The following is a 57,424-nucleotide window of genomic DNA, read 5'->3' on the forward strand; positions in this document are numbered from 1 at the left end:
TCTCACCGCACCAGGCACAGACCCGAGTACGTCCAGTACGAGGGCCTGTGCCCGGCACGCCGAGAGCACGCACCTGACGCCGCAGGGCCCGCCCTACGGGCGGACGACGGGAATTTGACGACAGGACCTAGGGGGCGCTCCTGGCCGCGCAATCCTCCAAGTGGTCGTTGACCAGGCCGCACGCCTGCATGAGCGCGTAGGCCGTGGTCGGGCCCACGAAGCGGATGCCGCGCTTCTTGAGGGTCTTGGAGAGAGCCGTCGACTCGTCGGTGACGGCCGGGACGTCGGCCAGCCGCTTCGGGGCCGGGCGGGTGGCCGGGTCCGGGGCGAAGGACCAGATCAGCTCGTCCAGCTCGCCCGGCGTCCAGTCGGCCAGCACGCGCGCGTTGGCGACGGTCGCCTCGATCTTGGCGCGGTTGCGGATGATGCCCGGGTCGCCGAGGAGGCGCTCCTTGTCGTCGTCCGTGAACGCGGCCACCGAGGCGATCTCGAAGTCGGCGAAGGCGGCCCGGAAACCCGGCCGGCGGCGCAGGATCGTGATCCAGGACAGGCCCGACTGGAAGGCCTCCAGACAGAGTCGCTCGTACAGCGCGTCGTCGCCGTGGACCGGGCGGCCCCACTCCTTGTCGTGGTACGAGACGTAGTCCTCGGTGGACAGGGCCCAGGGGCAGCGCAGCGCGCCGTCGGGCCCGGCGAGCGCATCGCTCACTGCTGCTCCCCCTCGGCCGGCTTGCGCAGCGAGGTGGTCGCGGTGGCGCGGGCGCCGGCCAGCGCGGCCTCCAGGTCGGCGATCCTGGCGTCCCGCTCGGCGAGCTCGGCGCCGAGCCGGCCGAGGGCGTCGTCCACGTCCGCCATGCGGTAGCCGCGGGCGGCGAGCGGGAAGCGCACGGACTCCACGTCCGCGCGGTTCACCGGCCGGTCCTGGGGCAGCGGGTCCACCAGCCGATCGGGCTCGGCGTCGGGAAGGGGGGCGCTCTCGCCGCCGCCCACCACGGACAGTGTCACCGCGGCGACCACGACGGCGAGCGCGACGACCAGGAACAAGAACATGAACATCGCTGAGGTCCCCACGCTCTGGTGCCGACGCGTTGGGCGTCGGCGCGAAAGTACTGAAGCTACTGAAAATGTCTGACGAGTGCCGAAGCGGTCCGGCGCCGAAAGTGTCAGGGTCCGATCGTGCCATGCGAGTCTGACAGTTAAGGTCGCAGGCGGCTAAGCAGTGGGACTTACCAGGAGAGGTCACAGGGGATGCTCAGGCTGGGCAGGCACGAATTCGACCCGCACGAGCCGGTGATCATGGCCATCGTGAACCGGACCCCGGACTCCTTCTACGACCAGGGAGCCACCTTCCGCGACGAGCCCGCGCTCGCCCGCGTGGAGCAGGCGGTGGCCGAGGGCGCCGCCATCATCGACATCGGCGGGGTGAAGGCCGGGCCCGGGGAAGAGGTGACCGCCGAGGAGGAGGCGCGCCGTACGGTCGGCTTCGTCGCCGAGGTGCGGCGGCGGTTCCCGGACGTGATCATCAGCGTCGACACCTGGCGGCACGAGGTCGGGGAGGCGGTCTGCGAGGCGGGGGCCGATCTGCTCAACGACGCGTGGGGTGGCGTGGATCCTCGGCTCGCGGAGGTGGCCGCGCGGTACGGGGTGGGGCTTGTGTGCACCCATGCCGGGGGCGCCGAGCCTCGAACGCGGCCGCATCGGATCGCCTACGACGACGTCATGGCCGACATTCTGCGGGTGACCCTGGGGCTGGCCGAGCGGGCGGTGGCCCTGGGCGTACCCCGGGAGTCCGTGCTGATCGACCCCGGGCACGACTTCGGGAAGAACACCCGGCACAGCCTGGAGGCGACTCGGCGGCTGGGCGAGATGGTGGAGACGGGGTGGCCCGTGCTTGTCTCCCTCTCCAACAAGGACTTCGTCGGGGAGACGCTCGACAGGCCGGTGAAGGAGCGGGTGGTGGGTACGTTGGCCACGACGGCGGTATCCGCGTGGCTGGGAGCGCAGGTGTATCGCGTCCACGAGGTCGCCGAGACCCGTCAGGTCCTGGACATGGTGACGTCGATCGCGGGCCACCGCCCTCCGACGGTGGCCCGCCGGGGCCTGGCGTAGACCTTCCTCGCCCGCGCCGCCCCTACCCGTCCCTGACCTGGGGGCTCCGCTCCAGACCCCCGGGGTGCGTTCTTCGGCTGCGGGCGGGTGGGGGCTGGTCGCGCAGTTCCCCGCGCCCCTTGCGGGGCCGCTCCTCTACCGGCCTGCCTCCTTGGAGACCAAGGCCACCGCTTCCTCCACCTCGTCCGTGAGGTGGAACAGGAGGAGGTCCTTTTCCGAGGCCTTGCCCTGGGCGATCAGGGTGTTCTTGAGCCAGTCGACGAGACCGCCCCAGTACGCCGTACCGAAGAGGACGATCGGGAAGCGGGTGACCTTCTGGGTCTGGACGAGGGTGAGGGCCTCGAAGAGTTCGTCGAGGGTGCCGAGGCCGCCGGGCAAAACCACGAAGCCCTGGGCGTACTTGACGAACATCATCTTGCGGACGAAGAAGTACCGGAAGTTGAGGCCGATGTCGACGTAGGGGTTGAGGCCCTGTTCGAAGGGGAGCTCGATGCCCAGGCCGACCGAGATGCCCTTGGCCTCGCAGGCGCCCTTGTTGGCGGCTTCCATCGCGCCGGGCCCGCCGCCCGTGATGACGGCGAAGCCGGCTTCGACCAGGCCTCGGCCGAGCGCCACCCCCGCCTCGTACTCGGGCGAGTCCACCGGCGTACGGGCGGAACCGAAGACGCTGATCGCGGGCGGGAGTTCGGCGAGCGTGCCGAAGCCTTCGATGAACTCCGACTGGATGCGCAGGACTCGCCAGGGGTCGGTGTGCACCCAGTCGGAGGGGCCGCCCGCGTCCAGCAGCCGCTGGTCCGTGGTGCTCGACTGCACCTGGCCCCGCCTGCGCAGTACCGGCCCCAGCCGCTGCTCCTCCGGTGGCTGCTTCTTGCCCTCGGGGTTGCCAGTAGCCATGTGCGCTCCCTCCGCTTGCAGGTGGTTCAGCCCCAGCGTAGATCCAGGCTGGTTACGGAGGGGGGACATGCGCATGTCCGCCGTGCACCGCAAAGGTTCGGGCGGCCCTCAGGACGTCAGCCAGGCGCGCAGACGCTCCTCCGCCTCCGGGATCTCCGACGCCCGCACCCGCTCGTCCACCTTGTGGGCGAGGAGCGGCGCGCCGGGCCCGTAGTTCACCGCGGGCACTCCGAGCGCGCTGAAGCGGGCGACGTCCGTCCAGCCGAACTTGGGGCGGGCCTCGCCGCCGACGGCCGCCAGGAAGGCCGCGGCGGCCGGGTGCGTCAGGCCGGGCCGGGCCCCGCCCGTGTGGTCGTCGACGATGAACTCGTCGATGTCGCAGTCGGCGAAGAAGTCACGGACGAAGGCCTCGGCCTCCGCCTCGCTGCGGTCGGGCGCGTAGCGGAAGTTGACGACGACGGTGCAGGCGTCGGGGATGACGTTGGTGGCCACGCCCCCCTCGATGCGGACGGCGTTGAGGCCTTCGTGGAACCGGAGGCCGTCCACGACCGGCGTGCGCGGCTCATAGGCGGCGAGCTTGGCGAGGATCGGGGCCGCCGCGTGGATCGCGTTGGAGCCCATCCACGCGCGCGCGGAGTGGGCTCGCTCCCCCTTGGTCTTCAGGAACACCCTGAGCGTGCCCTGGCAGCCGCCCTCCACCTGGCCGTCCGTCGGCTCCAGGAGGATCGCGAAGTCGCCCGCCAGCCAGTCGGGGTGGGCCTCGGCGACGTGCTTCAGGCCGTTCAGGTGGGCGGCGACCTCTTCGTTGTCGTAGAACACGAAGGTGAGGTCGCGGTTGGGGGCGGGGACCGTGGCCGCGATGCGCAGCTGTACGGCGACGCCGGACTTCATGTCACAGGTGCCGCAGCCCCACAGGACGCCGTCCTCGTCGAGGCGCGAGGGCACGTTGCCGGCGATGGGGACCGTGTCGATGTGGCCGGCGAGGATCACACGCTCGGCCCGCCCCAGGTTCGTACGCGCCACGACGTTGTTGCCGTACCGGTCGACCGTCAGATGCGGCAGGGCACGCAGGGCGGCCTCGACGGCGTCCGCGAGCGGCTTCTCGTTGCCGCTCTCCGAGGGGAAGTCGACGAGCCGCGCGGTGAGCTCGGCGGCGTCCAGCGTGAGGTCAAGGGTGGTGTCGGCCATGCCCTCGACCCTAGCGCCCCCTGCTCGGCGCTCTGCCGCGCACGGGTTGTCCACAACCTCACACGCCGCCAACAGTCGCCTCCAGTACCTTGTACGCGTGCCAGAGCCGTCCCCCACTCCTGTCCGGCGCGGCCGCCTCTTCCGTTTCGGGGCGGCCGTCGTAGTTATGCTCGCGCTCGCGGGATACCTCGCGGTGCAGTACCTCACAGGAGGGACGGGTGCGCCACGCTGCAGAGTCGTCTCGGGCAAGAGCGACCACGCGTCGTACGAGTTCACCCCGGAGCAGGCGGTGAACGCGGCGACGATCTCGGCGGTCGGCACCACCCGCGGACTGCCGGAGCGCGCCGTGGCCATCGCCCTCGCAACCGCGCTCCAGGAGTCGGGGCTGCGCAACATCCAGCACGGCGACCGGGACTCGCTCGGTCTGTTCCAGCAGCGCCCCTCGCAGGGCTGGGGGACGACGAAGCAGATCATGGACCCGACGTACGCGGCCGGCATGTTCTACGAACACCTGGCCAAGGTGCCGGGCTACACGCGGCTGCCGCTCACCGTCGCCGCGCAGCGCGTGCAGCGCAGCGGCTATCCGCAGGCGTACGCGAAGCACGAGCCGGACGCGACGCTGCTGGCCGCGGCCCTGACCGGCCGCGCGGCGGCCACGCTGACCTGTGAGGGCCGCCCGGGGGCGACCCCGGTCGGCGGCCCGGACTCGGTGCGCGCCGCGCTCGTACGGGACTTCGGGCGCGAGGTGGTGCAGGATGCGGGAGCCGATGTGAGCACCGCGGGCTCCTCCGCCTCCTCGGCGGCTTCTCCGACGCCGACCCCCTCGCCGACCGTCTCCGGCCGGACCGTGACCGTGCCCGTGCGCAAGGACCCCACGGGCGGCTCCACCGTCCGCCAGCGCGGCTGGGAGCTGGCGCACTGGGCGGTGGCCAACTCCTCGGCGCTGCACATCCAACGGGTCTCCTACGCGGGGCGGGAGTGGACGGCGGGGGAAAGGAACGGCGAGTGGCGCGCGGCGGACGCCAAGGGCGGTTCGACGACGCAGTCCGCCGCCGAGGTCCGCATCGTCACCGCGCAGTAGTGCGGGGCCTCACCTGTACGGGGGATGCCCGGCGTGGCGCGCCGCCGCTGCGAGCAGGTTTTCGCGTGCTCACTCCAGAATCCGCCGGACCCCTTGGAAACAAAGAGCCGTAAGGATTCGGCAGACTTTCCGACCGGATGCCCTTTGCCCGTTTTTATCCACAACCGATAATGCGACGCATTACCAACTCTTTACGTCGGGCCACCGCAACCTTCGCGGGTCTCGAGCGGTAGTCACTGCGTCCGAGCCCGGAACGATCAACGGGCCGCCCGACAGCCAGTCGGCGGCCGAACGGTCAACTCCCGGGCACGGGTGGACACTTCACCGTTCTCTTCCGTCTAAGGAGCATCATGTCCCTCCCCCTGACCCGCCGGATCGCCCGTGCCGCGCTGCTCATCGCAGCGGGAGCGGCGCCCGTGGTCGGTGCGGCCGGCTCCGCCAGCGCAGCGGCCGAACTCCCGGCCACGCCCGACCTCGGCGGACTGACCGCTCTGGACGGCGCGCACGTCGGCAACACGGTCGACGGTGCGACGCGGAACGTCACCGGGCTCGCGGGCACGACCGGCGGCAACGCCCTCAAGAAGGCCGTCCCGGCCGCGGGCAAGACGGGTGGCAGTGTCGCCAGGACGGCGACGCCGGCCGCGCAGAAGGTGGCCGGAGACGCCGCGGGGCAGGCCGGGGGTCTGCTCGGTGACACCGCGAAGACCGCCGGTGGTGGTCTTCCGACGGACGCGGTGACCAAGGGCGGTCTGCCCACGGGGCAGCTGCCGCTGAAGGGGCTGCCCCTCGGCTAGGCGCCGGGGCCGTGCACATGCTGTAGCTGTACGGCGAAGGGGTCCAGGGAGTTTCCCTGGACCCCTTCGCGCATGCCGGGTCCTGGTGTGCGGGCCGGTGGGGGCTGGGCACGCCCATGCGGCGGAGCCGCAAATGTCAGAGCCCCGCTCCCCTGAAGGGCGCGCTCCTCGCCAGGGGGTTTCTCAGCCCAGGCGCTCTACCGCCGCCGCCACCCGCTCGTCCGTCGCCGTCAGCGCCACGCGGACGAAGTTCTCGCCCGCCTCGCCGTAGAAGTCGCCCGGGGCGACGAGGATGCCCAGTTCGGCCAGATGGGCGACGGTGTCCCAGCAGGACTCGCCGCGGGTGGCCCACAGGTACAGGCTCGCCTCGCTGTGCTCGATGCGGAAACCGTGGCGCAGCAGCGCCTCGCGCAGGGCGGTGCGGCGGGCCGCGTAGCGCTCGCGCTGTTCGCGGACGTGGACGTCGTCCGCGAGGGCGGCGACCACCGCGGCCTGGGTCGGCGCGGACGTCATCATGCCGCCGTGCTTGCGGATCTGGAGGAGGTCGCCGAGGACAGCGGGGTCACCGGCGAGGAACGCGGCGCGGTAGCCGGCCAGGTTCGAGCGCTTCGAGAGCGAGTGGACCGAGACGATCCCCTCGTACGAGCCGCCGCAGACGTCCGGGTGCAGGACCGAGACCGGATCGGCCTCCCAGCCCAGCTCGAGGTAGCACTCGTCGGAGAACACGAGGATGTCGTGCTCGCGGGCCCACGCGACGATCCGCGTGAGTTCCTGGGCGGAGAGGACCTTGCCCGTCGGGTTCGACGGGGAGTTCAGCCACAGGAGCTTCAGGCCGGCCGGGTCCAGCTCCGTGGGGTCGTCGTAGACCACGTGGTCCGCGCGGGCCAGGCGCGCGCCGACCTCGTACGTCGGGTACGCGAGGCGCGGGTACGCCACCTTGTCGCCGGGGCCCAGGCCCAGCTGGGTGGGGAGCCAGGCGACGAGTTCCTTGGAGCCGACGATCGGGAGCACGTGGTGGTGCGTGACGTCCCGCGCGCCGAGCCTCCGCTCGACCCAGCCCGTGAGCGCGTCCCGCAGTTCGGGCGTGCCCCACACCGTGGGATAGCCCGGCGAGTCCGCGGCCGCGACCAGAGCTTTCTGGATCAGCTCGGGCACCGGGTCGACCGGGGTGCCGACGGACAGGTCGACGATGCCGCCCGGATGAGCGGCGGCCGTCGCCTTGAAGGGCTCCAGCTTGTCCCAGGGGAAGACGGGAAGCCGGTCGGAGACTGCGGACACGGGATCGGGCTCACTTTCTCGTTCGTACGACCCGTACACACACGGCCTGCACGCCTGTGGCCGGTACGGGCTGCCACGGCAAACGCCTCGGCCCCGTACGGCGATCGAGGGATCGAACCGTACGGGACCGAGGCGGCGCGTAAGTACGGCCGCTTACTGGTTCTGCGGCGGCAGCGCTGCGATGAAGGGGTGGTCGCGCTCGATCAGACCGAGCTTGCTGGCGCCGCCGGGCGAGCCGAGCTCGTCGAAGAACTCGACGTTCGCCTTGTAGTAGTCCTTCCACTCTTCGGGAGTGTCGTCCTCGTAGAAGATCGCCTCGACCGGGCACACCGGCTCACAGGCTCCACAGTCGACGCATTCGTCCGGGTGGATGTACAAGGACCGGGAGCCCTCGTAGATGCAGTCGACCGGGCACTCCTCGATGCACGCCTTGTCCTTGACGTCGACACAAGGCTGCGCGATGACGTAGGTCACGCTGTCGTTCCTCCTCGATAGGGCGCTGGCGGGCCTCCATAGGCTCCGCCGCCTGGCGCGCGGGAGCGCGGCGTCGTCGATGCCCGCACCTAGTATCTCCGTTCCGGGGCGTGATCCATACAGGAGGGGTGAACTGACCTGTGGAAATCTCTGCGGCCGGACGTCTCGAGGTCCGAGTCACCGCTGCTGACGTGGGCAAACGTGTCTCTGTTCGGCGGATGATCGTAGATATCGAAGGTGCCGCCCGGGGTGAGAAGTTCACTGACACGGTCGGTGTTCTCACATCATGGAACAAGGGTGTGCTGCTGATCACACGACGGGACGGCGAGATCGTCCGGATTCCGGAGTCCTCGCTGGTCGCGGGCAAAGTCGTACCGGCCGCTCCGGCGCGTCGGCGGGGCCCCGCGGCCTCGTACGAGGAGCTGGCGCGGGTCGCCGCGCGGGCCTGGCGGCCGGTGGAGAGCGAGCGGCTCGGCGACTGGGAGCTGCGGGCGGCCTCCGGGTTCACCCGGCGCGCGAACTCCGTGCTGCCGCTCGGCGACCCGGGCGTGCCGCTCGACGAGGCGCTGACGTACGTACGCGACTGGTACGCGGCCCGTGACCTGCCCGCCTACGTCCAGACCGCCACCGGGGCCGAGGGCACCCAGGAGGTGCTGTGCGCGGAGCTGGAGGCGCGCGGCTGGGCGCGTGAGGTGAGCGCCGGGCTGTGGATCGGCGCCCTCGCGCCGCTCGCCGACCGCGAGGCCCCGGAGGCCTCCGGGGTGGTCCTCGCCCGCGTGGCCGACGAGGCATGGCTGGGCCGCTACCAGCGCAAGGGGCTGAGCGAGGTCGCGCTGCACGTCCTGGGCAGCGGGCCCTCGGTGTGGTTCGCGACGGTGCCCGGCGCCGAGGGGGAGCCTCCGGCCGCGATCGGGCGGTGTGTCGTCGACGGGCGGTGGGCCGGTTTCGCGGCCGTCGAGGTCGACCCCGCCCAGCGCCGCCGGGGCCTCGCCACCGCCGTCATGGCCGCGCTCGCCCGTCGTGCCCTGGACGAGGGCGCCTCGGCGGCCTGGCTCCAGGTGGAGGCGGACAACGCCGGGGCGCGGGCGCTGTACGCCGGGATGGGCTTCGCGGTGCATCACACGTACCACCACTACCGTGCGCCTGAGGTGTCCGCCGACGACCGCCGTCGACCGGCGTGAAGGGGTACGAGACCGCCATGCCTTCCCCCCATCCCCCGGAGCCGGAGCGGGCCGCCGAGGTGCGGCGCAGGTTCGCCGAGGAGGCGCGGTCCGAGCGGCCCGACCTGGCGGCGCTGTGTCTGCTGATCGGGGCGGCGGCGGACGGCACGCTGGACGAGGCGGGGACCGACGCGGCGCAGATCGAACTCGACCGGCTCGCCGGACAGCTGCCGTTCCGGCCCGGTGGGGCGCTGCCCTGGGCGACCGCGCTCGCCGAGCTGCTCGGCGGGCGCTGCGGGTTCCGGGGCTCGCCCGGGGACTATCAACGGCTGGAGTCGTCGCTCCTGCACGCGGTGCTGCGGCGGCGGCGCGGGCTGCCCATCCTGCTCTCCGTGGTGTGGATGGAGGTGGCCAGGCGGGCCGGCGCGCCGGTGTACGGGGTCGCCCTGCCCGGGCATTTCGTGGTGGGCTTCGGGCCTGCCGAGCAGCAGGTGCTCGCCGACCCCTTCGACGGGGGGCGGGTGCTGAGCGGCTCCGATGCCGAGCTGCTCGTGCAGGGCGCCACCGGGGCGCCTCTCGATCCCTCGATGCTCGTCCCCGCCCCTCCGCTCGACGTGGTCGTGCGGATCCTGAACAACGTCCGGGCGTGGGCGGCGGCGCGGCCGGAGCGGTCGGATGTCGGCCTGTGGGCGGTGGAGTTGTCGCTGCTGTTGCCTTCGCACCCTGCGCGGTTGCGCTACGAGCGGGCTCAGTTGCTTGTGCAGCGTGGGGATTTTCTGGGTGGAGCTGCGGAGTTGGATGCCTACGCCGATGTGGTCGCCGCGGTGGATCCGCCTTCGGCGGAGAAGGTTCGGGGGCAGGCTCGGGCGGCTCGGGCGATGTTGAACTGAGTTCGCCTTTGCGCCGTGGGGCTTTGGAGACAGATGGCGACTGCGGGTCCGATTCGGCTGGTCGCGCAGTTCCCCGCGCCCCTTTCAGGGGCGCCTGCCTCGACGGTGATTACAACCAGCCCTTCTCTCGTGCTATCCGGACCGCCTCCGCGCGATTGCGTGCCGCCAGCTTCTGGATCGCTGTCGAGAGGTAGTTGCGGACCGTGCCCTGGGAGAGGTGGAGGGCGGTGGCCAGTTCGGCGTTGGTGGAGCCGTCGGCCGCCGCGCGGAGGATCTCGCGCTCGCGGTCGGTCAGGGGGTTGGCACCCTCGGCGAGGGCGGCGGCCGCGAGGGTGGGGTCGATGACCCGTTCGCCGGCGAGCACCTTGCGGACCGCCGCGGCGAGTTGGGCGGCCGGGGCGTCCTTGACGAGGAAGGCGTCGGCGCCGGACTCCATGGCGCTGCGCAGATAGCCGGGGCGGCCGAAGGTCGTGAGGATGAGCAGTTTGATGCCGGGGAGTTCCTTGTGGACCTCGGCCGCCGCCTCGATGCCCGTCTTGCCCGGCATCTCGATGTCGAGGAGCGCCACGTCCACGTCGTGGGCGCGGGCCGCGGCCAGCACCTCGTCGCCGCGCGCCACCTGGGCGACCACCTCGATGTCGGGCTCGAGGCCCAGCAACGCGGCCAGCGCCTCGCGGACCATCGACTGGTCCTCGGCGAGCAGGACCTTGATCGTGCGGCTCATGCACCGGATCCTACGGGGTGATCGGCGGCCTCGAAGGGGGCCTGCGCCGGTACCCGTGCGACCAGCCGGAAGCCGTGCCGCACCCGGCCCGCCTCCAGGGCTCCGCCCGCCTTCTCCAGCCGCTCGGTCAGCCCCGTCAGACCGTTGCCCGGACCATGGCCCGAGCCGCCCGAACCGTCGTCCTCCACGCTCAGTTCGAGCACCGGGCCGTCCAGTGTCTGGCGGCGGACGAGCTCCAGGGTGCAGCGCCGGGCCCCGCTGTGCCGTACGACATTGGTGACCGCTTCCCGCAGCGCCCAGGCGAGCGCGGACTCGCTCTCCTCGGCGACATCGGTGAGGTCCGGCTCGGCGGGCAGGTCCGCGGTGACGCCCGCCGCCGTCAACGCGACCTGTGCGCCCGCGAGTTCGCCGGACAGCCGGGGCCGCCGGTACCCGGTGACCGCCTCGCGCACGTCGACGAGGGCCTGCCGGCTGACCTGTTCGATGTCGGCGACCTGCTGGGCCGCCTTCTCGGGGTGGTCGGGGAGCATCCGGCCGGCCAGCTCGCTCTTGAGGGTGATCAGGGAGAGCGAGTGGCCCAGCAGGTCGTGCAGATCGCGGGCCAGGCGCAGGCGCTCCTCGTTCGCGGCCAGTTGGGCGACCGTCGCGCGGGCCTCGCGCAGCGCGATCGTCGTGCGGATCAGTTCGCGGACGCCGGTCATGGCGAACCCGCCGAGGAACGCCGGGATGAGCAGCCCCGCCAGATACGCCTTGCCGCCCGACACGGTCAGGGCGATCCCCGTCAGCACGGCGGAGACGGCCGGGATGGCCCAGCGCGCCATCCGCAGGGGAAGCACCGCGCCGGACGCGATCGAGACGTACACGAACAGGACGAGCCACTCCCGCCCCAGGGTGAAGGAGAGCAGGGCGGCCTCGGCCGCGAGGACCACGAGCGAGACGAACACGAAGGGGGTCGTCTCGCCGCGGCCGGTGCGGAAGACCAGCGCCCCGTACCACCCGACGAAGGCCACCAGGCCGAACCAGCCGAGTACGACGACACCGGTGCTGTGCCCGCCGTGCACCAGGTCGCTGACGGGCGCGCTCAGATAGACGAGCCAGATGCCGGTCCAGACGGCCTTGACCATCTTCTGCCTGCGATTCTGCGGGTGTTGCCCGATGCCGACGCTGCTCACGCCTTCAGCGTGTCCTTCCGGTACAGCCATGCCGCGCCGCCCGCGAAGAGGAGGAAGGAGACAGCGAGGATGGCGAGGTCCTTCGCGTGCGGGGCGTCGCCCAGTTCGATGGATCGCCCGAGGGCAGCGTACGCGTGCGTGGGCAGCCAGGACGCGATCTTCTGGAGCCAGTCGGGGAAGGTGGTCGTGGGCATCCACAGGCCGCCGAGCACCGAGAGCCCGAAGTACAGGATCATCGTGATCGGGCGGACCGCGTCGCCGCTCGCGAGATAGCCGATGGCCACGCCGAGCGCGGCGAAGACGAGGCTGCCGGCCCAGATCGCGCCGGTGAGCGCGAGCCACTGCCAGGCGTCCAGCCGTACGTGTTTCACGGCGGCGGCGACCGCGAAGACGACCACGATCGACGGCAGGCTGATCACGGCGGCGCTGGCGGTCTTCGCCAGGACATAGCCGCGGCCCGGCAGGGTGGTGAGCCTGAGCTGCCGTACCCAGCCGCTCTCGCGCTCCTTCGCGATGCGCTCGCTGTTGCCCATCAGGACCGCGGTCAGGGCGCCGAAGGAGGCCATGGAGACCATGAAGAAGGTCGGCAGGGTCAGCCCGGTGCCGTCCACCTTGGTGGTGCTGTCCGCGCTGCCCGCGATCAGCAGGAACAGGGCCGAGGGGTAGACCACCGAGAAGAACAGGAACTTCTTGTTGCGCAGGGCGCGGGTGATCTCGAGCTTGATGAGGCTGTTCACTGCGACTTCGCCTCCTCGGCGGCCGTGATGGCGACGAAGGCCTGCTCGAGCCCGAGCCCGGCGACTTCGAGATTGCGGGGGTAGAGGCCGAGCCCGTACAGCGCGTGTACGGTCGCGTCGGCGTCGGAGGACTGGATGCGGACGGTGTGCCCGGAGACGTCGATCGAGGTCAGGAAGGGCAGGGCGCGCAGCGGAGCCTCGTCGATGGGGCCTTCCAGGTCGAAGGCGATACGGCGGGCGCCGGCCTTCGCCTTGATCTCGGCGGCGGTGCCGTCGGCCAGCAGGCGGCCCCGGTGCAGTACGAGGACGCGGTCCGCGATGGCGTCGGCCTCCTCCAGGTAGTGCGTGGCGAACAGGACGGTCCTGCCCTGGTCGGCCTGCTCGCGCATGGTGGCCCAGAAGGCCTGGCGGGCGGAGACGTCCATGCCGGTGGTGGGCTCGTCGAGGACGATGAGGTCGTTGGCGCCGGCGGTGGCGAGCGCGAAGCGGACGCGCTGTTCCTGGCCGCCGGAGAGCTTGTTGACCTTGCGGTCGGCTATCTGCGAGATGCCCGCGCGGGCCAGCACCTCACTGACCCTGTACGGCTTCGGGTGCAGATCGCAGGCCAGCTTCACCAGCTCGCCGACGGTGACCTCGTCCATCAGGCCGCCGCTCTGCAGCATGGCGCCCACCCGGCCGCCGACGATCGCCTCGCGGGGGCCGGTGCCGAACACCCGGACCGCGCCGGTGTCGGGGTGCTTGAGGCCGAGGAGCAGGTCCAGCGTGGTCGACTTGCCCGCGCCGTTGGGACCCAGCAGGGCGACGGTCTCGCCCGGGTGCAGGTCGAGCGTCAGCCCGTCGACTGCCCGTACGTTCCCGTAGCTCTTGCTCACCTGATCGAACCCGACCACCGGGGTGGTGGCGGGCGCCGCTGTTGTCGTCATGGGGACCATCGTGGCCGCGCGGGCCCGGTGCCCGGCAGTGTCGGCGGTCCTGACTGCCGGATGACAGATGTCATGTCGAGCGGCGCGGTCCGGGGGTCCCCGTGCTGCGACGACGGAGCCCCTGCCCGGTGCGGGCAGGGGCTCCGTTCATGCGGACGACCAGCGGTCAGCTCGCCTTGGACGACCAGAGGTCAGCTCGCCTTGGACGACCAGAGGTCAGCTCGCTTTGGACGACCAGAGGTCAGCTCGCTTTGGTGGCGATGACTCCGACGCGCTCCGCCGCCGTCTTGCCGCGCAGGACCTTGCCCAGTGCGGTGACGACGTCCTGCGGCGTGACAGCGCGCTTCCCGCCCGCGGTCTGGATCTGCACGCCGTCGAAGGTGGTGCCGTACGCCTCCTTGAGCGCCTTGAGGTCGTACGTCTCCACGAGCTTGCCGTTGACGGCCTTGAAGCCGAGGATCTTCGGCAGTGACACGGGACCGAACTTGATGCTGTGCACCGCGTCGGTCTGAACGATGACGATGCCTGACATCGCCGGCTCCGCGAACTCCTTCATCTCCCGGTCGACCTCGGCGTTCGAGACGGTCGGCTGACGGGTCGTGGTGGCGACCTTCACCGGGGTGGTGGTGCCGGTCTCGACCTGGGCGCGGTACGCGTCCTCGACGGCCTGGGTCGAGGCCGCCACGTCGATGCCCTTGCCCGCCTTGCCGTACACGGCGACAGCCTTGCCGGACTCGAACTTGATGGTGCCGTCGCTCACCGAACCGGAACCGACCGCGGTGCGCTCCAGGGCGGCCTGCAGCTTCTCCGCGTCGACGGGCATCGCCGGCTCGACGACGCGCTGCTGACCGAACAGCGAGCCGATCACGGAGACCGGGTTGTAGTCGCTGCCCGCGGCGGCGCGGACCGTGTCCTGGGCGTTGAACTGGAGCCCGGCCTGGTCCGGCTTGAGCGAGACCGTGGTGCCGTCCACCGACAGCTGGAGCGCCTTGTTCATATGGGCCCCGAAGGCGTCGTCGAGCTTCTTGACGGCCTCGTCGCGGGTGCCGCCGCCGATGTCGACGCCGAGCACCGTGGTGCCCTTGGGGACGTCCGAGCGGTTCATCAGCAGCCCAGCGCCGTAGACGGCACCGGCGATGAACACCACGCCGACGCCCAGGAGCGTCAGCTTGCTGCGGCCCTTCTTCTTCGCCGGCTTCTTCGAGGAGGCGGCGGGCTTCGGGGCCGGCTCGGGCGTCTTCGGCGGGGTGTGCGGCAGCGGTCCGTCGGTGTGCGCGCCCGGCCCGAACGGGGAGTTCTGGGCGGCGGGCACGACGGGGACGCCGCTGGTCAGGGTGTGCCCGGAGACGTTGTCCACGGGGCCGCCGTAGCCCTGGCCGCCCGGATCGGGCGCGGGCTTCTGCGGGGTGAGGATCGCGGTGTCGTCGCTGAGGCCGCCACCGGGGTATCCCGTACCGAGGCCGGCCGCGCCGTGCCCGCCGGGGACGCCACGACCACCGGGGCCACCGGGGCCACCGGGTCCCGCGGCCAGGCTGCCCGGAGCCACGCCCGGGCCGACCGGCGGCGCCAACGGGCCGTCACCGGAGACCGGACCGCCGGTCGGCCCCGCGGGACCGCCCCGGCCGTTCTCCGAGAAGTTCTCCGCGAAGTACGGGAGGTCGTCACGGCGCGGTTCGCCACCCGGCCCCGCGGGGCCACCCGGGCCACCGGGGCCGCCCGGGCCGTCGCTTCCTATGGCCGGGAACGAGGCCGTGTTGCCCAGCGCCGCGGAGACGTCGAAGGAACCGGTGCCGCCGCCGTGACCGGGGGCCACGGGTCCGGCGCCGGTGGCACCGGGCAGCCCGGCACCGTTCGTACCGCCGCTCCCCGGGCGGGGCGCGTTCGCCCCGCCGGGCCGGGCACCGCCCGCGCCGCCCAGGGGACCGGCGCCGTTCGCGCCACCGGGGGCACCCTGACGCGTACCGCCGGTGCCGTTGCCGCCCGGCGCGCCCGCGCCCTGCGGCGCCCCGGGACCTGTGGGTCCCGAACCGCCGGGCAGGCCCGCGCCATTGGTGGACCCGCCGCCCGCACCGCCGCCCGGCGCACCGGACTTGCGGGGTGCGAACCAGTCGCTGGTCTTCTCCTTGGCCGGAGCACCGCCCGCGGCGGCGGCTTCGGCCGAGGTCTCGGTGGCCGTGGACGCTGCCACGGGCGCACTCACGGCACGCTGCGCCTCCGCCGGGGCTCCCGCGGAACCGGCGGACTCGGCGGGCGACTCGGTGTCCCCGACCGGTGTGCGCACGACGACCGGCGGGATGGGCCGCGATCCGGGGATGTTGATCCGGATCCGTGTCGTCAGCGTGGTCTCGGTCTTGCGCTCCTCCGGCGGGGTGCCGCCGGCCGAACGGCCCACGTCGGCACCGTTTTCGGAAACCGTGGGGGTCCCGTAGGGGGGCGTCCCCGACGGGTACGCGGCTCCACCGCGCCCGTTGGGCCCGGAGGACGAACTGTCAGTTTCACGACTCAAGGCAGGTTCTCCCGGTTGGCTCCGCCGCCCGTTTACTCGACCTCATCTCGGGCAGCTCGGCGGCGCGCACCACCATACTGGCCGCATTCGGCGCGCAAACCTCGCCCGCCCAGGAAATTCGCACGGGACCCGCACCTGTCCGGTACGGCGAAGTGGTACGTCACTTCCCAAGTCGGACGACGGAGCCGTGCGGTTGCCGCCCCAGACCGAGCGTGGCGCACATCACAGCCACGGCCATCCCGCCGAGCAGGAAGAGGTAGGAACCGAATCCCGCGCCGAAGAAGAAGTCCCCTTCCGGGCGGGTGGAGGTGAGCAGGACGACCGCGATCATCCAGCCCACGGCGGGCGCGACGGCGCCGGCCCGGGAACCGGTCGCCCGCGATCCGCCCAGGAAGAGCCCGGCCGCGCCCGCCAGGGCGAGCAGCAACCCGCCCGGGAACCAGGCGGCTTGCACCAGCGTCCCGGCGGCCCCGACCACCGCGCCGAGCAGGAACAGGCCCAGGTGGGCCACGATCCGTCCGGCCGACGGCCTTGGCAGCGGCTGGGCGAGCGCGCTCCCCCGCTGTCCCGACATGCTCATCACGCGTCCGCCTTTCCCTGCTCGGTCCCCGTGGATCTCTGCTCGATCCCCGTGGAACCCTGCTCGGTCCCCGTGGAACCCTGCCCGGTCCCCGCGGAACCCTGCCCGGTCCCCGCGAAGAGGTCGGTCTCACGACCGGGTCCCGCGCGCTCCCCGCGCACCAACTCGTAGTACTCGGTGGTGAACAGCGGTTGTGCGAGTGCGTTCGACAGCGCGAACCAGGGTTCGGCCACCTCGATCTGGGTGGCGTGCGCCCGCATGGCGGCGGCCTTCGCGGTGGCGTACGCGGTCCCGTCGATCGCGGTGGTGACCACCGTGTCGTCGACCACGCCGGGTACGTCGGCCACGGCGGCGGAGCGCTCGAACGGCAGTCCGGGCAGAGCCTCGCGCAGCTGTCGGAAGCCTTCCTCGACGACGGAGCGCGGGGCGCGGTTCCAGTAGACCTTGGTGATCTCCCAGGGCGCGCCGAGGTCGGGGCGGACGGCGGGGTCAGCGGCCAGCTCGACGGCGCGCACGGCGACGCGGTGGGCCTGGATGTGGTCCGGGTGTCCGTAGCCCCCGTCGGGGTCGTAGGTGACGAGCACCTGGGGGCGGACCTCGCGGATCACCTCGACCAGGTACTCCGCGGCCTTGTCGACGTCGACGGACCAGAAGGCGCCCGCGCGGTGGTTCTGCTCCAGGCCCATCATCCCGGAGTCGCCGAAGCGCCCGGGACCGCCGAGGAAGCGGTGGTCGGTGACCCCGAGCTCCTTCATGGCGGCGGCCAGCTCACCGATCCGGTGCGGGCCGAGCCCGCCCTCGCGGTCGGGCGCGAGATGCGCCAGCTCGGGCGGGATGACCTCGCCCTCCTCGCCGAGGGTGCAGGTCACCAGCGTCACATGGGCGCCCTCGGCCGTGTACCTGGCCATGGTCGCGCCATTGTTGATCGACTCGTCGTCCGGATGCGCGTGCACCAGGAGCAGACGCCGGTCGGGCAGTTCCGTCATGGAACCCACCCTACGAGGCGCCCGGCCCACCGTCCGCCCTCCCCCGGCCCCCTGTCATCCCTCGTCGTCGAGCACGTAGGCGATGGCAAGCGCGATCCGCTCGATCCAGTCGATCGCGTCGGTGACCTCGGCCTCGTCGATCGGACGGCGCTGCTTGAGATCGCCGTCGATCAGGTCGGCGTCGTGGGCGATCTTGTTGCGCCGCTGAGTGATCTCCAGATAGCGACTGCGAAGCTTTTTCTCGTTCAGGGTGGTACGGCCCTGGAACCAGTCGTTGATCCGCCCCGCCGCCTCGTACCAGACCTTCTTCTCCGTCACGAGCTTGAGTACCTCGGAAATCTTTCCGGGGTGCTGAAGCGCCTGGCCCGCGAGCTTGTCGCGCAGGTGTTCGACAACGGCTTCGGCCAGTGCCACGTCGCCCCGGCGCACCTCCTCGACCCGGTACAGGGGCAGTTCGTAGGTGCGCAGCTGGTACGGCATGTCGGGGCTGTCCTTGCCCGCCAGCTCCGCGACTCGGCGTAGCACTTCCTCGTGCAGCCAGTGATCGATTGCCCCGACCGCCTGCACCCAGGCCGCCCGGTAGAAGTCGTCGATGTCGATCGTGGGTGACCGGAACGGAGTGAGCATCCGACCCGCTTCGACCATGCGCCGGGCGTACGTCAGGTTCGTCATGAACGCCTCGAACTGGCGCGTCTGCGGTCTGGGAATGGCCACGCGTAACCCCCGTTTTAACTCTTCGTCGCTATCGCTACGATCACGATTCCCGAGCCGGACGGGGGCCAGTCAAGCCGGAAAGCAGGCCTCGGATGAAGGTGGCCGATTCCGGCCCGTCCGTTTCCGGATCGCACTCCTCCGGGGTGCCGATGAGCCGACGGCTCAGAAACCCAGATACGTGATCTGAACGACGTAGACGCGCTCGCTCCGCACGACGACCTGGTACGTGAACATCCCGCCGGGGACGATGATGTCGCCGCCCTTCGGGTCACCCCCTTCGTGGGCCCGGCCGTGAACGTGGAAGGCTTCGGCTGCCCTGACCAGTTCGTCCGCCTTTCTTTCGACTTTCGCGAGAAAGTCGGCCGGAGCAGTACGAGCGGCTTCCTCCGCCCCGAAGGCGTACTCCCACTTCCAGCTCACGCGCGGACTGCCTTCATGGCCTCGTCCAGGACAGAGGTCAGTTCTCGGAGCGCTTCCTGCGCGGTGGCCTGATCTTCGTGTTCCAGATGGCTCTTCGCGTGGGAGTAACGGGCGGACAGATCGGGGCGGCGGGCGATCTCGATGTCTCTGGCCCAGGTCAGGACCCAGCTCTGCACGGGGCTGAGTGACTGCCACTCGACCGCCTTGGCGAATGCCTCGTCCTTCTTGGCCTGCATCTCTTCCAGGCGGCCCGGATCGACGACCGCGAGAGCCGCGCGCAGGGCGTCAGGGGTGTGCTCGGGACGGGGGATCAGCTCGTGTCCGTGATCAGACTGGGTGCTCATCGTGTCCTCCTGGGAATGCCCCCGCCAGAGTATCGAGCCGGGGCGGCAGCCGAGCCGGCCTCGGGAAGAGGCCGGAGGCGCGTCGGCGGAGTTTCTGTCCACCAGGGGGGAGCCGGTCATGGCGGGGCCCGAAGCCTTTCGTGTCGCAAAGCCAGTGACCTGAAGGTCTGAGTACCGGAACAAGCGTGTGTCAGGCAGCCCCTGGAACCGCGACCCGGCAGTCGCGGCAGTGACCGGGCTCGGGGGCCCGGAAGGCGCGCTCACATCCGTCGCAGGTCTGGAGCGGGTGCCGGACGGCCGATGGCGGGGCGGGCGCACGAAACGGGGGCGGCGGTGGCAGCTGCGCGGCAAGGCGGTGGGCCAGGAAGGCGGCCGGACGTCGTAGCCCTTCGGGCGGCAGGTCGCTGGTGAGTGCATGGCGTACGGCGGTGGGGCTGACGTCGCGCTCCAGCCAGGCGGCGACGCCCGGGGCGAGGTGGGCGCTGTCGCAGGTGGAGAGGAGCAGGCGGGGGTCGTCGCGGCGCAGGTCCGCGAGGAGGTCGGCGGCGGCCTGGAGGAGGGCGGGGGCGGGGCAGGCGGGGTGCGGTACTGCGGGGAGGGGTTTGCGGGGTGCACGCGTCCTTGGATGCCCTGGGGTGGGCTGCGGAAGCCGTGCGGACCGTGCGGCGGGTTCGAGGGCGGCCCCGTGGCCGGTACGGCGTCCGGGCTGGTTGCAGGAGACCGTGCGGGTGACGATCCGGACGCCGGGGACGCGCTCGCGGGCGCGGCGCAGGTAGCCGTGGGCTTCGAGTTCGCGCAGGGCGGCGGCGATACGGGTGGGGCCCTCGGGGAAGCGGCGGCGAGGGTCTTGATGTCGACGCGGGCGCCGGTGGGGAGCGACTGGATGTAGACGGCCAGCCCGATCGCGAGTCCTGAAAGCTCCGGGTGCTGGGCGAGGTGGTTGCCGATCACCGTGAAACGGGTGGTGTGGCGGGTGTTGTCGTGGGTGAGGCCGCCGGAGTGGGGCCCCTTCCGGTGTTTGTCGCCCGCAATACGGGACTGGGCATGCGGGGGCACGCTAAGGTTTTTCGTGTCCATCAGGAAGCCCTAACTTCCTCGGTGGTCAGGCCCTCGCACTGGGATTGCCGTCCCGGCGGGGGCCGTCGCATGTCTGCGGTTGTGTTGCGCCGAGCGTAGGCCAGGCAACCGGTCCCGAATCCAGTCGAGTTGGTGATGTTCACCCGCGCGGGTGAGTTTGCACGGCGTGCGGGAGGGGTGGGGCTTGGTCGGGTTCTTTCACCCTTGTGTTTCTTGGAAAAGACCGCCCGTCGCACCGGAGCACGGGCGCCCGGGTTCCGGTGGTACTGGGCTGCGCCGCTCGGAGAGGATGTCTGCCATGCCGAAGACCACACAACTGCGCACGTACACCGTCCGGGACGGCCTGCTCGACGAGTGGGTGGAGCGGTGGCGGGGCGAAATCGTTCCACTGCGGCTGGAGTTGGGGTTCACGATCGGAGGAGCTTGGGTGGACCGCGAGAGCAACCAGTTCGTCTGGCTGATCTCGTACGACGGCCCGGAGACCTTCGCCGAGCGCAACGCGCTGTACTGGTCGTCGCCCGAACGCGAGGCCATGAGCCTGAACCCGGACGACTACCTGGTTCGCACCGAAGAGCTCACGGTCGAACCGGCCTACTGATCACACGGTCACACGGGGTCGAGCGGCAGCAGATGCTGCCGCCGTTCCTCGTGAGTGAGGGTACGGAAGACCCTTCCGCGGGCGGTCGCCTCCAGCCGGTCGTGGTCGGGCTCCGCCCTCCATACCCGCGCTGTCCCGTCGACCGATCCCGTGAGCAGCCGTGTGCCGTCCGGGGACCAGGCAACAGACGTCACCTTGTCCTGGTGCACACCGACGACGGCGATCTCCTCAAAGGTGGTGGCGGACCAGACCCGTACGGTGCGGTCGTCGGCGCCCGTGGCGATGTGCCGTCCGTCCGGTGACCAGGCGACCGCGCGAAGCCGTCCTTCGTGCCCCCTCAGCACCTCGATGCGCCGTCCGGTGAGGATGTCCCACACGGCGGCCGTCCAGTCGCCGGAAGCGGTGGCGATCCTCGCCTCGTCCGGGGACCAGGCCGCGTCCTCCACGTAGTTGTCGTGGCCGCGTAGCACCGTGAACTGTCGCCCCTCCCCGATGTCCCACAGTCGGCACGTACGGTCGTCGGAACAACTGGCGAGCCGCCGTCCGCTCGGCGACCAGGCCACGCGCCCCACCCAGTCCTGATGCTCCGTCAGTTTCAACAGCTCGGTCCCGTCCGGCACGGACAGGACACGCACGACGCCGTCATGGCCACCAGTGGCGATCCGGCCGCCGTTCGAAGACCACGCGCACCCCTCGACGACCTCGCCCTGTCGCTCGAAAAGCGTGCCGCCATGCGCGTCTGCGATCCGGAACAGGCCGTCGTTGCTGCCGAACGCGAGCCGTTCCCCCTGCGGCGCCCAGGCGACGCCCCAGACCCGGTCCCCCACCTCGGTCACCGGTCCGGCAGGAACGCCGGTGACCGCGTCCCACACCCGTACGGTGCCGTCATCCGAGGCCGTGGCGAAACGGCCGCCGTCGCCGGACCACGTGGCCTGGTTCACCGGGCCTCGGTGTCCGTCGACCATGACGACCTCGGCGCCACGCGGACGCAGGTCCCACACCATGCCGGTGCCGTCGGTGGAACTGGTGGCGAGCATCGTTCCGCAGGGTGACCAGGAGACCCCCCACACGCCGTCCGCGTGGCCGCGCAACACCGCCAGGACCTTGGCGTTCTCGGTGTCGACGATGCGCACTGTGTGGTCGGAGGAGGCGCTGGCCAGCATCCGTCCGTCCGGCGACCAGGCCAGGTTCCACACGTAGTCGGTGTGCCCTCGCAGCAACAGGCGCAGATCACCGGTCCCGGCGTCCCAGATGCGGGCGGTGTGGTCCCCGGAGCCGGTGGCGATGTGCCGTCCGTCCGGCGACCAAGCGATGCCCTCGACGAAGTCCGAGTGCCCGGTGAGCGTGGTGGCCGCCGTCCCTGTCGTCAGGTCCCAGACGATCGCGGTCTGATCGTGGGAGGCGGAGGCGAGGCAGCTACCGTCCGGCGACCACGCCACGCCCCACACATCTTCGCCGTGTCCGTGCAGTTCGTGTACGAGCCGCCCTGTGTCGGCCTCCCAGACCCGTACGTTCCGGTCCTTGGAGCTTGCAGCGACATATCGGCCGTCCGGCGACCAGGCCACCTGTCTGTTGAGATCCCCGGCCCCGGTGAGCAGATGGACCGGCTCCCCCGAGACGGCATCCCAGATCCGTACGACACGGTCACGGCCGGCGGTCGCAAGCCTCGCCGAGTCGGGCGACCAGGCAACGGACTCCACCATGACGCCGTCGTACGGCAGCACCAGCAAGGGACGTCCGGACGGCGCGTCGTAAACGCGGCCCGTGCCGTCCCTGGACGCCGTGGCCAGCATGCGCCCGTCAGGGGACCAGGCGATGTGCCGGACAGTGTCCGTGTGTCCGTCGAGCCGGGAGCGGAGGTGACTCGCCGCCAGCGCCGCCATCAGCCCACGCCGGGCCGAGGGCGTGGGCGCGCACTCGCCCAGCGCGGCGAGCGAGAGCAGCAGGGAACGCTCCGGTTCGCTCTCCGCGCTCAGCAGAACTTGACGGCCGATACTGTCGGAGACCTGGCTCAGGAAGGTCAGGTCGCGGCGCTGCGAGGACTCGACGAGCGCGCGGGTGGGTGTGGACGCCTGCCCGGATTCTTCCAGGGCTTCCAACCAGCGCCGGGCCGCCGTGAGGCGTTCGCCGGTAAGGAGATAGTCGTCGCTGCGTCCGGCCCGCTCCCAGTCGGCCGCCCACCGCTCCAGTTCGGCGCGCTCGCGGAGTCGTTCGGCCCGTGCCTCGACCTCCTGCCGCAGCGGGGCCCACTGGCGGAACAGCGCCTCGTGCGTCACCTGCGTAAACGGCTCGCCGCCGGCTACGGAGCCGTCGCCCGTGACGTCAGTGCGCAGCAGCCGTGCCTCGACGAAGGCATCGACGACATGGCGGTCCCGTTCGTCGAGTTCGGACAGCGGCACATGGCGGCGGGCCACCTCCTGCCCCTCGACGGTGACAAACCTGAGCAGGACGCGAAGGACGGCGTCAATGCCCACGCCCGCACCGAGCTCGGTCACGGTGTTGTCCGCCTGGCGCGCGATCGCGCCGGGTACTCCGCCGAGCCGCCGGTACAGCTCCTCGGTCACCGTCTCGCCGGGGCCGGAGGCGAAATACAACTCCTGGAGGAGGTAGGCGAGCAGCGGTAACGTGTCGTCCGTCCCGGTCTCGCTCACGATGGAGTCGACGACTCCGGGCTCGAAGCCCAGGCCGACGAGGGCCCCGGGGCGCTCCACGACTTCGACGAGCTGCGCTCTGCCCAAGGTGCCGATGACGACAGGGTGCTGAAGGAGTTCCGCCTGCCCGATGCCGAGGAGCCTGCCGAGCAGGTCCACCCGGAGGGTGACCAGTACACGGACCGCCGGGTCCCGCTCCACGCAGGTACTCAGCGCTTCGAGGAACTGGGCGCGTTCACGCTCTCCCGCCAGAGTGACGATCTCCTCGAACTGGTCGACCACGAGGAGTATCCGCCGGAACCGGCCGCCACGCAGCCGCGACAGCTCAGCTCGCAGGGCTTCCGGCCCCTGGCGCAGCCTGCGCAGTACGGCGCTCGCCGGTTCCTGCCCATCGGCGGCGGCCGCCAGAGCTGCCGCGAGGGCACCCAGCGGATTAGGGCCGGGGACGAAGGCCGGCACGACAGTCCAGCGGCGCTCCCGAAGCCTGGGCATCACCCCGGCTCTGACCAGCGAGGACTTTCCGCTCCCGGACGCCCCGACCAGCACCAGGAACCGTTCCGCGGGGTGGGTCGCTGTGGTGTGCAGCCTGCGCGTCAGTTCGGCTGCCTGTGCCTCCCGGCCGAAGTAGACAGCTGCCTCGTCCTCGTCGAACGCGTCGAGACCCGGGTATGGAACCCGCTCCGTCGGCCACTCGCTCCGGGGCGGCGCGGGATGCTCCAGCCGGTAGACGACGACTTGCCCGGCCACAAGCGCCACGATCAGCACGCCGATGGCCGGAACGGAGAACCGCTGAATCGCCTCCAGTGCCCAGGGAACCTTGTCGGTGCTGGTCGCGTAGTTGGTGGCGATCCCGAGTAAGCAGGCGACCAGCGCCAGCATGATCTGGAGCGCGACCTGCACACGGTTCCTCATCGGTCACCACTCACGACCGCGCCGCCACCCACCAGCACCGCTCAACCCCCGTCCCACCGGCCAAGACAGACCGGCATCGCGTCATCCGCTCATGCCCATCTTCCGAGGCTTCACATGCGCATTCAACGGTGCGTACGGGTTTCGGCCATGTAGGTCGGAGCGGAGGTCCAACGGGACATTCGGTGGGAGGTGGGGTTTGGTCGGGTTCTTTCACCCTTGTGTTTCTTGGGAAAGACCGCCCGTCGCGCCGGAGCACGGACGGCCGGGTTCCGGTACGAGGTCCAGCTCGGCCCATACCGTCTTGCGCGGGGGCGGCCCCGGCGCCCAGCCCCAGCGGTCGGCCAAGGCGTCGACGAGGACGAGACCCCGGCCGGACTCGGCATCGGGGGCGGAGTGCCGGGCGTACGGAAGACAGTCACCGCGGGTGTCGGTGACCTCGATCCGGAGAGTGTCGGCGACGACGTAGAGCGTGAGCCGGAAGTCGCGGCCCGGGACACGCCCGTGCGTCGCCGCGTTGGCCGCCAGTTCGGCGACGATGTGCGCTGCCCGGTCCATGGGGAGTCCCCAGGTACGGAGTTGCTCGGTGGCGAGAAGACGGCCGAGGCGGGCACCGCGTGGCGTCGGCGACAGGAGCACGCTGAAGTTACGGATGGGGGTGACGGGGTGGACCTCGGAGACGGCTGTTTCTTGATTCACGTCACTCAGCGTGGCGGCGTGCGCATACCGTGAACAGTGACGAAGCCGATGCGTACGGTGACTGTCCGGACGTTGTCCGGTGGTGTCCGGCCAGTCCGGAACGGTCGTACGGGTAAGGGGCGTTGAGGCACGGTGGTACGACGGAGGGGCGCGCGATGCAGCAGGTGGACGGTGACGAGGGTCGACTCAAGGGCGAGGCGGACGAGCCGGGTTGGGAGGTGGACCCGGACGACGACTGGGGTGTGGCGGTCGTCGCGACCGTCGGGCGGCAGCTGAAGCTGCGGAGAGAAGCAGTGGGGATGCGGGCCGCCGAGTTCGGGAAGGCGGTCGGGTACGGCGAGGACATGGTTTACAAGATCGAGGGCGGGAAGAGGATTCCCCAGCCCGAGTATCTGGACAAGGCCGACGAGGTGTTAAGGGCGGGTGGGTTGCTCTCGGCGATGAAGGAGGACGTGAAGAGGGTTCGGTACCCGAAGAAGGTGCGGGATCTGGCGCAGATGGAGGCCAGGGCGGTCGAAATCGGGGTGTACGAAAGCAGCAACATCGCCGGTCTGTTGCAGACGCCGGAGCACACGCGAGCCCTGTTGGAATCGTGGCAGCCGGCCTACTCACCGGAAGACTTGGAGCGCCGGGTTGCCGCCCGTGTGGCTCGACGGTCCGTCTTCGACCGGTCGCCCGCGCCCGCCCTCGGGTTCGTCCTGGAAGAGGCGACGCTCCACCGCAAGGTTGGAGGCACAATGGTGCGGCGACAGCAGTTCGAACGCCTGCTGGAGGTGGGACGGTTGAACAACGTCACCCTTCAGATCATGCCCATGGACAGTGGAGCGCATCCTGGTATGAGCGGCAGGATCGAAGTGCTGAAGTTCGAGGACGGCACGGCTGTCGGACGTTCCGACGGCGCATTCAACGGTCGTCCGGTCTCCGACTTGAGGCAGCTGCGCCTCCTTGAGCTGCGGTACGGCACCATCCGGGCCCAGGCTCTCCCGCCTGGGGAGTCGCTGACCCTCATCGAGCAACTGCTGGGAGAAACATGATCCACAAGTCCACTGCCAGGCCCACCTCCGCACTGGAGTGGTTCAAGAGCAGCTACAGCAGTGGCCCCGACGGCGATTCCTGCGTCGAGATCGCCACCACTCCGGGCATGGTGCACGTCCGCGACTCCAAGAACACCGCCGGCCCCCAGCTCGCGCTTACGCCGGGGGCATGGGCCGACTTCGTGTCGTACGCGTCCGAAGACTGACCGGCGGGTCGGCTACTCGACCTCGGCCTCCGGTACGTCAACCTCGCCGCCCAGGGCACGGGCGATGGCCGTAAACTCGATCAAGGCGGACTGGAGGTCGCGTACGATCTCCTCGGCGATCTCCTCAGGCGACAGCCCGCTGTCGGCATCGTCAAGAGCCGGGTCCTTCATCCACGTGATGTCGAGGTTGACCTTGTCGCGAGCGATCAGGTCCTCGTAGCTGAACTTCCTGAACGGGCCGTTCTCGTCCTCGGACTCGACGCGGGACGACGTGGGCTCGCCGGAGCGGTACGCCGCCACGAAAACGTCCAGGTGGGCGCGCGTGAGCGGGCGCTGCTTGAGCGTAAAGTGCTGGCCAGTACGGAAGTCGTAGAACCAGGTCTCGGTTGTGTGCGGCTTGCCGTCAGCGCGCGGGGACTTCTTGTTGAAGAAGAGGACGTTGGCCTTCACACCTCCCGCGTAGAAGATGCCGGTCGGCAGCCGCAGGATGGTGTGGAGGTCGAACTCATCGAGAAGCTTGCGGCGGACCTTCTCACCGGCGCCGCCCTCGAAGAGGACGTTGTCTGGCAGGACAACAGCGGCGCGCCCTCCGACTGCCGTGAGCGACATGATGTGCTGGAGGAAGTTCAGCTGCTTGTTGGTGGTCGTGGCGGTGAAGTCGTCACGGTCGTACTGAATGTCCTCCTTCTCGACGTCGCCGTCCTGGCCGATCACGGTAATCGCGGACTTGCGGCCGAAGGGAGGGTTCGCGAGGACGAGGGTGGCGTGCTTGCCACTGGGCTTGTCGGCTAGGGCATCGCCGACGTGGATGAGGCTGGGCCCGTCGCTCTTGCCGATGCCGTGAAGGAGCATGTTCATCGCGGCGAGACGGGCAGTGCCGGTGACGAGTTCGTTGCCCCAGATCTTGCGGCCGCTATCGTACGCCTTTCGCTCGTCCAGCGACATCTTCTTCATGTGGTGGTCGCGGATGTAGGAGTGGGCCGCGATCAGGAAACCGCCAGTACCGCAGGCCGGGTCCGTGATGGTGTCGTCGGGGCCGGGCCGGGTGACGTCGACCATGGCGTCGATGAGCGCGCGGGGCGTGAAGTACTGGCCAGCGCCGGTCTTGGTGTCCGAGGCGCCCTTGGAGAGCAGCCCTTCGTAGGCGTCGCCCTTGAGGTCCGTCCCCTTGACGGTCCACTCCTCCCGGCCGATCAGTTCGACAACCAGCTTCTCCAGGAGGGCGGGCTTGGTGATCCGGTTCTGGGCGTCGGCGAAGATCGTGCCGATGGTGGTGTTGGGGTGGCGGCCCAGGTGTTCAAGGGTGTCGCGGTAGTGCTGCTCCAGCTCGGCGCCGCGCTTGCCCACGAGGGACTGCCAGTTGTAATCGGCGGGGACGATCGCGCTCATGTCGCGCCCGTCCCACGGGTCGTTCTCGATCTCGTCGACCATCTTGAGGAAGAGCAGGTAAGAGAGCTGCTCGACGTACTCGATGGTGGACATGCCGTTGTCGCGGAGGACGTTGCAGTAGTTCCACAGCTTGGAGACCAGGGTGTTGGTCTGGGCGGCAACCTTGGCCGTCTCGGTCGGCTCCGTCGCGGGCTGCTGGGGGTCTGCGGGGGCGGTCACAGGTCGAACTCCTGCTGTACGGCGAGGGCGGGGGTGGCGGTTGGTTCGGGGGCGAGGAGCTCTGGCGGTGCGGCTCGGGGGGCGGGTGCCTTGGCTAGTTTCTCGGCTGTCGCTTTGCGGGAGCGCCTGGCCTTCGGCTGCGCGGCGCGCTCGGCAGCAATTCGTGCCAGGAACATGGAAGCGGGTTCGTCATCAGGCTGCTGTGCGACCAAGCCTCCGCGGAAGGCTCGGTTCAGCAAGGCTGCTCGCAAGGCGTTGGCACGCCTCACACCGTTGCTAACCTCCTGCTCCATGGCAGCCACGCCGCTCAGCAATTCCTCACAGCGCTGGACACGCTGCTCCTGCACCTCCACGGGAGGGATAGGAAACTCGACCGTCTTCAGGCGCTTTGCAGAGAGATGCGCGATATTCGTAGTAATACGCACCTCACGCATGAACCGCTTTGCGTGCAGGTGTCGCCGAAAAACGAGCAGAGCCCATTCTGGAAGGACGCCATCACCGGCCTTGAATCGAAGCAGGCTGTTGGTGAAAGCAACATCCTCCGGCACTCCTCGATAGATAGCCGGGCGCCCTACGAGGTGGGGACTCTGACCTTCGTTGAGTAGCACATCGCCAGGCTCCAGCCGGTACCTCTCCCAGACCCCGGAGAAGTCCATCTCCATGACATCGGAGGTGTCGATTCGGTCCTCGAAGACGTTGGCTACACGCAAGTATGGGCGCATGTCGGGACCGTGATGCCAATCGGGATGCCGCGCACGTCCCAGTTCGAGAGTTCCCGCTTCTTCCACTGTCGCCATCTCCCAGGAAGCGGGCAGCTCATCCGGAACTGACGACACCAGGATCCTCTTCCGCAAGCCATCAAGGCGTCTGCGGGCCAACCGGAGGGTCGCGATCCCCGAGTCTAGCCGCGAAAGCTGCTCTTCGAGGACCTCGACAATACGGCGCTGTTCCGCGAGCGGCGGCACAGTGATGGGCCAGGACTTCAGCACTGTCTGGCTGATGTTTTGCTGAGCCCCGCCTTTACCCGCCCCAATGAGATCAGTGCGCTGACTACGCAGGTACCAGAACAGATACTTCCTATCCATAACTTCGCGATAGGGGAGGGCGTGAGCTATGGCCTGATTGGTAGTAACCGGCTTGCTTGGCAATCCAAGCTTGCCGATCGAGGCACCATACATCGCAATAAGGACGGAATCTTGCGGAACCCACTTCGCTGAGCTACTACTTAGCCCGTCCTCGGAGATGGTCTGCTCGGTGCGGACAAGCACCGAATCATTCAAATCTCCGATGACGACCCAGGGGATTCTACCGCCGTAGTAAGCGGGCTCGGTGGCTTTGGGAGTACCCCCGCTCCCCCACTGAGCAACATCCTCCAAGGTCGCCCAAGCCCACCCCGCCGGAAGTTCCCTCTCCCCATCCACGCTCACACTCAAGCCAGTTCCTGATTCAGCTCATCCAACAGTTCCAACGCCTTGCCTTTATCCCCGAACGCCTGCATGAAGCCCCGGCCTCCGCCACGCTCGGAGAAAGGCGCGTGGCCGAAGTCTCCCGGCTCGATGCCGACGTCGGCGGCGATGGCGTTCTTTATGCGGTCCAGCCACCACAGCTGGTCCTCGGTGAACTCCACGCCCGCCTGCCGCTGCCGCAGCAGCCAGCCCTCGAAGCGCTCCTCGACCACCGTACGGTACGGACGCAGCTCGTCGTCGGCGCCGAGCTCGTAGCGGATGAGCCGCACGAGATCGCCGAGGCCCGCCTCCTTACCGGGGCTGGCCGCGGCCTTACCGAGCTGCTCGTAGTGGTCCCACAGGACACCCGTCGTCCAGGAACGGTTCGTGGCGCGGATCCTGCCCGAGAGTTCCCTGAGAGCGTCCCGGGCCTCGCTCGGGGTGAAGCGGCTCGAGCCGCTTCCCAGCGCGACACGGATCGCCGCGTTCTCGTCCCGCTGTTCCTTTTCGAGCAGCGTGTTCCACTCGGCGAGCTCCTTGCGGGCCCTTTCCTCGCGCGGTATCTCCCGCAGCTCGGTGACCCGTACCTCCGTCGTCTCGTCGTACGTGAGGTCCTGCTGGTGGCGGATCTCAAGGATCAGCTTGCGCAGTTCCGGGCGGGCGGTCAGCGGGGCTATCGCGTCCTGGACCAGCTTCCGCGCGAGCTCGGGGCCGCCCTCGTGGCGGGCTCGGTCCTGGGTGTCCACGTCGACCGCGTCGGCGATTCGGCGCGCGAGGTCGGCCAGGGAGGCGCCTCCGGACGTCTGGGCCAGCAGCGCCCTCTCCTCGTCGCCGAGCTGGCGGTCGATACGGGCCAGGCGGCGTCCCAGCGTCTCCGCCTCGTCCGCCGTCAACGACCGGGTGCCGGCCTTGTCGAGGAGCTTCGCCAGCGAGATGCCCTTCTCGCCCGCCGGGATCAGCGGCCGGGCGTCCACCAGCGGGGAGTCGGTGACGCCCACCGCGTCGATCAGGACGAAACGGTCCTTCGTCAGGTCCGGCGCCGCCTCCGGCGTGACCGCCTTCAGTTCGTCCGGGTCGATGGAGCGGGCACCCCGCCCCTTCATCTGCTCGAAGAGCACCGGGCTCTTGATCGACCGGAGGAAGATCACACATTCGAGCGGCTTCACGTCCGTACCAGTCGCGATCATGTCGACCGTCACCGCGACCCTCAGCCTCGGCGAATTACGGAGGTCGTTGATGAGGGAGTCGGGGTCGTCCCCGTTCTCCCTCGACCTGTACGTGATCTTCTTCGCGAATTCGTCGCCCCGCCCGAAGACCTCCTTCACCTGCTTGAGCACCTCGTCGGCGTGATCGTCGCCAGCCGCGAAGACGAGAGTCTTGGGGAGATCGGCACGCCCCGGGAACCACCGTTGCCAGTTGTTCTTGTACGTCGTCAGTACGGCCCGGATCTCGTCCTCGGTGATCACCGTGCGGCCGAGCTGCGCGACGGTGTACTCGAAGTCCTCGTCGAGTTCCTCGTAGCGCTGGGCGCGTGTCTGGCGGTCGCGGATACGTACGGTCGTACCGGCTTCGATCTTCGCGCCGCCGTCCTCCCGCAGGTCGGTGTTGAGGCGCACGATGTCGAAGTCGACGTTGACGCCGTCGGCCACGGCCTGCTCGAACGTGTACTGCGAGACCATGTTGTTGTCGAAGAACCCCTTGGTCTGACGGGTGGGCGTGGCCGTGAGGCCGACGAGGTGGGCGTCGAAGTACTCAAGGACGCCCCGCCACAGGCCGTAGATGGAGCGGTGGCACTCGTCGATCACGATCACGTCGAAGGACTCGATCGGGACGTCCGGGGTGTACTCGACCGTGATCGGCTCATCCGTCGTGTAGCTCTCGTCCAGCGTCGAGACCGTCGTGCCCTCGCTGTCTTCCCGGTCCTCGGTCTCCGGCTCGTCCGCGATCGCCTCCCCCTTGAGGAGGGCGTACATCCGCTGGATCGTCGAGATCACGACGGACGAGGTGTCCTGGAGCCCGCTGCGGCCCAGCATGTCGACGTTGTAGAGGTCGGTGAGCTTCCGGTTCTCGTCCGGCGTGCGGTACTTGTCGAACTCCGCGTGCGCCTGGCGGCCGAGGTTGTTGCGGTCGACGAGGAAAAGGACCCGGCGGGCGCCCGCGTGACGGAGCAGGCGATACGTCTCCGTGACGGCCGTGAAGGTCTTGCCGGCGCCCGTCGCCATCTGGATGAGGGCGCGCGGCCGATCGCCGGCCAGAGAGTCCTCCAGGCCCGTGATCGCCTTGACCTGAGCCATGCGCAGACCGTGCGTCTCCAGGAGCGGCATGTTCGTACGAAGCGCCGCCCTGAAGGTGGGCGTCTCCGGATCCTCGTCGGCCCGCTTCATCCACGCGGCGAGGGTCTCGGGGCGGTGGAAGGCGAAGACCTCACGGGAACGGGCATGCGGGTCGACCCGGTTGACGAAGTACGTCTCCGTGCCCGTGGTCGCGTAACGGAACGCGAAGGGTTCCTCCCGGCGCCACACGGCCATCGCGTGCTCCTTGAGCACACCCGCCGCGTACCGCTCGTTCTGGGCGAGGGCTCCGGCGAGCGGGGTTCCCTCACGCTTCGCCTCGATGACACCGACGATCTTCCCGTCCACGTAGAGGACGTAGTCGGCACGGCCGGTGGCCAGGGTGAACTCTTCGATGGCGACGCCCTTGCCCGCCAGCGGGTTGGCGTCCGCCCTGGCCTGGATCAGCCAGCCCGCCTTGGACAGCATCGCGTCGATCTTCTTCCGCGCCTGCACCTCGTTGAGCGGCGCGGGGCGCTGCGCGCGCTCCACGATGGCGTCACGGGCGGCGGAGGCGACCTTGCGGGGCTGGACACGCTCTCGGTCGTACTGCTGCTGGTGGGCAGTCCGCAGTTCCGAGACCTGCGTCCGCAACTCCTCGATCTGTTCGGCATACGCGGTTTTGGTCCGCTCCGCACTGGCGATGAGGGCCTCGGCCTCTTCGCGGGCCCGCCGCGCCGCTTCGAGGCGATCGCTGGTCTCGGACAGCTTCACGCGCGACTCCGCCAGCGCGCGGCGGTGCCCCTCCAGTGCCTCCTGGAGCTCCGTGATCTCCTCGGGGTCGGCCGACTGCACGTCGGCCGGAAGGGTCGGCGGGACGAACGCGCCCACGGTCCGCGTGCCGCCCATGGCCCGGTCGAAGAGATCACCCAACTGCCAGCACAACTTCAGCGCTTCGAGTGCCTTCGTCGTGTCGAACAGGTGGTTGTGCGCGGCGTCGTTGCGGCCTCGGCGGAGCCTGTCGAAGGCGTCACGGCTCCAGCCGACCAGCACGCCTGCCCGCGTAAGTGCGTTGAGGCGGTCGAACTGGCTGGTGCCCTCGACCCGAGTGCCGGTACGGGTGACGAACTCCTCGGCCAGCACCTCGCCGAACTGCCCGGCGCTGACGTAGGCGGCGTTGGGGTTCGTCAGAACCGTGAGCTCCGCCTGCGAGCCGTAGATGGCCAGGAGGGGCTGGTACCCGTACAGGCGCCCGAAGTTGGGGGACGCCTTCGCCAGCTTCCGGAGCCGATCATCCGCACTGTGTCCGTCCACGCGCCGCTGCCTCAGCCTTCACTTGTCCTGGATCCGCCAAGTTTACGGAGCCAGGCAGTACAAAGCAGCGGAACAGGACAGGCAGTGGGCGGAGTTCGGCTCCACAAGCTCGGTCGGCACCCGTCAGAACTTGAAGCTGCCGATCATGTCCGCGACGTTCGTCGTCAGGTCGCTGATCGTGGGGGCCATCGTCGAAGAGGCGAGATAGAAGCCGAACAGGACACATACGACCGCATGGCCGGCCTTCAACCCGGACTTCCTGACCAGGATGACGACGATGATCGCCAGCAGCACCACCGCCGAAATCGAGAGTGCCACGGCGGCTCACCTCCAAAGATCCCAGGGACATGGGGGGGTCGGACATGGGGGTCGGTAAATCCATACAGCGGCCAGCGGGTTCATACCCACACACCGCCAGTGATCATAACTATCCATACGCGCGCATCGATCGGCGCACGGCCGCACAAGGGGGCGCATGGCCAATATGGTCAAGGCATGACGACCGAGCCTCTTTCCTTCCCCCGCCGGTACGCCCGGACGCAGCGCTTCACCCTCGGCGCGCCCCGCGCGTTCACCGTCTCCCCGGACGGTTCCCGGGTGGTGTTCCTGAGGTCCTCCTCCGGTACGGACCGGGCGAATCAGCTGTGGGTCCTCGATGTGACCGAGGGGCAGGAACGCGTCGCGGCCGACCCGCGGGCGCTGCTCGGCGGCGCCACCGAGCACCTGTCGGCAGCGGAGCGGGCACGCCGCGAGCGCAGTCGCGAGGGCGGCGCGGGGATCGTCGGCTATGCCACGGACACGGCGGTCGAGCTGGCCTCTTTCGCCTTGTCAGGGCGGCTTTTCACGGCGGAGCTGCGGGCCGGTACGGCACGTGAACTCCGGGTCCCGGGACCGGTGATCGACCCGCGCCCCTCGCCCGACGGACGGCTCGTCGCGTACGTCCGCGGGGGCGCCCTGCGGGTCATCGGCGCCGAGGGGGAGGGTGACCGGGCGCTCGCGGAGCCGGAGTCCGGGGCGGATTCGGGGACGGTTTCCTATGGATTGGCTGAGTTCATCGCGGCCGAGGAGATGGGGCGTTCGCGCGGTTTCTGGTGGTCTCCGGAAGGGGACCGGCTGCTGGTCGCGCGGGTCGACGACGCGCCCGTCCGGCGCTGGTGGATTTCCGATCCCGCACAACCGGAACGCGCTCCACAGCAGGTCGGCTACCCGGCCGCCGGAACGGACAATGCGGATGTAAGGCTCTTCGTGGTCAGCCTCGACGGGGTGCGTACGGAGGTGGTCTGGGACCGGGCGCACTATCCGTATCTGGCGCATGTGCACTGGTCAGCGGCGGGCGCGCCGCTGATTCTGGTGCAGGCGCGGGACCAGCGCAGCCAGCTGTTCCTGGCCGTGGACCCGGACACCGGGGCGACCCGGATGGTGCACGCCGACGAAGATCGACAATGGCTTGATCTTTTCCCTGGCGTGCCGTGCTGGAGCCCTGCGGGACAGCTCGTACGGATCGCCGACGAGGGCGGTGCACGGGTCCTGGCCTTCGGCGAACGCCCGTTCACGGGAGCGCAGTTGCATGTGCGCGCGGTGCTGGACGTCTCGGACGACGACGTGCTGGTCTCGGCGTCGGCCGGAGAGGCGGCCACCGCCCCGGAGACGGGCGAGGTGCATGTCTACCGCGTCAACGAGCTCGGTGTCGAGCGCCTCTCCCAGGAACCCGGCGTGCACGCGGCGGTGCGCGGCGGGGGCGTGACCGTGCTGGTCTCCTCGGTGCCGGACCGCCCGGGCGCCCAGGTGCAGGTGCTGCGGGACGGAAAGAGGGCGGCGACTGTCACGTCATATGCCGAAAATCCCGGTCTGTCCCCGCGCGTGACGCTCACCGAGGGGGGCGCACGGAAAATCTCATGCGCCCTGCTTATGCCTACTGACTACGACGGTGTCACTCCCCTCCCCGTCCTCATGGACCCCTACGGCGGTCCGCACGGCCCCCGGGTGCTGGCCGCGCACAACGCGCACCTCACCTCGCAGTGGTTCGCCGACCAGGGCTTCGCGGTGGTCGTCGCCGACGGCCGCGGCACCCCCGGCCGCTCCCCCGCCTGGGAGAAGGCGGTCCGCGACGACTTCACGCTCACCCTCGACGACCAGATCGACGCGCTGCACGGCCTGGCGGAGCGGTTCCCGCTGGATCTGTCCCGGGTGGCGATCCGGGGCTGGTCGTTCGGCGGCTGGCTCGCGGGGCTCGCCGTGCTGCGCCGCCCCGACGTCTTCCACGCGGGCATCGCGGGCGCCCCGGTCACCGACTGGCGGCTGTACGACACCCACTACACGGAGCGCTACCTCGGCGATCCGGCGGCGGCCCCGGAGGCGTACACGAAGAGCTCGCTGATCACGGACGACGGCCTGTCCGCGCCCGCCGAGCCGCACCGTCCGCTGATGATCGTGCACGGCCTCGCGGACGACAACGTGGTGGTCGCGCACGCCCTGCGGCTCTCCTCGGCGCTCCTGGCCGCGGGCCGCCCGCACGAGGTGCTGCCCCTGTCGGGCGTCACCCACATGACCCCGCAGGAACAGGTCGCGGAGAACCTGCTCCTGCTCCAGGTGGACTTCCTTCGGCGCGCTCTGAAACTGGGCTGAGCGGAAAAAATTCCACAGAGCACCGCAACCATCAATTGAGGAACCCCGACGAGACATCAGCCAGGTCCGCGAGAGCGGCGCCGGTTTAGGCGCAAAAAGGTGCGACGGGCCGGGGCGACATGGCGCGCCCCGGCCCATCTACGGCACCCGCACGGCCGTACGCTGATTACCTTGACGCGTCCGTATATCGGTGCCGCTTCGACCAAGTTGCCTGCGTGTTAACGAAGTTCGTCAGCATTTGCGGGGTTATGCCGTCCGCTCGGGCGGTTCCTCCGGCGGTACGACCCGCTTCTCCTCCGCGAAGTGACAGGCCGAGTCGTGCGCGGCCGGGCCCACCACGAAGCGGAACTCCGCGGGCACCGCGAGCGGCGGCACCTCCAGCGCGCAGCGCTCCTGGGCCTTCCAGCAGCGGGTGCGGAAGCGGCAGCCGGAGGGGATGTTCGCCGGGGAGGGCACGTCTCCGGCGAGGATGATCCGCTCCCGGCGTTCGCGGGCCTCCGGGTCGGGTACGGGCACGGCGGAGAGCAGGGCCTGCGTGTACGGGTGCGTCGGGTGGTCGTAGATCTCGGCGTCCCTGCCGGTCTCCACGATCCGTCCGAGGTACATCACGCCGACCCGGTCGGAGATGTGCCGCACGATGGAGAGGTCGTGCGCGATGAAGACGTAGCTCAGGTCGAATTCGTCCTGGAGCCGCTCCATCAGGTTGATCACCTGCGCCTGCACCGAGACGTCGAGGGCGGAGACGGGCTCGTCGGCGACGATGATCTCGGGGCGCAGCGCCAACCCCCTTGCGATGCCGATGCGTTGGCGCTGACCGCCGGAGAACTGGTGCGGGTAGCGGTTGATGTACTCGGGGTTGAGGCCGACCACGTCCAGCAGGTCCTGGACGCGTCTCCTGCGGTCGCCCTTGGGCGCGACCTCGGGGTGGATCTCGTAGGGCTCCCCGATGATGTCGCCGACGGTCATGCGCGGGTTGAGCGAGGTGTACGGGTCCTGGAAGACCATCTGGATGTTGCGGCGTACGGCCTTGAGCGCCTTGCCCGACAGCTTGGTGATGTCCTCGCCCTTGTACTTGATCGTCCCGTCCGTCGGTTTCTCCAGGTTGACCAGCATCCTGGCGACCGTCGACTTGCCGCAGCCGGACTCGCCGACGATGCCGAGGGTCTCGCCCGCGGTGAGTTCGAAGTCGACTCCGTCGACGGCCCTGACCGCGCCGATCTGCTTCTTGAAGAGGATCCCCCGCGTCAGCGGGTAGTACTTGACCAGGCCGCTGACCTCCAGAATCGCCTCAGCCATCGAGGCACTCCCGCCAGAAGAAGCAGGCGCTGGTGCGGGCCCCGGCCTCCTGGTCCGCGCCTTCACGGTCCACCTCGAACAGCGGCGGCACCTCGGTGCGACAGATGTCCTGGGCCATCGGACAGCGCGGGTTGAAGGCGCAGCCGGGCGGGATGTGCATCAGGTTGGGCGGCAGGCCCTTGATCGCGTAGAGCTCCTGGCCCTTCTGGTCGAGGCGCGGGATCGACTCCAGGAGGCCCTTGGTGTACGGGTGGGCGGGGGCCTTGTAGATGTCGTGGACCGGCGCGGACTCGACGATCCGGCCCGCGTACATGACGGCGATCCGGTCGGCGACGTCCGCGACGACGCCGAGGTCGTGGGTGATGAGGATGAGCCCCATGGCGAGCTCGCGCTGCAACTCGGCGAGCAGGTCCATGACCTGGGCCTGGACGGTCACGTCGAGGGCGGTGGTCGGCTCGTCGGCGATGATCAGGGCGGGCTCCAGGGCCAGCGCCATGGCGATCATGATGCGCTGGCGCATACCGCCGGAGAACTGGTGCGGATAGTCGCGCACCCGGTCGGCGGCGGCCGGGATGCGCACCCGGTCCATCAGCTCGATCGCCTTGGCGCGGGCGTCCTTGCGGGACATCCCCCGGTGCACGGTGAACATCTCGCCGAGCTGGTCGCCGACGCTGAGCACGGGGTTGAGGGAGGACAGCGCGTCCTGGAAGATCATCGCCATCTCGGCGCCGCGGACCTTGCGCCGCTCGTCCTCCCTGAGCTTCAGCAGGTCCCGCCCCTGGAAGAGGATCTCGCCGCCGGTGATCCTCCCGGGTGGCATGTCGAGGATGCCCATAACGGCCTGCGCGGTGACGGACTTGCCCGAGCCGGACTCGCCGAGGACGGCGAGCGTCTCGCCCTCGTCCACGCCGTAGTCGACCCCGTTGACGGCCTTGGCGACCCCGTCCCGGGTGCGGAACTCCACGTGCAGATCGCGTACTTCGAGCAGCACGGCCGTCACCTCAGTTTCGGGTCGAGGGCGTCGCGCACCGCGTCGCCGAGCATGATGAACGCGAGCACGGTGATCGCGAGGGCGCCGGCGGGCCACAGCAGCATGTGCGGGGCCGTGCGGATGTAGGCGGAAGCCGAGGAGATGTCGATGCCCCAGCTGACCGTGGGGGGCTTCAGGCCCACTCCGAGGTAGGAGAGCGTCGCCTCCAGCGCGATGTAGGTGCCGAGCGCGATGGTGGCGACGACGATGACCGGCGCGACGGCGTTGGGGGTGATGTGCCGGAGCATCAGCCGGGAGTTCGAGGCGCCGAGGGCGCGGGCGGCCTGGACGTAGTCGTTCTGCTTGATGGTGATGACGGAGCCGCGCGCGATCCGGGAGATCTGGGGCCAGCCGAGCAGCACCATGAACCCGATGACCGGCCAGATGGTGTTGCTGGTCACCACGGAGAGGAGGACCAGGCCGCCGAGGACGACGGGGATCGCGAAGAAGATGTCGGTGATCCGGGACAGGACCGAGTCGCCCACTCCGCCGAAGAACCCGGCGAGCCCGCCGAGCACCGAGCCGAGGATCGCGACGCCGAGGGTGGCGCAGACGCCGACGCTGATCGAGACGCGAGTCCCGTACACCACCCGTGTGTAGACGTCGCAGCCCTGCCCGTCGAACCCGAAGGGGTGCCCCGGCTGCGAGCCCTCCTGGGCCTTGGCGAGGTCGCACGTGAGGGGGTTCTGGGTGGCGATCAGCGAGGGCCACAGGGAGATGACGACCAGGAAGAGGATGAGGAGCCCGGAGACGATGAAGACGGGGTTGCGCCGCAGATCGCGCCAGGCGTCGGACCACAGGCTCCTGGGCTTCTCCTGAGGGCCCGTGCCCTCAGGACCGCCGGGCGTCCGCTCCAGGGTGGCGCCCTCGCTCGTGGCGAGGTCCATGGCGCCGCCCGCGCCGGTCGCGGCGATGGCGCCGTCCCGCTGGTAGGGCGGCAGCTGCTCAGGCATAGCGGATCCTCGGGTCGAGTACGGCGTAGAGGAGGTCGACGAGCAGGTTGGCGACCAGGAAGACGAGCACGAGGACGGTCACGAAGCCGACCACGGTCTGGGTGTTCTGCCGCACGATCCCCTGGTAGAGCTGGTAGCCGACGCCGTGGATGTTGAAGATCCGCTCGGTGACGATCGCGCCGCCCATGAGCGCGCCGATGTCCGTGCCGATGAAGGTGACCACCGGGATCAGCGAGTTGCGCAGCAGGTGCTTGGTGATCACCCGGTGCCGGGGCAGGCCCTTGGCGACGGCCGTACGGACGTAGTCGGACCGTTTGTTCTCGGCGATGGAGGTCCGGGTGAGCCGGGTGACGTAGGCGAGGGAGACGGAGGCGAGGACCAGTCCGGGCACGATCAGTTCGCCGAAGGCGGCGTCCGTGGAGACCGAGGGCCTGATCCAGCCCCACTCGACACCGAGCAGCAGTTGCAGCAGCAATCCGGTGACGAAGGTCGGGATCGAGATGACGACGAGGGTGAGCAGCAGGACACCGGTGTCGACGGGCCTGCCGCGGCGCAGCCCGGTGACGACGCCCAGCAGGATGCCGATGACGATCTCGAAGAGGATCGCGACGATCGTCAACCGGATGGTGACGGGGAAGGAGGTCGCCATCAGCTCGGTGACCGGCTGCCCGGTGAAGGCGGTGCCGAAGTCGCCGGTGAAGACATTGCCCATGTACGTGAGGTATTGCTGCCACAGCGGCTTGTCGAGGCCGAACTCCTTGCGCAGCTGGGCGGCGGTGGCGGGGTCGCACTGCCGCTCGCCGCACAGCCCCGCGATGGGGTCGCCCATCACGTTCACCATCAGGAAGATCAAGAGCGTGGCGCCGATGAAGACCGGGATCATCTGGAGCAGACGCCGGATCACATACCGTCCCATGAGGGCTCCGGAGGTAGTACGGGGCCCACGCCCGGGTTCGCTTCAGCAACCCGGCGCTAGGGCCTGTCGTTTGGATCAGGTGATTTCAGGAGGCGGGGCTTGATCAGTGCCGGTGAGCGGGGTCTGGTGCGTGCAGCTGCAAGGCGGAGGAGGGAGGCGACGCGGAGCGTCGTTGACCGACGACAACGCCGCAGATGTGCGTGCCAGACCCCGCGGCCCAGGCCTGATCCAAATGACAGGCCCTGGCCCCGTGGACGGCTCAGCTGACCTTGATCTCGTTGTAGACGGGCACACTGAACTGGTTGAGCGCCACGCCCGAGATCCTGTCCGAGTAGCCCGCGCTGCCGTTCTGGTACCAGAGCGGGATGGCGGCCATGTTGTCCCGTACGACCCCTTCGGCCTGCTGGAAGAGCTGGATGGCCTTGGCCTTGTCGGTCTCGGCGTTCGCCTGGTCGACGAGCTTGTCGAAGTCCTTGTTCGACCACTTGCCGTCGTTGGAGGAGGCGTTCGTGTAGTACAGCGGCTGAAGGAAGTTCTGGATGAGCGGGTAGTCCATCTGCCAGCCGGCCCGGAACGGACCCGGCATCTTGTGCTGCCCGATCTGGTTGCGGAAGTCGGCGAAGGTGCCGACGGGGTTGCCGACGCAGGCCTTGTCGTTGCCCAGCGCGTTGTTGACGGAGTTGCAGACGGCGTCGATCCACTCCTTGTGGGAGCCGCTGTCCGCGTTGTACGAGATCTTGATCTGGCCGCCGGGCAGTCCGCCGCCGTCCTGGATCATCTTCTTCGCCTGCGCGGGGTCGTACCGGCAGGAGGCGCCGCACAGGCCGTCCTGGAAGCCGCCGGCCGCGCCGAGCACCGGTGAGGTCCAGTCGGAGGCCGGGGTGCGGGTCTTCTGGAAGATCGTGCTGGTGATCTGGTCCCGGTTGATCGCCATGGACAGGCCCTTGCGGACGTTCTCCATGCCGCTCTTGTCCCAGGCCTTGTCGTAGAACGGGAAGGCGATGGTCTGGATGATGCCGGCCGGGGTGTTGATGTACCGGCCGCCGAGGTCGCTCTTCACGTTCTTGAGCTGGGCGGCGGGCACGTCGTCGACGAGGTCGAGGTTGCCCGCCATCAGGTCGGTGTAGGCGGTGTTGTTGTCCGTGTAGACCTTCAGGTCCACCCCGCCGTTCTGCGCCTTGTCCGTCCCCGGGTACGCGTCCCACTTCCGCAGGGACATCATCGAGCCCTTGGCGTACGAGTCGACGGTGTAGGGCCCGTTGCCGATCGGCTTCTTCAGCCAGGCCGCGTGGTCGCTGAAGAACGCCTTGGGCAGCGGCGCGAAGGCAACGTAGCCGAGGGTGTCGGGGAAGGTCGAGAACTTCTGGTTGAGCTTGACGGTGAAGGTGTGGGCGCCGGTGACCTTCAGCCCCGACAGCGTGTCCGCGCTCTGCGTTCCCGTCTCGGGGTGGACCTTGTCGTAGCCCTCGATGTACCCGAAGAAGTAGGCGTTCTTCTGGTTGTTCTTGAGACCGGCCCCGTAGTTCCAGGCGTCCACGAAGGACCGGGCGGTGACGGGCTCTCCGTTGCTGAACTTCCAGCCGTCCTTGACGGTGATCGTGAAGTTCTGCGAGTCCGAGGTGTCGATCTTCTGCGCCAGCATGTTCTGGGCCGCACCGGTCCTGGCGTCGTACCGCTTCAGACCCCGGAAGATCATGTCGAGGACCTTGCCGCCCTGCACCTCGTTGGTGTTGGACGGCTCCAGCGGGTTCTGCGGATCTCCCCAGGAGGAACTGAGCACTCCGGACGCGCCGCCACTGCCGCCACCCCCGCCGCCCCCGCCACCGCAGGCGGTCGCCACGAGGGCCACCGCCGCCGCGCCGGCGGCCCATTTGGCGTGCGTCGCTCCACGCATGGAGTGCCTCCCAGAGTGCGCTGCCGCCAGCGCCGCGGCGCTGTTCCATTACCGGCCAATATCGACCGCTAAGGCGCATACCGCACATTCAGCCCACCCGTACGTGGGATCGCACACCCATATGTGTCAGCCCGATACGTGTCAGGCGCGACATGGGTCAGGCGCGACATGCGTCAGCCGCGCGCCACCAACTCCACCTCGAAGCCGTCCGCGTCCTCCAGATACGCGGCGCAGTGCTCCAGGCCGCCCGCGTGCGGATAGCGGTCCGGGAAGAGGGGGGACCAGCCGTGGCGGGGTGCCTCGGCCACAAGCCGGTCGAGTTCGGTGCGGTCCGGCACGTGGAAGGCGAGGTGGTTCAGGCCGGGGCGCAGGCGGTCGTGGGAGTCCGTCTTCAGCGCGGGCGACTGCTCGACGACGAGATAGGTCTCGCCCCTGCGCCAGCTGCGGCCCTGCGGCCACTCCTGGTACGGCTCACAGCCCAGGCGCTCCAGCAGCCATCCCCAGGAGCGGACCGCGCGCTCCAGGTCCGGTACCCACAGTTCGACGTGATGCAGCATCTTCCCCCACCCGGTCCTCGCCCGATCTTTCCCCGCCCGATCCTCCTTCACCCGAAAAAGACGGTTCCCGGCACCGCGGTGGCGGTGCCGGGAACCGGCCGGTCGATCACGGGACGCTTGGCGCTCAGGCCGCGTGCACGACGTCCTTCTCCTCGGCGAAGTGGCACGCCGACTCATGGGCCGCCGGCGAGTCCACGCCCATGAACACCTGGGGCACCGCGAGGATCGGGGTCTCCACGGAGCACTTGTCCTGGGCCTTCCAGCAACGGGTGCGGAAGCTGCAGCCCGACGGCGGGTTGGCCGGGGACGGCACGTCACCGGTCAGGATGATCCGCTCGCGGTGCTCACGGGCCTCCGGGTCCGGCACCGGGACGGCCGACAGCAGCGCCTGGGTGTAGGGGTGCGTCGGGTGGTCGTAGATCTGCTCGTCGCTGCCGATCTCCGCCATCTTGCCGAGGTACATCACGCCGACCCGGTCCGAGATGTGCCGGACGATCGACAGGTCGTGCGCGATGAAGAGGTAGGACAGGTTGAACTCGTCCTGGAGCCGCTCCATCAGGTTGATGACCTGCGCCTGGACCGACACGTCCAGCGCCGACACCGGCTCGTCGCAGATGATGATCTCGGGGTTGAGCGCGAGACCGCGGGCGATGCCGATGCGCTGACGCTGACCGCCCGAGAACTGGTGGGGGTAGCGGTTGATGTACTCGGGGTTGAGGCCGACCACGTCCAGCAGTTCCTGGACCTTGCGTCGCCGGTCGCCCTTCGGAGCCACCTCGGGGTGGATGTCGAAGGGCTCACCGATGATGTCGCCCACCGTCATACGGGGGTTGAGCGAGGTGTACGGGTCCTGGAAGACCATCTGGATGTTGCGGCGCACGGCCTTCAGGGCGCGCCCGGACAGCTTGGTGATGTCCTGGCCCTTGTAGAAGATCTCGCCCGCGGTGGCCCGCTCCAGGTTCATCAGGAGCTTGGCCACGGTGGACTTGCCGCAGCCGGACTCGCCCACGATGCCCAGCGTCTCACCCTGGTACAGGTCGAACGAGACACCGTCGACGGCCTTCACCGCGCCGACCTGCCGCTTGAACAGGATGCCCTGGGTGAGCGGGAAGTGCTTCACCAGGTTGCGCACCTGAAGGATCGGTTCGCCACGGTCCACCGGCGCCTCGATCGCGGCGACCGCCTCCGCCTCGGAGTGGGCGTCGACGACCTCCACCTCGGAGACGTTCGGGGTGGCCTCCTGCTCGTCGTTCTTGCTGAGCTCAGCCATGGATCGTCTCCTTCCAGAAGTGGCAGGCCGAACCGCGGCCGACCAGCTCGGTGCCGTCCTGCTCGCTGACCGGGAGCAGCCCCGGGACGTCCGTACGGCAGATGTCCTGGGCCTTGGGGCAGCGCGGGTTGAAGGCGCAACCGGTCGGAATGCGCAGCAGGTTGGGCGGCAGCCCCTTGATCGCGTACAGCTCCTGGCCCTTCTGGTCCAGGCGCGGGATCGAGTCCAGCAGACCCCGCGTGTACGGGTGCGCGGGGCGCTTGTACAGCTCGTGGACCGGGGCGCGCTCCACGATCCGGCCCGCGTACATCACGGCGATCTTGTCCGCGACGTCGGCGACGACGCCGAGGTCGTGGGTGATCAGGATCAGGCCCATGTTGTACTCGCGCTGAAGGTCCGAGAGCAGGTCCATGACCTGGGCCTGGACCGTCACGTCGAGCGCCGTGGTGGGCTCGTCCGCGATGATCAGGTCCGGCTCCAGGGCCAGCGCCATCGCGATCATGATGCGCTGGCGCATACCGCCCGAGAACTGGTGCGGGTAGTCGTTCACGCGGGCCGCGGCGGCCGGGATCTTCACCCGGTCCATCAGCTCGATCGCCTTGGCCTTGGCCTCCTTCTTGGAGAGGCCCTGGTGCACCCGGAACATCTCGCCGAGCTGGTAGCCGACGGACAGGACCGGGTTGAGCGAGCTGAGCGCGTCCTGGAAGATCATGGCGATCTTCTGGCCGCGGATCTTGCGGCGCTCCTCGCCGGACATCTTGAGCATGTCCTGGCCGCGGAAGAGGATCTCACCCTGCGGGATCCTCGCCGGCGGCATGTCGAGGATGCCCATGATCGCCTGCGCGGTCACGGACTTGCCGGAGCCGGACTCGCCGAGCACGGCGAGCGTCTCGCCCGCACTGACGCTGTAGTTGACACCGTTGACCGCCTTGGCCACGCCCTCGCGGGTGTGGAACTCGACGTGCAGGTCACGCACTTCGAGCAGCGGCCCGTCGTCGGTGCCGCCCTTACGCGGGGCGGGCACCGGGACGGAGTCTTCGATGATGGTCACGTACGCCTCCCTCAGCGCAGCTTCGGGTCGAGGGCGTTACGGACGGCCTCACCGAGCATGATGAACGCCAGCACCGTGATGCTGAGCATGATCGACGGATAGAGCATGATCCACTGCGCCACGCGGATCTGGTTGCCGCCGTCCGAGATGTCGTTGCCCCAGGACACGCCGTTGAGGCCGAGTCCGAGGAAGGACAGGGTCGCCTCGGCGGAGATGTAGACACCGAGCGAGATGGTGGAGACGACGATCACGGGGGCGAGGGTGTTCGGCAGGATGTGCCGGAACATGATCCGCGGGGTGCTCGCGCCCAGGGCCTTGGCCGCGTGCACGTAGTCGGCCTGCTTGGTGGTGATCACCGCGCCACGCATCACACGGGCGATCTGCGTCCAGCCGAAGGCGGCCAGCGCGCCGATGACGACCCAGGTCGTGCGGTCCGGGAAGGAGGTCAGCACGACCATGGTGGCGAGCAGGAACGGGATGCCGAAGAAGACGTCCGTCAGACGCGACAGGATCGAGTCGACGATGCCGCCGAAGTATCCGGCGATCATGCCCATCAGGCCGCCCACGACCGTCACCGCGAGGGTGGTGCCGAAGCCCACGGCCACGGAGGCCCGGGTGCCGTAGATGGTACGGGCGTAAACACTGCGGCCCTGCTGGTCGTAGCCCAGCCAGTCCGCGGAGAAGACGTGGCCGAACTTCGGCTTCTGCAGGAAGTGCTTGGCCAGGTCGCCCTTGATCGGGTCGGTGTCGGTGAACAGCCCCGGGAAGAAGGTGATGGTCAGCAGCAGCACGATCAGCACCGCCGAGACACCGAAGATCCAGCTGTGCCGGAGGTCGTTCCAGGCGTCGCCCCACAGGCTGCGGGACTTCTCCGGCTTGGTCGCGGGGACCGCCACCGGGGTGGCCCCGTCGTCGGTCGCCACCGCCGTCTGGACGTCGGTCTTGGTCACGTCAGGCATAGCGAATCCTCGGGTCCAGGACCGCGTAAAGCAGGTCGACAAGCAGGCTGGCGAGGAGGAAGATCAAGACCAGGATGGTCACCAGGCCCACGAGCGTGGTGCCCTCGCGGCGCACGATGGACTGGTAGATCGTGCCGCCGATGCCCTGGATGTTGAACAGGCCCTCGGTGACGACGGCTCCGCCCATCAGCGCGCCGATGTCGGTGCCCAGGTAGGTGATCACGGGGATCAGCGAGTTGCGCATGAGGTGGACACCCACCACACGACGCCGGGGCAGGCCCTTGGCGACGGCCGTACGGATGTAGTCGGCGCGCAGGTTCTCGGCGACCGACGTACGGGTGAGCCGGGTCACATAGGCCAGCGAGGCGGTCGCGAGGACGAACGCCGGCATCAGCAACTCGTTGTAGTTCGTGGAGTCGTTCACGTTCGGCGGCAGCCAGTTGAGCTGGAAGGCGAAGACGACCTTCAGGATGAAGCCGAGAACGAACACCGGAACGGAGATCAGCAGCAGCGAGACCAGCAGGATCGCGTTGTCCGCGAACCGCCCGGCACGCAGGCCCGCCCAGATGCCCAGGGCCATGCCCAGGACCAACTCGATGGCGAAGGCCAGCCCGCTAAGACGGAGGGTCACCGGGAACGCCTCGCCGAGCACGTCCGTGACGGGGCGGCCGCTCGCGATCTGCGTGCCGAAGTCGAGGTGAAGGATCATGTCCTTCATGTAGTGGTAGTACTGCACCAGGATCGGCTGGTCCAGGCCGTACTGATGTCTCAGTGAGGCGATGACGGCAGGGCTTCCGCCCTTGTCGCCGAACAGGCCTCGCACGGGGTCGCCGGGCAGGGCGTAGACCATGAGAAAGATCAGCAGGGTTGTCCCGATGAAGACCGGGATCATCTGGAGCAGTCGTCGTGCGACGTAGCGCCCCATCGTGCCTCCATGTAGTTACTACGACGACAGCCGACGGGCCCTTTCCCCGCGCACCCCTGAACGATGCGCGTGGAAAGGGCCCCCCGGCCGCTGCCGTCCCCCCGGGCGCGGCGCACGAGGCGGCGCCGCACCCGGGATCACGGGCTGATTGCGGTTACTTCTTGACCTGAACGCCGGTCAGGATCGGGTCGCCGTCCTGGGCGTACGCGACGCCGGTGACCTTGTCCGAGTAGCCCGCGTTGACCTTGTAGTACCAGAGCGGAATGCTCGGCATGTAGTTGACGAGCTCCTTCTCGATGTCCTGGTACTTCTTCTCCGAGTCCGCGAGCGAGCTGGCGGTGTCGGCCGCGGCGATGTCGGCGTCGATCTTCTTGTTCGAGAAGCCGCTCTGGTTGCCGTCCGACTTGCTGCCGTACAGGTCACGGATGAAGTTGGCGTTCATCGGGAAGTCGAGCACCCAGCCACTGCGGTACATGGACTTGACCTGCTGGGCGTCACGCGCGTTGAGGTCGGCCTGGAAGTCGGCCTTGGAGTCACCCGCGCACTTGACGCCGGTGGCGTTGGTGATCGAGTTGCAGACCGCCTCCACCCACTCCTTGTGACCGCCGTCCGCGTTGTACTGGATGGTGATGGCGTTGCCCGGAACGCCGCCGCCGTCCTTGATGAGCTGCTTGGCCTTGGTCGGGTTGTACGTGAAGACGTCACCGCCGACGTTCGGCTCGTAGCCGAGCACACCCTTCGCGACCCAGCCGGTGGCGGGCTCGCGGGTGCCCTGGAGCACCGTCTTGGTGATGGTGGCGCGGTCGATCGCCATCGACAGGCCCTGCAGGACCTTCGGGTTGATGTTCTTCCACTGCTTGGTGTAGAAGGCCGGCGCGATGGTCTGGATCGCCGAGTACGCCTTGTCCACCGCGCGGCTGCCGAGGTCCGACTTGTAGACCGGCAGGTCCTTCGGGGCGATCTGACGCAGGACGTCGACGTTGCCCGACTTCAGGTCCTCGTAGGCCGTCTCCAGGTTGGTGTAGTTCTTGAAGATCACACCACCGTTCTTGGCCTTGTCCGGACCCTGGTAGCCGTCGAACTTGGCGACCTCGATCTGCTTCTTGTGCGACCAGCTGACGAACTTGTACGGGCCATTGCCGATCGGGTGCTCGCCCGCGGCCTTCGGGTCCTTGTAGAAGGACTCGGGCAGCGGCGAGAAGACCTCGTAGCCGAGCTTGTAGACGTAGTAGGGGATCGCCTTGGAGAGCGTGATCGTGAAGGTGTTGTCGTCGACGACCTTCAGACCGGACATCGTCGTGGCCTTCGGCTTGCCCTTCGCCGGGGCGACGTCGTCGTAGCCCGCGATGTCGGAGAACCAGAAGCTGTTGGTCTGCTTGTTCGCCGGGGCGGCGGCCCAGTTCCACGCCTTGACGTAGGACGTGGCGGTCACCGGGGTGCCGTCGTGGAACTTCCAGCCCGACTTCAGCTTGACCGTGTAGGTCTTGTTGTCCTTCGTGTCCACCGACTGGGCGTTCACGTTGACGATGTTGCCCTTGTCGTCGTAGCTCACGAGCTGCGAGAAGAGCGACTTGATGACGATGCTGCCGTTGGACTCCATGGTGTTGGCCGGCTGCAGCGGATTCTGCGGCTCGCCCACCTCGACCGAGAACTTACCGGCCGGGTCGACGGCGGCCTTGCTGTCGCTGCCCTTGTCGCCACCGCCACCACCACAGGCGGTCGCTCCCAGCGCCACAACCGCGGCTATCGCGACCCACTTGGCGCTCTTGGCACCGCGCATGGGTTCCTCCTCATGAGTCCATTGGTTCACCGCAAAAGGGAGCACTAGTCACATTGCCGACACTTGGGACGGAGAAAGTGCTGGTGCCCCCTGCGCTCGCAAGCCGACGCCACCTGAAGGCGTATGGCCCGTTGATCCGAGCTCTACGCGCCTAACTATCTGCCATGGGCCAGACCCCGACCACACTCACAAGGTCTCGGTTCGATCACACCTGTCGCCTACTTCTTCCAAAATCCGGACAAAGGGTTTGCTGAAAGATCCCTGCGAAACGGACTTGTTACACATCTATCGGTCTCGACCGTCCGCATTGCGGACACCCGGAGCGAAAAAAGAGGTTGCGGCTATCGTGGCCGTCATGTGGGGGTGCCATCGGCGTGCCCACGCACCCCGGGCCGGCGGAGACAGCTGCCCCTCTATGCGGTCAACCGGCTTCCACGACAAGGCCGTTCGCTGATCAAGCGAGTGCGTCCCCGACGGTGTGATCACGGCACCGAGACGCGCCGTGCGGCCGGGACCCACGTGATTGCAGGGTAGTGGGAACCGGCCAATTTGGAGGACTACTCCTCCGTAATGAAGGGTTTTCCCTACCCTCCCCTCGCTCTCCGCCCTATCGCAGCCCCGTACCGCGGCGCAAGCCGCGCGTCGCGCTCGGCGCGCCCCCCAACGCGTCGGGCACCCCGCGGATGCGAGGTGCCCGAAATCACTGCGGAAACGGCCGAGGTCAGCCGTGCTTGGCGCGGCTGGCGGTGCGACCGCGCTCCTTCTGGTCGAGGACGACCTTGCGGATACGCACGGCCTCCGGGGTCACCTCGACGCACTCGTCGTCGCGGCAGAACTCGAGGGACTGCTCCAGGGAGAGCTTGCGCGGCGGGACGATCGCCTCGAACGAGTCGGCCGAGGACGACCGCATGTTCGTGAGCTTCTTCTCCTTGGTGATGTTCACGTCCATGTCGTCGGCACGCGAGTTCTCGCCGACGATCATGCCCTCGTACACCTCGGTGCCGGGGTCGGTGAACAGCACACCGCGCTCCTGGAGGTTCGTCATCGCGAACGCGGTGACGGCGCCTGAGCGGTCGGCGACCAGCGAGCCGTTGTTACGGGTCGTGAGCGTGCCGAACCACGGCTCGTGGCCCTCGTGGATGGAGTGGGCGATGCCCGTGCCGCGCGTACCGGTCAGGAACTCGGTCCGGAAGCCGATGAGGCCGCGGGAGGGAACGACGAACTCCAGGCGGACCCAGCCCGAGCCATGGTTCGACATGTTGTCCATCCGGCCCTTGCGGACGCCCATGAGCTGCGTGACCGCGCCCATGTGCTCCTCGGGCACGTCGATCGTCATGCGCTCGACCGGCTCGTGCACCTTGCCGTCGATCACCTGGGTGACCACCTGCGGCTTGCCGATGGTCAGCTCGAAGCCCTCGCGGCGCATCTGCTCGACCAGGATGGCGAGCGCGAGCTCACCACGGCCCTGGACCTCCCAGGCGTCCGGACGCTCGGTGTCCAGCACCCGCAGGGAGACGTTACCGACCAGTTCGCGGTCGAGACGGTCCTTGACCTGGCGGGCGGTGACCTTGCGGTCCTTGACCGCGGACTTGGCGTCCGCGCCCTTGCCGGTGCCACCACGGCCGACCAGCGGCGAGGTGTTCGTACCGATCGTCATCGAGATCGCCGGCTCGTCCACCGTGATCAGCGGCAGCGCGATCGGGTTCTCCGGGTCGGCCAGGGTCTCGCCGATCATGATCTCCGGGATACCGGCGACGGCGCAGATGTCACCGGGGCCCGCCACCTCGGCGGGCTTGCGGGTGAGCGCCTCGGTCATCAGCAGCTCGGTGATGCGGACGTTGGACATCGTGCCGTCGCGCTTGATCCACGTGACGGTCTGGCCCTTGCGCAGCTCGCCCTGCTCGACGCGGAGCAGCGCGATACGGCCGAGGAAGTTGTCGGCGTCCAGGTTGGTGACGTGCGCCTGGAGCGGGGCGGACTCGTCGTAGGACGGGGCCGGGACGGACTCCAGGATCGTGGTGAAGAACGGCTCCAGGCTGTCGCTGTCCTGCGGGACCGTGCCGTCCTCCGGCTTGGTCAGGGAGGCGACGCCGTCACGCGCACACGCGTAGACGATCGGGAACTCGATCTGGTCCTCGTCGGCGTCCAGGTCGAGGAAGAGGTCGTACGCCTCGTTCACGACCTCGTCGATGCGCGAGTCGGGACGGTCCGTCTTGTTGATGCACAGGATGACGGGCAGGCGGGCCTGCAGCGCCTTGCGCAGCACGAAGCGGGTCTGCGGCAGCGGACCCTCGGAGGCGTCCACGAGGAGGACGACCGCGTCCACCATCGACAGACCGCGCTCGACCTCGCCACCGAAGTCGGCGTGGCCCGGGGTGTCGATGATGTTGATGGTGATGACCTCACCACCATCCTTCGGGTGGTACTTCACGGCCGTGTTCTTGGCCAGGATCGTGATGCCCTTCTCACGCTCCAGGTCGTTCGAGTCCATCATGCGGTCGTCAAGCGACTCGGCGGCGTGCGCGGCGAAGGCACCGGCCTGCTTGAGCATGGCATCGACCAGGGTGGTCTTGCCGTGGTCGACGTGGGCGACGATGGCGACGTTGCGGATGTCGTGGCGCGTGGCCATATTGAGGCGCTTCTCCCGGAGTGAGTGGACGGCCTGCGCGTACGTCAGTGCTACGCGGACCCTGCCGGGCTGGACACGCCACGGCCTTACCCCATGGTACGTGGCCTTGACGGGCACGGCCTCCGCGGGCTAGTCCGCGGAGGCCGTGGGCGGCGTTGCTCGCCCTTCTTACGTGCCCTTCTTACTTGTCCTTCTTTGTTGCCGTTCCCCCTTGCACGCCCTTCTTCAGGAAGCCCATGTCCTCGTAGAGGGGGGTCTGGAATCCGAAGGAACCGGCGTTGGCGAGGTTCAGACGGGTGGCCGTGAGCTGGGGGCGCTGGTAGAGAGGAATCGATCCGGCGGCGGCCCAGATCCGGGCGTCGGCCTTGCGGACCAGGGAACGCGACTCGTCCTCGTCCAGCGTCGCGATGGCCTGGTCGAAGAGCTGGTCGACCTGGTCGGTTCCGACCCTGGTGTAGTTCTGCTCGACGGCGAGGGAGCCGTCGGCCGCCGGGACGGGCTTCGCGTAGATCGGGCGGGCGTCGGTGGCGGGGAAGGCCGAGGCGGGCCAGGAGTACAGCGCCAGGTCGTACTGGCCCGAGGCGATGTGGTCCTTGAAATAGCTGTCGTCCGGCACCTTGGACGTCTCGGTCCGGATGCCGATGCGCTCCAGCATCCGTGAGATCTGGTCGGCGACCGTGCGCAGCGACTCCGAACCGGGACCCGAGGGCAGGACGAAGCGCAGCGTCAGCGCCTTGCCGTCCTTGGCGAGCGCGCCGGCCGCCGCGCCCGCCGGGGCGGCCGTGCCCTTGGGCGCGTAGGCGCCGGGCGCCCCGCCCTGCCGGTTGTCCTTGGGGGCGTACTGCCTGCCGTCGAGGTGCTTGTCGGCCTGGTCGTCCGCGTGCTGCTTCCCGTGCTTCCCCTGCTTCTCGGCGTGGTCCTTCGGGTCCTTCTTGTCCCGGTCGGCCTCGCCGTTCTTGTCGTCCTCGCCGACGATGAACGTCCCGTCGTCCGAGTCGGCGTCGGAGTCCGCCTTCTTGCCCTCGGGCCCGGCCGCCTTGTCCTTGTCCTTCTTCTGCTGCTGCTCGTTCACCGGTCCCCCGGGCACCCATCCGGCATCCGCCAGCAGCGCCTGCGCCTCCTTGGTGTCCTGACCGCCGAGCGCGCCGCTGTTGTCGGCGTAGGCCGGCTGGCCGGAGAGCGCGAGGTGGCTGCCGACCGGGACGGCGGGCAGGCCCAGCGGGCTCAGGACGACCTTGGCGAGTTCGTCGCGGTTGATGGCGCGGGCGACGGCGCGACGGACGCGCTCGTCGGCGAGCGGGCCCTCGGAGCCGTTCAGGGCCAGCTGGGTGTAGGCGGGCTCGAGGGACTTGCGGACCACGAAGTCGCGCAGGGCCGTCTGCTGACGGACGTACGTCGCGATCACCGCGCTCTGCTCCTTGCGGGCCTCGGTCTCGTCGGACGCGGCCTCCCCGTCGGAGCCGTGCGCGACCGCCCGGGAACGCAGCGCCTTCGTGGGCGTGAGCGCGGAGCCCGGTCCCTGCAACGGGCCGGTCCCCTTGTCGCGGGCGGCGAGCGTGATCCGGCCCGCCTCTTCGGGGTCGATCTCGGCCAGGTCGACCTTGTCGGCGGCGAGCGCCTCGGCCCGCTTGTCGCGCGGGACGGCGACCAGCACGATCTCGGAGAGCTTGGCGGGGCGGCCCCACCAGTGCGGGTTGCGGGTGAGGAGGACCTGGCCGCCCTTGTGGTCGATCTTCTGGAGGGTGAACGGGCCCGCGGTGGCCTGGAGCTTGGTGCGCGCCCCGTCGTTGAAGGCGTCCGCGGTGCCCATCACGTCCTTGGGGTACAGCGGTGAGAAGAGCGACTTCCAGTCGGCGTAGGGGCGGCTGAAGGTGACGCGGACCTCCAGGTTGTTCTTGCCCTGCTCGATCTTCTCGATGCGGTCGTAGCCGGCGTTGCGGGCCGTCCAGTACGCGCTGTCCTTGCCGGACAGGGCGCGCCACTGGGCGGCGAAGTCGGCGGCGCCGATCTCGCGGCCGTCGCTCCAGACGGCCTGCTGGTTGAGCTTGTAGAGGACGACCTGCTTGGGCTCGCTCTCGACGATCTTGGCCGATTCGAGGTAGTCGGGGTTGAGCTGGGGGGTGCCCTTGTAGTCGAGGCGGTACAGGGACGGCAGTACGGCGCCGGCGATCCGGGAGGTGCCGGCGTCGGCGTCCGCCTGGAAGGTGTTGAGGGTCTGCGGTACGGCGTCCACCGCCCAGCGGAGGGTGCCGCCGTCCTCGATGCGGTCGCGGGTCGCGGGCGCGATGTCCTGCGCGGCGACGGGCTTGGCGACCTCCTCGTCCGCGCTGCACGCGGCGAGGGCGGGTACCGCGAGTGCGCCCGCGGTGAGGAACGCGACCGAGCGCATCACCGCGCGCAGTCCGACGCCGTCGTGGGACATCTCTGGTACCTCCAGGACAAGCCGCTCCGCGGGCGAACAGGGTTTCTGATCATGTTTGGCGGTATATTTACCGATATAAGGAGTTGATCAGATCTACGGACCCACTGAAGAGGAAAGGGTTCGCCTGCCGGTGGCGACACGCGAGGAGCGAGAGCAAGCACACCCGTGCGGCGTAACGCCGGCCGACTCGATTCAGCCCGTCCGGCGTTTGAGGACGAGACCGTTCAAGCCGAAGCGGGGGTCTGGGGGCGCAACCCCCAGGGGACGGCGCCCCCAGCGCACGCCCGCCAATTGGTGCACGTCCCTTCACACCGGCAGGTGTGACGCGCAACACTCGCAGGCGCATGAACGTTGCCACCCAGGGCCCGGACGGCCCACGGAAGTGAGGTCACGTCATGTCCGTGCAAGACGACCTGATGTCAGTGCAGCGCTGCCTCGAAGACCTGAACCGGTCGGTGGGCCGCCTGGAACAGCAAATGGGCAGCGGCGGGCTCGAGATGCGCCGCGTCCGAGCCGACGCCGACCATCTGCGCGAGAGCGTCGCGCTGCTGCGCGAGACGGCCCCCTGCGCCACCTCGCCGCGGCGCCCCGATCTCGTGGCCATCCCCGACACCCCGTACGACAACGCCTTGTGGACGGACTCGGACGACGAGGGTCTTGGCGCCCGCGACCGGCACGCCCCCTGACCCGACCCCGACCGGAGCTCTCCCTTGACCACTGGTACGGAACCACATCCGAACAGCGGCGGCGTACGGACCGGTACGCGCGCCGCGATCACCGCCCCGCATCTGCGCACCGACCGCTGGTGGCTGGCGCCCGCCGTCACCGCGGCCGGGCTGCTGGCCTTCGTCGTGTACTCGACCTGGCGCGCGTTCGCGGACACGAACTACTACTCGGCGCCGTACGTCTCGCCGTTCTACTCGCCCTGTCTGGCCGAGCGGTGCCGGACGATGCACGCGGGCCCGAACGCGGACCTCTTCGGGAGCTGGTGGGGCATCTCCCCCGCCGTCATCATCCTGATCTTCCCGCTCGGCTTCCGGCTGACCTGCTACTACTACCGCAAGGCCTACTACCGCGGCTTCTGGTTGTCGCCCCCGGCCTGCGCGGTGGCGGAACCGCACAAGAAGTACACCGGCGAGACCCGCTTCCCGCTCATCCTGCAGAACATCCACCGGTACTTCTTCTACGCCGCGATCGTCGTCGCCGGGATCCTGACCTACGACACCGTGCTCTCCTTCCGAGACGAGCACTACCGCTGGGGCCACATGGGCCTGGGCACCCTGGTCTTCCTGCTCAACATCACGCTGATCTGGGCGTACACCCTGTCCTGCCACTCCTGCCGGCACATCGTCGGCGGCAAGCTCAAGCACTTCTCCAAACATCCCGTGCGGTACCGGATGTGGCAGTGGGTCGGGAGGCTGAACGCCCGTCACATGCTGCTCGCGTGGGCGTCGCTGATCAGCGTGGCGCTCGCCGACTTCTACGTGTATCTGCTCGCGTCCGGCGCCTTCGACGATCCGCGCTTCTTCTAGATGAGTGGGGCCTTCTGATGTCCGTGGTCGACCGGCAGGAGTGGGACGTCGTCGTGGTCGGTGCCGGGGGCGCCGGACTGCGCGCCGCCATCGAGGCGCGCGAACGTGGCGCCCGTACGGCCGTGATCTGCAAGTCGCTGTTCGGCAAGGCGCACACGGTGATGGCCGAGGGCGGCATCGCGGCGGCCATGGCCAACGCCAACGAGCACGACAACTGGCAGGTCCACTTTCGCGACACCATGCGGGGCGGCAAGTTCCTCAACCAGTGGCGGATGGCCGAACTGCACGCGCAGGAGGCCCCGGACCGGGTGTGGGAGCTGGAGACCTGGGGCGCCCTCTTCGACCGTACGAAGGACGGGCGGATCTCGCAGCGCAACTTCGGCGGCCACGAGTACCCACGGCTCGCACACGTCGGCGACCGGACCGGGCTCGAGCTCATCCGGACCCTCCAGCAGAAGATCGTGTCGCTCCAGCAGGAGGACATGAAGGAGACCGGGAACTACGAGAGCCGGCTGAAGGTGTACCAGGAGTGCACCGTCACACGTGTGCTGAAGGACGGCAACCGCGTCGCCGGGGCGTTCTGCTACGAGCGCGAGTCCGGGCGCTTCTTCGTGCTCGAAGCTCCCTCCGTCGTCATCGCCACCGGCGGTATCGGCAAGTCGTTCAAGGTGACGTCGAACTCGTGGGAGTACACGGGCGACGGGCACGCCCTCGCGCTGCTCGCCGGAGCGCCGCTGCTCAACATGGAATTCGTGCAGTTCCATCCGACGGGCATGGTCTGGCCGCCGTCGGTGAAGGGGATCCTGGTCACCGAGTCGGTGCGCGGGGACGGCGGGGTGCTCAGGAACTCCGAAGGCAAGCGGTTCATGTTCGAGTACATCCCGGACGTCTTCAAGGAGAAGTACGCGCAGTCCGAGGAGGAGGGCGACCGCTGGTACGAGGACCCGGACCACAACCGGCGTCCCCCGGAGCTGCTGCCGCGTGACGAGGTCGCCCGCGCCATCAACTCCGAGGTGAAGGCGGGTCGCGGGTCGCCGCACGGCGGGGTCTTCCTCGATGTGTCGACCCGGATGCCCGCCGAGGTGATCAGGCGCCGACTGCCCTCCATGTACCACCAGTTCAAGGAGCTCGCGGACGTCGACATCACGGCGGAGGCGATGGAGGTCGGGCCCACCTGTCACTACGTGATGGGCGGCATCGCGGTCGAGTCGGACTCGGCCGCCGCGCGCGGCGTACCGGGGCTGTTCGCCGCAGGTGAGGTCGCGGGCGGCATGCACGGTTCCAACCGGCTCGGCGGCAACTCCCTCTCCGACCTGCTGGTCTTCGGGCGGCGGGCGGGGCTGCACGCCGCCGAGCACGCCGCCGACCTGGCCGGGGACCGCCCGCCCGTGGACGACATCCAGATCGACACGGCGGCGGCCGAGGCCCTGCGGCCCTTCTCGGCCGAGGGTCCGGAGCCCGGTACGGAGAGCGGACACCCGCCCGAGAACCCCTACACCCTCCACCAGGAACTCCAGCAGACCATGAACGACCTGGTCGGCATCATCCGCCGCGAGGCCGAGATGGAACAGGCCCTGGAGAAACTCGCGGAGCTGCGGGTACGGGCACGGCGGGCCGGGGTCGAGGGCCACCGGCAGTTCAACCCCGGCTGGCACCTCGCCCTCGACCTGCGCAACATGCTCCTGGTCAGCGAGTGCGTGGCCCGCGCCGCCCTGGAGCGCACGGAGTCGCGCGGCGGCCACACCCGCGAGGACCATCCGACGATGGAGCGGACCTGGCGTCGCATCAACCTCCTGTGCCAACTCACCGATCCCACAGGCGGATTGGCGGCCACCGATCCGGTGCACGGCCAGATCGACCTCAGCCGCGAGACCACCGAACCCATTCGTCCCGACCTGCTCGCCCTCTTCGAGAAGGAGGAGCTGGTCAAGTACCTCGCCGAAGAGGAGCTCTACGAGTGAGCAGCTACGAGGCCCGCTTCAAGGTGTGGCGCGGGGATGTGAAGGGCGGCGGCCTGAAGGACTTCGCGGTCGAGGTCAACGACGGTGAGGTGGTGCTGGACATCATCCACCGGCTCCAGGCGACCCAGGCCCCGGACCTGGCCGTCCGCTGGAACTGCAAGGCGGGTAAGTGCGGTTCGTGCTCGGCGGAGATCAACGGGCGCCCCCGGCTGATGTGCATGACGCGCATGTCGGTGTTCACGCGGGAGGAGACGATCACCGTCACACCGCTGCGCGCCTTCCCGGTCGTACGGGATCTCGTCACGGACGTCGGCTTCAACTACGCGAAGGCGCGGCAGGTCCCCGCGTTCGTCCCCCCGGCCGGGCTCGGCCCCGGCGAGTACCGCATGCAGCAGGAGGACGTGGACCGCTCGCAGGAGTTCCGCAAGTGCATCGAGTGCTTCCTGTGCCAGGACACCTGCCATGTCGTACGCGACCACGAGGAGAACAAACCGGCGTTCGCGGGCCCGCGCTTCCTGATGCGCGTCGCCGAACTGGACATGCACCCGCTGGACTCGGCCGCCGACACCGGCCTGGACCGCAAGCGCACCGCCCAGGACGAGCACGGCCTCGGCTACTGCAACATCACCAAGTGCTGCACGGAGGTCTGCCCCGAGGGCATCAAGATCACGGACAACGCCCTGATCCCCCTGAAGGAACGGGCGGTCGACCGCAAGTACGACCCGCTGGTGTGGCTGGGGTCGAAGATCAGGAGGCGGGATTCGTCGTCGTAGGAGCGGTGGGGCCGCGGCGGCGGTCTCGGGTCGCCCGGTACATCAGGGCGGCCCCGGTGATCAGGC

The 57,424-nt window shown here is 69.2% G+C and carries 49 protein-coding genes and 1 pseudogene (1 of these 50 cut by a window edge); 13 read left to right on the forward strand and 37 right to left on the reverse strand.

The window, feature by feature from the left end:
• Positions 1-127: 127 nt before the first annotated feature.
• Positions 128-709: a DNA-3-methyladenine glycosylase I gene (locus ABZ656_RS05415; protein WP_360264786.1), complete on the reverse strand. Its 582-nt coding sequence runs from the start codon at positions 707-709 to the stop codon at positions 128-130.
• Positions 706-1,056, reverse strand: a complete 351-nt coding sequence (locus tag ABZ656_RS05420) for a DivIVA domain-containing protein (RefSeq protein ID WP_101400503.1) — start codon at positions 1,054-1,056, stop codon at positions 706-708. Before ABZ656_RS05420 ends, ABZ656_RS05415 begins: the two co-directional genes overlap by 4 nt.
• 192 nt (positions 1,057-1,248) lie before the next feature.
• Between ABZ656_RS05420 and folP the strand changes: the two genes are divergently transcribed.
• The gene (gene folP, locus ABZ656_RS05425) at positions 1,249-2,109 is read left to right on the forward strand and encodes a dihydropteroate synthase (RefSeq protein ID WP_101400502.1); all 861 of its coding nucleotides are present in this window, start codon (positions 1,249-1,251) and stop codon (positions 2,107-2,109) included.
• Positions 2,110-2,244: 135 nt separating this feature from the next.
• Here the strand turns inward: folP and ABZ656_RS05430 are convergent, their stop codons facing one another.
• Complete coding sequence (locus tag ABZ656_RS05430; RefSeq protein ID WP_101400501.1) at positions 2,245-3,003, reverse strand: TIGR00730 family Rossman fold protein; 759 nt, start codon at positions 3,001-3,003, stop codon at positions 2,245-2,247.
• A 108-nt stretch (positions 3,004-3,111) separates the two neighbouring features.
• Entirely contained in the window at positions 3,112-4,191 is a 1,080-nt protein-coding gene (gene dapE / locus ABZ656_RS05435; RefSeq protein ID WP_101400500.1) for a succinyl-diaminopimelate desuccinylase, read from the reverse strand.
• Between the two features lie 97 nt (positions 4,192-4,288).
• Between dapE and ABZ656_RS05440 the strand changes: the two genes are divergently transcribed.
• Together ABZ656_RS05440 and ABZ656_RS05445 are read left to right on the forward strand one after the other, a co-directional pair.
• Positions 4,289-5,272 carry a heavy metal transporter gene (locus tag ABZ656_RS05440; RefSeq protein ID WP_360264791.1) on the forward strand — a complete coding sequence of 328 codons (984 nt, stop codon included), beginning with the start codon at positions 4,289-4,291 and terminating at the stop codon, positions 5,270-5,272.
• A gap of 350 nt (positions 5,273-5,622) precedes the next feature.
• Positions 5,623-6,066 (forward strand): ATP-binding protein, encoded by a 444-nt coding sequence (locus ABZ656_RS05445; RefSeq protein ID WP_101400498.1) that lies wholly within the window; start codon positions 5,623-5,625, stop codon positions 6,064-6,066.
• A gap of 183 nt (positions 6,067-6,249) precedes the next feature.
• On the opposite strand, the gene ABZ656_RS05450 is transcribed toward ABZ656_RS05445, so the two are convergent.
• On the reverse strand, positions 6,250-7,344 hold the full coding sequence (locus ABZ656_RS05450; protein WP_101400497.1) for a bifunctional succinyldiaminopimelate transaminase/glutamate-prephenate aminotransferase: 1,095 nt from the start codon (positions 7,342-7,344) through the stop codon (positions 6,250-6,252).
• Positions 7,345-7,497: 153 nt separating this feature from the next.
• Positions 7,498-7,818 carry a ferredoxin gene (gene fdxA / locus ABZ656_RS05455; RefSeq protein WP_018089397.1) on the reverse strand — a complete coding sequence of 107 codons (321 nt, stop codon included), beginning with the start codon at positions 7,816-7,818 and terminating at the stop codon, positions 7,498-7,500.
• A gap of 140 nt (positions 7,819-7,958) precedes the next feature.
• Between fdxA and ABZ656_RS05460 the strand changes: the two genes are divergently transcribed.
• Positions 7,959-8,999 (forward strand): GNAT family N-acetyltransferase, encoded by a 1,041-nt coding sequence (locus ABZ656_RS05460; protein ID WP_360264794.1) that lies wholly within the window; start codon positions 7,959-7,961, stop codon positions 8,997-8,999.
• Positions 9,000-9,016: 17 nt separating this feature from the next.
• The gene (locus tag ABZ656_RS05465; RefSeq protein ID WP_212726984.1) at positions 9,017-9,868 is read left to right on the forward strand and encodes a transglutaminase-like domain-containing protein; all 852 of its coding nucleotides are present in this window, start codon (positions 9,017-9,019) and stop codon (positions 9,866-9,868) included.
• Between the two features lie 109 nt (positions 9,869-9,977).
• Here ABZ656_RS05465 and ABZ656_RS05470 read toward each other — a convergent pair whose 3' ends face one another.
• From ABZ656_RS05470 to ABZ656_RS05520, 11 genes and pseudogenes are all read right to left on the reverse strand, one after another.
• The gene (locus tag ABZ656_RS05470; protein ID WP_168510936.1) at positions 9,978-10,592 is read right to left on the reverse strand and encodes a response regulator transcription factor; all 615 of its coding nucleotides are present in this window, start codon (positions 10,590-10,592) and stop codon (positions 9,978-9,980) included.
• Positions 10,589-11,764: a histidine kinase gene (locus ABZ656_RS05475; RefSeq protein ID WP_360264798.1), complete on the reverse strand. Its 1,176-nt coding sequence runs from the start codon at positions 11,762-11,764 to the stop codon at positions 10,589-10,591. The genes ABZ656_RS05470 and ABZ656_RS05475 overlap by 4 nt, the downstream gene beginning before the upstream one ends.
• Complete coding sequence (locus tag ABZ656_RS05480) at positions 11,761-12,501, reverse strand: ABC transporter permease (protein ID WP_101400493.1); 741 nt, start codon at positions 12,499-12,501, stop codon at positions 11,761-11,763. The genes ABZ656_RS05475 and ABZ656_RS05480 overlap by 4 nt, the downstream gene beginning before the upstream one ends.
• Complete coding sequence (locus ABZ656_RS05485) at positions 12,498-13,424, reverse strand: ABC transporter ATP-binding protein (protein WP_180362051.1); 927 nt, start codon at positions 13,422-13,424, stop codon at positions 12,498-12,500. The genes ABZ656_RS05480 and ABZ656_RS05485 overlap by 4 nt, the downstream gene beginning before the upstream one ends.
• A gap of 241 nt (positions 13,425-13,665) precedes the next feature.
• Positions 13,666-15,930, reverse strand: a complete 2,265-nt coding sequence (locus ABZ656_RS05490; protein WP_360264802.1) for a hypothetical protein — start codon at positions 15,928-15,930, stop codon at positions 13,666-13,668.
• Positions 15,931-16,090: 160 nt separating this feature from the next.
• Positions 16,091-16,510 carry a DUF6113 family protein gene (locus ABZ656_RS05495; protein WP_360264805.1) on the reverse strand — a complete coding sequence of 140 codons (420 nt, stop codon included), beginning with the start codon at positions 16,508-16,510 and terminating at the stop codon, positions 16,091-16,093.
• On the reverse strand, positions 16,510-17,496 hold the full coding sequence (gene mshB, locus ABZ656_RS05500; protein ID WP_360264808.1) for an N-acetyl-1-D-myo-inositol-2-amino-2-deoxy-alpha-D-glucopyranoside deacetylase: 987 nt from the start codon (positions 17,494-17,496) through the stop codon (positions 16,510-16,512). The genes ABZ656_RS05495 and mshB overlap by 1 nt, the downstream gene beginning before the upstream one ends.
• Before the next feature lie 54 nt (positions 17,497-17,550).
• Complete coding sequence (locus ABZ656_RS05505; protein ID WP_360264811.1) at positions 17,551-18,210, reverse strand: hypothetical protein; 660 nt, start codon at positions 18,208-18,210, stop codon at positions 17,551-17,553.
• Positions 18,211-18,372: 162 nt separating this feature from the next.
• On the reverse strand, positions 18,373-18,630 hold the full coding sequence (locus ABZ656_RS05510; protein WP_360264814.1) for a hypothetical protein: 258 nt from the start codon (positions 18,628-18,630) through the stop codon (positions 18,373-18,375).
• Complete coding sequence (locus ABZ656_RS05515; RefSeq protein WP_360264817.1) at positions 18,627-18,974, reverse strand: hypothetical protein; 348 nt, start codon at positions 18,972-18,974, stop codon at positions 18,627-18,629. Before ABZ656_RS05515 ends, ABZ656_RS05510 begins: the two co-directional genes overlap by 4 nt.
• Before the next feature lie 190 nt (positions 18,975-19,164).
• Positions 19,165-20,051: pseudogene (locus ABZ656_RS05520) on the reverse strand (helix-turn-helix domain-containing protein).
• A 298-nt stretch (positions 20,052-20,349) separates the two neighbouring features.
• Here ABZ656_RS05520 and ABZ656_RS05525 point away from each other — a divergent pair.
• On the forward strand, positions 20,350-20,649 hold the full coding sequence (locus ABZ656_RS05525) for an NIPSNAP family protein (protein WP_099499699.1): 300 nt from the start codon (positions 20,350-20,352) through the stop codon (positions 20,647-20,649).
• Between the two features lie 8 nt (positions 20,650-20,657).
• On the opposite strand, the gene ABZ656_RS05530 is transcribed toward ABZ656_RS05525, so the two are convergent.
• Together ABZ656_RS05530 and ABZ656_RS05535 are read right to left on the reverse strand one after the other, a co-directional pair.
• Positions 20,658-24,212, reverse strand: a complete 3,555-nt coding sequence (locus ABZ656_RS05530) for an AAA family ATPase (protein ID WP_360264820.1) — start codon at positions 24,210-24,212, stop codon at positions 20,658-20,660.
• A 210-nt stretch (positions 24,213-24,422) separates the two neighbouring features.
• Positions 24,423-24,908 carry an ATP-binding protein gene (locus ABZ656_RS05535; RefSeq protein WP_360264823.1) on the reverse strand — a complete coding sequence of 162 codons (486 nt, stop codon included), beginning with the start codon at positions 24,906-24,908 and terminating at the stop codon, positions 24,423-24,425.
• A gap of 155 nt (positions 24,909-25,063) precedes the next feature.
• Here ABZ656_RS05535 and ABZ656_RS05540 point away from each other — a divergent pair, with 155 nt between their 5' ends.
• Positions 25,064-25,942 (forward strand): helix-turn-helix transcriptional regulator, encoded by an 879-nt coding sequence (locus ABZ656_RS05540; RefSeq protein WP_360264826.1) that lies wholly within the window; start codon positions 25,064-25,066, stop codon positions 25,940-25,942.
• Positions 25,939-26,148: a DUF397 domain-containing protein gene (locus ABZ656_RS05545; protein WP_360264829.1), complete on the forward strand. Its 210-nt coding sequence runs from the start codon at positions 25,939-25,941 to the stop codon at positions 26,146-26,148. Before ABZ656_RS05540 ends, ABZ656_RS05545 begins: the two co-directional genes overlap by 4 nt.
• A 12-nt stretch (positions 26,149-26,160) precedes the next feature.
• Here the strand turns inward: ABZ656_RS05545 and ABZ656_RS05550 are convergent, their stop codons facing one another.
• The 4 genes from ABZ656_RS05550 to ABZ656_RS05565 all read right to left on the reverse strand — a co-directional run bounded on the left by ABZ656_RS05550 (position 26,161) and on the right by ABZ656_RS05565 (position 33,103).
• Entirely contained in the window at positions 26,161-27,756 is a 1,596-nt protein-coding gene (locus ABZ656_RS05550) for a class I SAM-dependent DNA methyltransferase (RefSeq protein ID WP_360264832.1), read from the reverse strand.
• Positions 27,753-29,183, reverse strand: a complete 1,431-nt coding sequence (locus tag ABZ656_RS05555) for a restriction endonuclease subunit S (RefSeq protein WP_360264949.1) — start codon at positions 29,181-29,183, stop codon at positions 27,753-27,755. The genes ABZ656_RS05550 and ABZ656_RS05555 overlap by 4 nt, the downstream gene beginning before the upstream one ends.
• 2 nt (positions 29,184-29,185) lie before the next feature.
• Positions 29,186-32,785 carry a DEAD/DEAH box helicase family protein gene (locus ABZ656_RS05560; RefSeq protein ID WP_360264835.1) on the reverse strand — a complete coding sequence of 1,200 codons (3,600 nt, stop codon included), beginning with the start codon at positions 32,783-32,785 and terminating at the stop codon, positions 29,186-29,188.
• 123 nt (positions 32,786-32,908) lie between these two features.
• Entirely contained in the window at positions 32,909-33,103 is a 195-nt protein-coding gene (locus tag ABZ656_RS05565) for a hypothetical protein (RefSeq protein ID WP_054228237.1), read from the reverse strand.
• Positions 33,104-33,280: 177 nt separating this feature from the next.
• Between ABZ656_RS05565 and ABZ656_RS05570 the strand changes: the two genes are divergently transcribed.
• A complete protein-coding gene (locus ABZ656_RS05570; RefSeq protein ID WP_360264838.1) occupies positions 33,281-35,410 on the forward strand; it encodes a prolyl oligopeptidase family serine peptidase in 2,130 nt (709 codons plus the stop codon).
• Positions 35,411-35,656: 246 nt separating this feature from the next.
• Here the strand turns inward: ABZ656_RS05570 and ABZ656_RS05575 are convergent, their stop codons facing one another.
• The 13 genes from ABZ656_RS05575 to ABZ656_RS05635 all read right to left on the reverse strand — a co-directional run bounded on the left by ABZ656_RS05575 (position 35,657) and on the right by ABZ656_RS05635 (position 53,092).
• Positions 35,657-36,706: a dipeptide ABC transporter ATP-binding protein gene (locus tag ABZ656_RS05575; RefSeq protein WP_360264841.1), complete on the reverse strand. Its 1,050-nt coding sequence runs from the start codon at positions 36,704-36,706 to the stop codon at positions 35,657-35,659.
• On the reverse strand, positions 36,699-37,697 hold the full coding sequence (locus ABZ656_RS05580) for an ABC transporter ATP-binding protein (protein WP_360264844.1): 999 nt from the start codon (positions 37,695-37,697) through the stop codon (positions 36,699-36,701). Before ABZ656_RS05580 ends, ABZ656_RS05575 begins: the two co-directional genes overlap by 8 nt.
• A gap of 5 nt (positions 37,698-37,702) precedes the next feature.
• Entirely contained in the window at positions 37,703-38,689 is a 987-nt protein-coding gene (locus ABZ656_RS05585; RefSeq protein WP_360264847.1) for an ABC transporter permease, read from the reverse strand.
• The gene (locus ABZ656_RS05590; RefSeq protein ID WP_101400486.1) at positions 38,682-39,605 is read right to left on the reverse strand and encodes an ABC transporter permease; all 924 of its coding nucleotides are present in this window, start codon (positions 39,603-39,605) and stop codon (positions 38,682-38,684) included. Before ABZ656_RS05590 ends, ABZ656_RS05585 begins: the two co-directional genes overlap by 8 nt.
• Positions 39,606-39,864: 259 nt before the next feature.
• Positions 39,865-41,499, reverse strand: a complete 1,635-nt coding sequence (locus ABZ656_RS05595) for an ABC transporter substrate-binding protein (protein ID WP_101400485.1) — start codon at positions 41,497-41,499, stop codon at positions 39,865-39,867.
• 173 nt (positions 41,500-41,672) lie between these two features.
• A complete protein-coding gene (locus tag ABZ656_RS05600) occupies positions 41,673-42,056 on the reverse strand; it encodes a VOC family protein (protein WP_101400484.1) in 384 nt (127 codons plus the stop codon).
• A gap of 124 nt (positions 42,057-42,180) precedes the next feature.
• Positions 42,181-43,326 carry a dipeptide ABC transporter ATP-binding protein gene (locus tag ABZ656_RS05605; RefSeq protein WP_360264852.1) on the reverse strand — a complete coding sequence of 382 codons (1,146 nt, stop codon included), beginning with the start codon at positions 43,324-43,326 and terminating at the stop codon, positions 42,181-42,183.
• Complete coding sequence (locus ABZ656_RS05610; protein WP_360264860.1) at positions 43,319-44,377, reverse strand: ABC transporter ATP-binding protein; 1,059 nt, start codon at positions 44,375-44,377, stop codon at positions 43,319-43,321. Before ABZ656_RS05610 ends, ABZ656_RS05605 begins: the two co-directional genes overlap by 8 nt.
• Before the next feature lie 11 nt (positions 44,378-44,388).
• On the reverse strand, positions 44,389-45,336 hold the full coding sequence (locus ABZ656_RS05615) for an ABC transporter permease (protein WP_360264863.1): 948 nt from the start codon (positions 45,334-45,336) through the stop codon (positions 44,389-44,391).
• Positions 45,329-46,261: an ABC transporter permease gene (locus ABZ656_RS05620; protein ID WP_360264866.1), complete on the reverse strand. Its 933-nt coding sequence runs from the start codon at positions 46,259-46,261 to the stop codon at positions 45,329-45,331. Before ABZ656_RS05620 ends, ABZ656_RS05615 begins: the two co-directional genes overlap by 8 nt.
• A gap of 154 nt (positions 46,262-46,415) precedes the next feature.
• The gene (locus tag ABZ656_RS05625) at positions 46,416-48,041 is read right to left on the reverse strand and encodes an ABC transporter substrate-binding protein (RefSeq protein ID WP_101400479.1); all 1,626 of its coding nucleotides are present in this window, start codon (positions 48,039-48,041) and stop codon (positions 46,416-46,418) included.
• Between the two features lie 721 nt (positions 48,042-48,762).
• Entirely contained in the window at positions 48,763-50,670 is a 1,908-nt protein-coding gene (gene typA / locus ABZ656_RS05630) for a translational GTPase TypA (RefSeq protein WP_101400478.1), read from the reverse strand.
• 181 nt (positions 50,671-50,851) lie between these two features.
• Positions 50,852-53,092: an ABC transporter family substrate-binding protein gene (locus ABZ656_RS05635; protein WP_360264870.1), complete on the reverse strand. Its 2,241-nt coding sequence runs from the start codon at positions 53,090-53,092 to the stop codon at positions 50,852-50,854.
• 395 nt (positions 53,093-53,487) lie between these two features.
• On the opposite strand from ABZ656_RS05635, the gene ABZ656_RS05640 reads away from it, so the two are divergent.
• From ABZ656_RS05640 to ABZ656_RS05655, 4 genes are read left to right on the forward strand one after another with little or no spacing between them, the layout of a single operon-like run.
• The gene (locus tag ABZ656_RS05640) at positions 53,488-53,778 is read left to right on the forward strand and encodes a hypothetical protein (protein ID WP_101400475.1); all 291 of its coding nucleotides are present in this window, start codon (positions 53,488-53,490) and stop codon (positions 53,776-53,778) included.
• Between the two features lie 24 nt (positions 53,779-53,802).
• Positions 53,803-54,624: a hypothetical protein gene (locus ABZ656_RS05645; RefSeq protein WP_360264873.1), complete on the forward strand. Its 822-nt coding sequence runs from the start codon at positions 53,803-53,805 to the stop codon at positions 54,622-54,624.
• Between the two features lie 17 nt (positions 54,625-54,641).
• Positions 54,642-56,585, forward strand: coding sequence for a fumarate reductase/succinate dehydrogenase flavoprotein subunit (locus tag ABZ656_RS05650; protein ID WP_101400473.1), 1,944 nt, complete (start codon positions 54,642-54,644; stop codon positions 56,583-56,585).
• Positions 56,582-57,358 (forward strand): succinate dehydrogenase/fumarate reductase iron-sulfur subunit, encoded by a 777-nt coding sequence (locus ABZ656_RS05655; protein ID WP_101400472.1) that lies wholly within the window; start codon positions 56,582-56,584, stop codon positions 57,356-57,358. Before ABZ656_RS05650 ends, ABZ656_RS05655 begins: the two co-directional genes overlap by 4 nt.
• On the opposite strand, the gene ABZ656_RS05660 is transcribed toward ABZ656_RS05655, so the two are convergent.
• Positions 57,333-57,424, reverse strand: the final stretch of a protein-coding gene (locus ABZ656_RS05660) for a hypothetical protein (protein WP_360264877.1). It continues 130 nt past the right edge of the window; only the last 92 of its 222 coding nucleotides appear in the window; its start codon lies beyond the right edge, outside the window; its stop codon occupies positions 57,333-57,335. The two genes, ABZ656_RS05655 and ABZ656_RS05660, sit on opposite strands and share 26 nt — an antisense overlap.

Origin of the sequence: Streptomyces sp. NPDC007095 (assembly GCF_040634475.1) — a bacterium.
Classification (GTDB): Bacteria; Actinomycetota; Actinomycetes; order Streptomycetales; family Streptomycetaceae; genus Streptomyces.

Excerpts from the sequence above, each read along its gene's own strand:
- ABZ656_RS05420 (WP_101400503.1), bottom strand. The coding sequence starts at position 1,056 with ATGTTCATGTTCTTGTTCCTGGTCGTCGCGCTCGCCGTCGTGGTCGCC.
- folP (WP_101400502.1), top strand. The coding sequence starts at position 1,249 with ATGCTCAGGCTGGGCAGGCACGAATTCGACCCGCACGAGCCGGTGATC.
- ABZ656_RS05430 (WP_101400501.1), bottom strand. The coding sequence starts at position 3,003 with ATGGCTACTGGCAACCCCGAGGGCAAGAAGCAGCCACCGGAGGAGCAG.
- dapE (WP_101400500.1), bottom strand. The coding sequence starts at position 4,191 with ATGGCCGACACCACCCTTGACCTCACGCTGGACGCCGCCGAGCTCACC.
- ABZ656_RS05445 (WP_101400498.1), top strand. The coding sequence starts at position 5,623 with ATGTCCCTCCCCCTGACCCGCCGGATCGCCCGTGCCGCGCTGCTCATC.
- ABZ656_RS05465 (WP_212726984.1), top strand. The coding sequence starts at position 9,017 with ATGCCTTCCCCCCATCCCCCGGAGCCGGAGCGGGCCGCCGAGGTGCGG.
- ABZ656_RS05470 (WP_168510936.1), bottom strand. The coding sequence starts at position 10,592 with ATGAGCCGCACGATCAAGGTCCTGCTCGCCGAGGACCAGTCGATGGTC.
- ABZ656_RS05485 (WP_180362051.1), bottom strand. The coding sequence starts at position 13,424 with ATGACGACAACAGCGGCGCCCGCCACCACCCCGGTGGTCGGGTTCGAT.
- ABZ656_RS05495 (WP_360264805.1), bottom strand. The coding sequence starts at position 16,510 with ATGAGCATGTCGGGACAGCGGGGGAGCGCGCTCGCCCAGCCGCTGCCA.
- mshB (WP_360264808.1), bottom strand. The coding sequence starts at position 17,496 with ATGACGGAACTGCCCGACCGGCGTCTGCTCCTGGTGCACGCGCATCCG.
- ABZ656_RS05515 (WP_360264817.1), bottom strand. The coding sequence starts at position 18,974 with ATGAGCACCCAGTCTGATCACGGACACGAGCTGATCCCCCGTCCCGAG.
- ABZ656_RS05525 (WP_099499699.1), top strand. The coding sequence starts at position 20,350 with ATGCCGAAGACCACACAACTGCGCACGTACACCGTCCGGGACGGCCTG.
- ABZ656_RS05530 (WP_360264820.1), bottom strand. The coding sequence starts at position 24,212 with ATGAGGAACCGTGTGCAGGTCGCGCTCCAGATCATGCTGGCGCTGGTC.
- ABZ656_RS05540 (WP_360264826.1), top strand. The coding sequence starts at position 25,064 with ATGCAGCAGGTGGACGGTGACGAGGGTCGACTCAAGGGCGAGGCGGAC.
- ABZ656_RS05545 (WP_360264829.1), top strand. The coding sequence starts at position 25,939 with ATGATCCACAAGTCCACTGCCAGGCCCACCTCCGCACTGGAGTGGTTC.
- ABZ656_RS05570 (WP_360264838.1), top strand. The coding sequence starts at position 33,281 with ATGACGACCGAGCCTCTTTCCTTCCCCCGCCGGTACGCCCGGACGCAG.
- ABZ656_RS05575 (WP_360264841.1), bottom strand. The coding sequence starts at position 36,706 with ATGGCTGAGGCGATTCTGGAGGTCAGCGGCCTGGTCAAGTACTACCCG.
- ABZ656_RS05585 (WP_360264847.1), bottom strand. The coding sequence starts at position 38,689 with ATGCCTGAGCAGCTGCCGCCCTACCAGCGGGACGGCGCCATCGCCGCG.
- ABZ656_RS05590 (WP_101400486.1), bottom strand. The coding sequence starts at position 39,605 with ATGGGACGGTATGTGATCCGGCGTCTGCTCCAGATGATCCCGGTCTTC.
- ABZ656_RS05595 (WP_101400485.1), bottom strand. The coding sequence starts at position 41,499 with ATGCGTGGAGCGACGCACGCCAAATGGGCCGCCGGCGCGGCGGCGGTG.
- ABZ656_RS05600 (WP_101400484.1), bottom strand. The coding sequence starts at position 42,056 with ATGCTGCATCACGTCGAACTGTGGGTACCGGACCTGGAGCGCGCGGTC.
- ABZ656_RS05605 (WP_360264852.1), bottom strand. The coding sequence starts at position 43,326 with ATGGCTGAGCTCAGCAAGAACGACGAGCAGGAGGCCACCCCGAACGTC.
- ABZ656_RS05615 (WP_360264863.1), bottom strand. The coding sequence starts at position 45,336 with ATGCCTGACGTGACCAAGACCGACGTCCAGACGGCGGTGGCGACCGAC.
- ABZ656_RS05620 (WP_360264866.1), bottom strand. The coding sequence starts at position 46,261 with ATGGGGCGCTACGTCGCACGACGACTGCTCCAGATGATCCCGGTCTTC.
- ABZ656_RS05625 (WP_101400479.1), bottom strand. The coding sequence starts at position 48,041 with ATGCGCGGTGCCAAGAGCGCCAAGTGGGTCGCGATAGCCGCGGTTGTG.
- typA (WP_101400478.1), bottom strand. The coding sequence starts at position 50,670 with ATGGCCACGCGCCACGACATCCGCAACGTCGCCATCGTCGCCCACGTC.
- ABZ656_RS05635 (WP_360264870.1), bottom strand. The coding sequence starts at position 53,092 with ATGTCCCACGACGGCGTCGGACTGCGCGCGGTGATGCGCTCGGTCGCG.
- ABZ656_RS05640 (WP_101400475.1), top strand. The coding sequence starts at position 53,488 with ATGTCCGTGCAAGACGACCTGATGTCAGTGCAGCGCTGCCTCGAAGAC.
- ABZ656_RS05650 (WP_101400473.1), top strand. The coding sequence starts at position 54,642 with ATGTCCGTGGTCGACCGGCAGGAGTGGGACGTCGTCGTGGTCGGTGCC.